The 57671-nt window shown below is 45.9% G+C and carries 50 protein-coding genes and 4 pseudogenes; 6 read left to right on the top strand and 48 right to left on the bottom strand.

Annotation, left to right across the window (positions count from 1 at the left end):
* Positions 1-64: 64 nt before the first annotated feature.
* The 9 genes and pseudogenes from IEV18_RS02270 to IEV18_RS02230 all read right to left on the bottom strand — a co-directional run bounded on the left by IEV18_RS02270 (position 65) and on the right by IEV18_RS02230 (position 10639).
* On the bottom strand, positions 65-367 hold the full coding sequence (locus IEV18_RS02270) for an iron-sulfur cluster assembly accessory protein (protein ID WP_188390750.1): 303 nt from the start codon (positions 365-367) through the stop codon (positions 65-67).
* Positions 368-477: 110 nt separating this feature from the next.
* A complete protein-coding gene (locus tag IEV18_RS02265; protein WP_188390749.1) occupies positions 478-936 on the bottom strand; it encodes a hypothetical protein in 459 nt (152 codons plus the stop codon).
* Positions 937-2898: 1962 nt separating this feature from the next.
* A pseudogene (locus tag IEV18_RS02260) lies at positions 2899-3723 on the bottom strand (aldo/keto reductase).
* A gap of 107 nt (positions 3724-3830) precedes the next feature.
* A complete protein-coding gene (putP, locus tag IEV18_RS02255) occupies positions 3831-5291 on the bottom strand; it encodes a sodium/proline symporter PutP (RefSeq protein ID WP_188390748.1) in 1461 nt (486 codons plus the stop codon).
* A gap of 292 nt (positions 5292-5583) precedes the next feature.
* Complete coding sequence (locus tag IEV18_RS02250; protein WP_188390747.1) at positions 5584-6411, bottom strand: aldo/keto reductase; 828 nt, start codon at positions 6409-6411, stop codon at positions 5584-5586.
* 170 nt (positions 6412-6581) lie between these two features.
* Positions 6582-7385, bottom strand: a complete 804-nt coding sequence (locus IEV18_RS02245; RefSeq protein WP_188390746.1) for an aminoglycoside adenylyltransferase domain-containing protein — start codon at positions 7383-7385, stop codon at positions 6582-6584.
* A gap of 139 nt (positions 7386-7524) precedes the next feature.
* Positions 7525-8556 (bottom strand): ABC transporter permease, encoded by a 1032-nt coding sequence (locus IEV18_RS02240; RefSeq protein ID WP_188390745.1) that lies wholly within the window; start codon positions 8554-8556, stop codon positions 7525-7527.
* Positions 8543-9496 carry an ABC transporter ATP-binding protein gene (locus tag IEV18_RS02235; protein WP_188390783.1) on the bottom strand — a complete coding sequence of 318 codons (954 nt, stop codon included), beginning with the start codon at positions 9494-9496 and terminating at the stop codon, positions 8543-8545. The genes IEV18_RS02240 and IEV18_RS02235 overlap by 14 nt, the downstream gene beginning before the upstream one ends.
* The gene (locus IEV18_RS02230; protein WP_188390744.1) at positions 9497-10639 is read right to left on the bottom strand and encodes a COG1470 family protein; all 1143 of its coding nucleotides are present in this window, start codon (positions 10637-10639) and stop codon (positions 9497-9499) included.
* A 135-nt stretch (positions 10640-10774) separates the two neighbouring features.
* Here IEV18_RS02230 and IEV18_RS02225 point away from each other — a divergent pair, with 135 nt between their 5' ends.
* The 4 genes from IEV18_RS02225 to IEV18_RS02210 all read left to right on the top strand — a co-directional run bounded on the left by IEV18_RS02225 (position 10775) and on the right by IEV18_RS02210 (position 13357).
* On the top strand, positions 10775-11353 hold the full coding sequence (locus IEV18_RS02225; RefSeq protein WP_188390743.1) for an RNA polymerase sigma factor: 579 nt from the start codon (positions 10775-10777) through the stop codon (positions 11351-11353).
* The gene (locus tag IEV18_RS02220; protein WP_188390742.1) at positions 11350-12072 is read left to right on the top strand and encodes an anti-sigma factor domain-containing protein; all 723 of its coding nucleotides are present in this window, start codon (positions 11350-11352) and stop codon (positions 12070-12072) included. The genes IEV18_RS02225 and IEV18_RS02220 overlap by 4 nt, the downstream gene beginning before the upstream one ends.
* A gap of 134 nt (positions 12073-12206) precedes the next feature.
* Positions 12207-12677, top strand: coding sequence for a DinB family protein (locus IEV18_RS02215; RefSeq protein WP_188390741.1), 471 nt, complete (start codon positions 12207-12209; stop codon positions 12675-12677).
* A gap of 86 nt (positions 12678-12763) precedes the next feature.
* Positions 12764-13357: a class I SAM-dependent methyltransferase gene (locus IEV18_RS02210; protein ID WP_229733514.1), complete on the top strand. Its 594-nt coding sequence runs from the start codon at positions 12764-12766 to the stop codon at positions 13355-13357.
* A gap of 1146 nt (positions 13358-14503) precedes the next feature.
* Here the strand turns inward: IEV18_RS02210 and IEV18_RS02205 are convergent.
* The 13 genes from IEV18_RS02205 to IEV18_RS02145 all read right to left on the bottom strand — a co-directional run bounded on the left by IEV18_RS02205 (position 14504) and on the right by IEV18_RS02145 (position 29021).
* Positions 14504-15442, bottom strand: a complete 939-nt coding sequence (locus IEV18_RS02205) for an MBL fold metallo-hydrolase (protein WP_188390739.1) — start codon at positions 15440-15442, stop codon at positions 14504-14506.
* An 11-nt stretch (positions 15443-15453) separates the two neighbouring features.
* Positions 15454-15858, bottom strand: a complete 405-nt coding sequence (locus IEV18_RS02200) for an acyl-CoA thioesterase (protein ID WP_188390738.1) — start codon at positions 15856-15858, stop codon at positions 15454-15456.
* Positions 15859-15897: 39 nt separating this feature from the next.
* Complete coding sequence (locus IEV18_RS02195; RefSeq protein ID WP_188390737.1) at positions 15898-16878, bottom strand: NAD(P)H-dependent flavin oxidoreductase; 981 nt, start codon at positions 16876-16878, stop codon at positions 15898-15900.
* A 12-nt stretch (positions 16879-16890) separates the two neighbouring features.
* Positions 16891-17670: an enoyl-CoA hydratase/isomerase family protein gene (locus tag IEV18_RS02190; RefSeq protein ID WP_188390736.1), complete on the bottom strand. Its 780-nt coding sequence runs from the start codon at positions 17668-17670 to the stop codon at positions 16891-16893.
* Between the two features lie 266 nt (positions 17671-17936).
* The gene (locus IEV18_RS02185; protein ID WP_188390735.1) at positions 17937-19040 is read right to left on the bottom strand and encodes a CaiB/BaiF CoA transferase family protein; all 1104 of its coding nucleotides are present in this window, start codon (positions 19038-19040) and stop codon (positions 17937-17939) included.
* Positions 19041-19128: 88 nt separating this feature from the next.
* Positions 19129-20280 (bottom strand): thiolase family protein, encoded by a 1152-nt coding sequence (locus tag IEV18_RS02180; RefSeq protein WP_188390734.1) that lies wholly within the window; start codon positions 20278-20280, stop codon positions 19129-19131.
* Positions 20281-20329: 49 nt separating this feature from the next.
* Complete coding sequence (locus IEV18_RS02175) at positions 20330-21100, bottom strand: 3-hydroxyacyl-CoA dehydrogenase (protein ID WP_188390733.1); 771 nt, start codon at positions 21098-21100, stop codon at positions 20330-20332.
* Between the two features lie 249 nt (positions 21101-21349).
* The gene (locus IEV18_RS02170) at positions 21350-22768 is read right to left on the bottom strand and encodes a hypothetical protein (RefSeq protein WP_188390732.1); all 1419 of its coding nucleotides are present in this window, start codon (positions 22766-22768) and stop codon (positions 21350-21352) included.
* A gap of 398 nt (positions 22769-23166) precedes the next feature.
* On the bottom strand, positions 23167-24408 hold the full coding sequence (locus IEV18_RS02165) for a dicarboxylate/amino acid:cation symporter (protein ID WP_188390731.1): 1242 nt from the start codon (positions 24406-24408) through the stop codon (positions 23167-23169).
* Between the two features lie 1048 nt (positions 24409-25456).
* Complete coding sequence (locus IEV18_RS02160) at positions 25457-25861, bottom strand: MaoC family dehydratase (RefSeq protein ID WP_188390730.1); 405 nt, start codon at positions 25859-25861, stop codon at positions 25457-25459.
* The gene (locus tag IEV18_RS02155; RefSeq protein WP_188390729.1) at positions 25858-26307 is read right to left on the bottom strand and encodes a MaoC family dehydratase N-terminal domain-containing protein; all 450 of its coding nucleotides are present in this window, start codon (positions 26305-26307) and stop codon (positions 25858-25860) included. Before IEV18_RS02155 ends, IEV18_RS02160 begins: the two co-directional genes overlap by 4 nt.
* A 15-nt stretch (positions 26308-26322) precedes the next feature.
* Complete coding sequence (locus IEV18_RS02150) at positions 26323-27303, bottom strand: 2-hydroxyacid dehydrogenase (protein WP_188390728.1); 981 nt, start codon at positions 27301-27303, stop codon at positions 26323-26325.
* Positions 27300-29021: an IlvD/Edd family dehydratase gene (locus tag IEV18_RS02145; RefSeq protein ID WP_229733513.1), complete on the bottom strand. Its 1722-nt coding sequence runs from the start codon at positions 29019-29021 to the stop codon at positions 27300-27302. Before IEV18_RS02145 ends, IEV18_RS02150 begins: the two co-directional genes overlap by 4 nt.
* A 290-nt stretch (positions 29022-29311) precedes the next feature.
* Here IEV18_RS02145 and IEV18_RS02140 point away from each other — a divergent pair, with 290 nt between their 5' ends.
* Both IEV18_RS02140 and IEV18_RS02135 read left to right on the top strand, forming a co-directional pair.
* Positions 29312-30565, top strand: coding sequence for a nickel pincer cofactor-dependent isomerase, group 22 (locus tag IEV18_RS02140; RefSeq protein WP_188390727.1), 1254 nt, complete (start codon positions 29312-29314; stop codon positions 30563-30565).
* Between the two features lie 16 nt (positions 30566-30581).
* Positions 30582-31457, top strand: a complete 876-nt coding sequence (locus IEV18_RS02135; RefSeq protein WP_188390726.1) for a fumarylacetoacetate hydrolase family protein — start codon at positions 30582-30584, stop codon at positions 31455-31457.
* A 72-nt stretch (positions 31458-31529) separates the two neighbouring features.
* On the opposite strand, the pseudogene IEV18_RS02130 reads toward IEV18_RS02135, so the two are convergent.
* The 26 genes and pseudogenes from IEV18_RS02130 to IEV18_RS02015 all read right to left on the bottom strand — a co-directional run.
* Positions 31530-31691, bottom strand: a pseudogene (locus tag IEV18_RS02130) (SDR family oxidoreductase); the annotation flags it as partial.
* 156 nt (positions 31692-31847) lie between these two features.
* The gene (locus IEV18_RS02125; RefSeq protein ID WP_188390725.1) at positions 31848-32039 is read right to left on the bottom strand and encodes a hypothetical protein; all 192 of its coding nucleotides are present in this window, start codon (positions 32037-32039) and stop codon (positions 31848-31850) included.
* A 12-nt stretch (positions 32040-32051) separates the two neighbouring features.
* A complete protein-coding gene (locus IEV18_RS02120; RefSeq protein ID WP_188390724.1) occupies positions 32052-33755 on the bottom strand; it encodes a hydantoinase B/oxoprolinase family protein in 1704 nt (567 codons plus the stop codon).
* 20 nt (positions 33756-33775) lie between these two features.
* Positions 33776-34309, bottom strand: coding sequence for a hydantoinase/oxoprolinase family protein (locus IEV18_RS17175; RefSeq protein ID WP_229733518.1), 534 nt, complete (start codon positions 34307-34309; stop codon positions 33776-33778).
* A gap of 57 nt (positions 34310-34366) precedes the next feature.
* A pseudogene (locus tag IEV18_RS02115) lies at positions 34367-35809 on the bottom strand (hydantoinase/oxoprolinase family protein); the annotation flags it as partial.
* A gap of 298 nt (positions 35810-36107) precedes the next feature.
* Positions 36108-36623 carry a FadR/GntR family transcriptional regulator gene (locus tag IEV18_RS02110; RefSeq protein WP_229733517.1) on the bottom strand — a complete coding sequence of 172 codons (516 nt, stop codon included), beginning with the start codon at positions 36621-36623 and terminating at the stop codon, positions 36108-36110.
* A gap of 9 nt (positions 36624-36632) precedes the next feature.
* A pseudogene (locus IEV18_RS17170) lies at positions 36633-36806 on the bottom strand (winged helix-turn-helix domain-containing protein); the annotation flags it as partial.
* Between the two features lie 461 nt (positions 36807-37267).
* Positions 37268-38047: an SDR family NAD(P)-dependent oxidoreductase gene (locus IEV18_RS02105; protein ID WP_188390723.1), complete on the bottom strand. Its 780-nt coding sequence runs from the start codon at positions 38045-38047 to the stop codon at positions 37268-37270.
* A 28-nt stretch (positions 38048-38075) separates the two neighbouring features.
* On the bottom strand, positions 38076-39263 hold the full coding sequence (locus IEV18_RS02100) for a CaiB/BaiF CoA transferase family protein (protein ID WP_188390722.1): 1188 nt from the start codon (positions 39261-39263) through the stop codon (positions 38076-38078).
* 50 nt (positions 39264-39313) lie between these two features.
* Complete coding sequence (locus IEV18_RS02095; protein ID WP_188390721.1) at positions 39314-40063, bottom strand: SDR family NAD(P)-dependent oxidoreductase; 750 nt, start codon at positions 40061-40063, stop codon at positions 39314-39316.
* Between the two features lie 65 nt (positions 40064-40128).
* Positions 40129-42090 carry a TRAP transporter permease gene (locus IEV18_RS02090; protein WP_188390720.1) on the bottom strand — a complete coding sequence of 654 codons (1962 nt, stop codon included), beginning with the start codon at positions 42088-42090 and terminating at the stop codon, positions 40129-40131.
* A 4-nt stretch (positions 42091-42094) separates the two neighbouring features.
* On the bottom strand, positions 42095-43060 hold the full coding sequence (locus IEV18_RS02085) for a hydroxyacid dehydrogenase (protein WP_188390719.1): 966 nt from the start codon (positions 43058-43060) through the stop codon (positions 42095-42097).
* Between the two features lie 79 nt (positions 43061-43139).
* Positions 43140-43709: a thiamine pyrophosphate-dependent enzyme gene (locus IEV18_RS02080; protein WP_188390718.1), complete on the bottom strand. Its 570-nt coding sequence runs from the start codon at positions 43707-43709 to the stop codon at positions 43140-43142.
* Positions 43706-44230, bottom strand: a complete 525-nt coding sequence (locus tag IEV18_RS02075; RefSeq protein ID WP_188390717.1) for a thiamine pyrophosphate-binding protein — start codon at positions 44228-44230, stop codon at positions 43706-43708. Before IEV18_RS02075 ends, IEV18_RS02080 begins: the two co-directional genes overlap by 4 nt.
* An 11-nt stretch (positions 44231-44241) precedes the next feature.
* A complete protein-coding gene (locus IEV18_RS02070) occupies positions 44242-45006 on the bottom strand; it encodes an RraA family protein (RefSeq protein ID WP_188390716.1) in 765 nt (254 codons plus the stop codon).
* A 19-nt stretch (positions 45007-45025) separates the two neighbouring features.
* Positions 45026-46066, bottom strand: coding sequence for a TAXI family TRAP transporter solute-binding subunit (locus IEV18_RS02065; protein ID WP_188390715.1), 1041 nt, complete (start codon positions 46064-46066; stop codon positions 45026-45028).
* Positions 46067-46135: 69 nt separating this feature from the next.
* Positions 46136-47329: an acyl-CoA dehydrogenase family protein gene (locus IEV18_RS02060; protein WP_188390714.1), complete on the bottom strand. Its 1194-nt coding sequence runs from the start codon at positions 47327-47329 to the stop codon at positions 46136-46138.
* Between the two features lie 143 nt (positions 47330-47472).
* Positions 47473-48396 (bottom strand): LysR family transcriptional regulator, encoded by a 924-nt coding sequence (locus tag IEV18_RS02055; protein ID WP_188390713.1) that lies wholly within the window; start codon positions 48394-48396, stop codon positions 47473-47475.
* A gap of 30 nt (positions 48397-48426) precedes the next feature.
* Positions 48427-49758 (bottom strand): hypothetical protein, encoded by a 1332-nt coding sequence (locus tag IEV18_RS02050; RefSeq protein ID WP_188390712.1) that lies wholly within the window; start codon positions 49756-49758, stop codon positions 48427-48429.
* Positions 49759-49798: 40 nt separating this feature from the next.
* Entirely contained in the window at positions 49799-50851 is a 1053-nt protein-coding gene (locus tag IEV18_RS02045) for an Ldh family oxidoreductase (RefSeq protein ID WP_188390711.1), read from the bottom strand.
* 19 nt (positions 50852-50870) lie between these two features.
* Positions 50871-51995, bottom strand: coding sequence for a mandelate racemase/muconate lactonizing enzyme family protein (locus IEV18_RS02040; protein ID WP_188390710.1), 1125 nt, complete (start codon positions 51993-51995; stop codon positions 50871-50873).
* A gap of 215 nt (positions 51996-52210) precedes the next feature.
* Positions 52211-53335 carry a zinc-dependent alcohol dehydrogenase family protein gene (locus tag IEV18_RS02035; protein WP_188390779.1) on the bottom strand — a complete coding sequence of 375 codons (1125 nt, stop codon included), beginning with the start codon at positions 53333-53335 and terminating at the stop codon, positions 52211-52213.
* Positions 53336-53358: 23 nt separating this feature from the next.
* Complete coding sequence (locus tag IEV18_RS02030; protein ID WP_188390709.1) at positions 53359-54798, bottom strand: aldehyde dehydrogenase family protein; 1440 nt, start codon at positions 54796-54798, stop codon at positions 53359-53361.
* Between the two features lie 79 nt (positions 54799-54877).
* Complete coding sequence (ahlS, locus tag IEV18_RS02025; RefSeq protein WP_188390708.1) at positions 54878-55711, bottom strand: AhlS family quorum-quenching N-acyl homoserine lactonase; 834 nt, start codon at positions 55709-55711, stop codon at positions 54878-54880.
* A 44-nt stretch (positions 55712-55755) separates the two neighbouring features.
* The gene (locus IEV18_RS02020; protein ID WP_188390707.1) at positions 55756-56865 is read right to left on the bottom strand and encodes a zinc-binding dehydrogenase; all 1110 of its coding nucleotides are present in this window, start codon (positions 56863-56865) and stop codon (positions 55756-55758) included.
* A gap of 413 nt (positions 56866-57278) precedes the next feature.
* Positions 57279-57671, bottom strand: a 393-nt coding sequence (locus IEV18_RS02015) for a UPF0236 family transposase-like protein (RefSeq protein WP_188390706.1), incomplete at its 5' end; no start/stop codon positions are given.

Below are 57671 nucleotides of genomic sequence, written 5' to 3'. Positions count from 1 at the left end.
TTCCTGGTGTGGGTTCATTGTTTGCACTGCAATTTAATGGTCGCCGGGGTGTATGGTCCCCGGATTAATGGTGGTGATGGCCGCCTTTGGATGGATTCGTAATGACAAATCCTTCGTTGTCGACATAAAAGTATTGAATCCAAATGCCGTCAAGAAATTCTTCCCGTGTATCTAAAAGAATATCAATGCCTTTATCCGTTTTTACGATTTCATCATGCTCTTTCGGCGTATCGAAATCGATGCCGTAGTGGGCGTGGTCTCCGTGCATGTGGGTTACAAAAATGCGGATCATTTTTCCCTGTGCTTCTTCCGTTTCCAGCATTTTCTTTAATTCTTTGGCTGCATTGCGGTTAATTTTTACTTTCATCAATGTATCTCCCATCTGTATCATTTTCTTTTATTATGACATAGGCTTGTTTCCTGTGTCATGCAATTAACTCAAACTCTTTCCATTGTTTCCAGATTTTAGGGCAATTATCAATGGAGCTTTTTCCCGATAAGCACCTCTTCCCGATACACTTTTGCAGAAATCTGTTTTCCGTCAGCAATATAATATTGGTCCGCTCCCTTTTGCACGACCCAGAGCATGACCGTATCGTCTACACTTTGACTGACAACGAGACGCCAATTTTCCCCATATTGTTCATCGAGCTCTTCGGTCAGTTCATTGCTAATTTGTTTGCGCTTCAGTTCGCGGGAATTCATCATGTCTGCGCCTTCCATTTCTCTCACAGCCCACGCTATTTCTTCCAAAAATTGTTCCATCGGCTCCCGTTCCGCGAAAAACTCCTTGGAGAAATAAGAAGCTGCCCGTTCCCAATCCTCGCTCACCGCCGCCCGGTACATATCTTCCACGACATGAACGTAAGACGGATTCATGCAGCCGGTTAAAAGAATGGCAGTAAAAAATGCAAGAACGATTCCCCGTTTTTTCATCTGTTTTCCCCTTTTTCATGACAATCCTCTCCATCTATTGTAAAGTATTTTGTAACTTGTGCCTATCGGTTGTTGACTCGGGTTGTTTTACCGGAGGATGCTTGGGGATTTGCGTGATGACGAAAAACGGAGAAATAAGGAAGGGGAGCATCATCCGTTAAGTACGTTGATTGATGCCGCTTGGGGCACAGCATGGAAGTTTGTTTGATTTAGTTTCAGAGTTAGGCTGAAACGGAACGGGACTTATTTTTATCACGCTGTTGCTCGGGCTCGCTATCTTATTCCGGGGCTAGCCCGCTAGTATGTTTGGTTTACTGAACCTCGGCAGTTTGTCCCTGGAATTTCCGTATGGATTCTGCCGTTTATTTTTCTTATGGGAAATACGATAGAATGTTTTTCGGAAATCGGCGGTTGGCAGCAGGATTTCGGCGCGTATTTAATTATTTCGGCGGTCCTCCCGTTTTTTCGAGCGTTCATAAAAATTTTTCAGCGCTCCGGCGTATTTCAGCGATATTGCGAAATTTTTCGGCAGTCCTCAACATTTTTCGGCGCTTCTTCCGTTTTTTCTAACTCTCTTAAAATTTTTTCGGCGGTCCTGCATATTTCGGCGATAATGCGAAATATTTCGACGGTCCTCAATATTTTTTCAGTGGTTCTTCCGTTTTTTCTAACTCTCTTAAAATTTTTTAAGCGCTCCGGCGTATTTCAGCGATATTGCGAAATATTTCAGCGGTCCTCAATATTTTTCGGCGGTCCTCACGTTTTTTCGAGCGTTCATAAAAATTTTTCGGCGGTCCGGCGTATTTCGGCGGTTTGGGGGAATTTTTCGGCGGTCCTCAATATTTTTTCGGCGGTTCTACCGTTTTTTCTAACTCTCTTAAAAATTTTTCAGCGGTCCTGCGTATTTCAGCGATATTGCGAAATTTTTCGGCGGTCCTCAATATTTTTTCAGCGGTTCTTCCGTTTTTTCTAACTCTCTTAAAATTTTTCAGCGGTCCTGCGTATTTCAGCGATATTGCGAAATATTTCGGCGGTCCTCAATATTTTTCGGCGGTTCTTCCGTTTTTTCTAACTATCATAAATTTTTTTCAGCGGTCCTGCATATTTCGGCGATAATGCGAAATATTTCGGCGGTCCTCAACATTTTTCGGCGCTTCTTCCGTTTTTTCTAACTCTCTTAAAAATTTTTCAGCGCTTCTGCAGTTTTCAGCGATAATGCGAAATATTTCGGCGTTCCTCAATATTTTTTCAGCGCTTCTTCCGTTTTTTCTAACTCTCTTTAAAATTTTTCAGCGTTCCTGCATATTTCGGCGATAATGCGAAATATTTCGGCTTTCCTCAAAATTTTTCGGCGCTTCTTCCGTTTTTTCTAACTCTCTCAAAATTTTTTCAGCGGTCCTGCGTATTTCGGCGGTGTTGCGAAATATTTCGGCGTTCCTCAATATTTTTTCAGCGGTTCTTCCGTTTTTTCTAACTCTCTCAAAATTTTTTCAGCGCTCCGGCGTATTTCAGCGATATTGCGAAATTTTTCGGCGGTCCTCAATATTTTTTCAGCGCTTCTTCCGTTTTTTCTAACTCTCTCAAAATTTTTTCAGCGCTCCGGCGTATTTCAGCGATATTGCGAAATTTTTCGGCGGTCCTCAATATTTTTTCAGCGCTTCTTCCGTTTTTTCTAACTCTCTTAAAAATTTTTCAGCGGTCCTGCATATTTCGGCGATAATGCGAAATATTTCGACGGTCCTCAATATTTTTCGGCGGTTCTTCCGTTTTTTCTAACTCTCTTAAAAATTTTTCAGCGCTTCTGCAGTTTTCAGCGATTTTCAACATCATTTCAGCGCTCTTCCATTTATTTCAGCGCTTCTCCCGTTTTTTGTAACGCACCAAAAAAGTTTTCAGCGTTCCCGCGCACTACAGCATCAAAAAAACGGAGAAATGCTGCTTTCGCATTTCTCCGTTCCGCTTTTATACAAAGGTATCCGGGTTGGATCCGCACCGGTCGTTGATATTCAATCCGCTGATTTGTTCCATTTCCGCTTCCGTTAAGGAAAAATCGAAAATATCCGCATTTTCCTTAATGCGCTACGGCTTCGTTGACTTTGGAATCGGAATAATGTTGTTTTGCACGTGCCAGCGCAAAATAATTTGGGCAGGTGTTTTGCCGTATTTTTCCCCGAGTTCCACGAATAGCGGCAGATCGAGAATACGCGCCTTTTTCAGCGGGGACCAAGCTTCCATTTGGATGTTTTCCTTTTCGCAAAAAGCTCTCAGTTCTTCCTGGGTTAAGTGTGGGTGGCATTCCACCTGATTCACCACCGGCTTCTCGTTGGCGCGGACAAACAATTTTTCCAAATGATGAACGTGAAAGTTGCTCACCCCAATTGCCCGTACAACCCCTTCATCATACAGCCTTTCCAGCGCTTTCCACGTTTCCGGAAACTTTCCCGTTACCGGCCAGTGAATTAAATACAAATCAACATAATCCATACCGAGCTTTTTCAGGCTGTCATCGAAGGCTCGGAGCGTATTGTCGTACCCGTGCTGGTCGTTCCACACTTTCGTAGTGATGAACAGCTCTTCCCGCGGAACGCCCGACTCTTTTACCCCGATGCCGACCCCTTCTTCGTTTTCATAATAAGAAGCAGTATCGATAAGCCGGTAGCCATGCTCGATGGCTGCCCGCACCGATTCGATCGTCGTCTTGCCGTTTTCTACTTTATACACCCCGAGGCCAAAGCCAGGCATGGTTACTCCGTTATGTAATTGCACTCTATCCTGCAAACTAGTTATCACCAAAATCCCTCCCGCAATGACGTTGTGTGACTAAATCATATCATAATTTTCCCAATCCATATAAACATCCGCTCCTTCCTGGGAAGAAGCGGATTTCAAACAACTCAGCTTTCCGCCATTTGCCTTGCTCGTTCAAATTCCTCTTCCATTTCCGGTTTAACTTTCGTAAAGAGGCTGACAACGACGGCTAAAATTAAGTTCAATAAAAAGCCTGGCACAATTTCATATAAATCGAAAATACCGCCGCTCATATTTCCCCAAATGACGACAGTTACCGCCCCGGCAATCATGCCGGCCATGGCGCCGATAGCCGTAATCCGTTTCCAGAACAGAGACAATAAAATTAACGGACCGAAAGATGCGCCAAATCCGGCCCAGGCGTAGCTGACAAGACCAAGCACTGTATTTTCCGGATTGCTGCCGATAATCAGGGCAATCACAGCAATAACTAAAATCGACAGCCGGGAAACAAACAATAATTCTTTATTGGATGCATTTTTTCGGAAAATGCCTTTATAAAAGTCCTCTGCCAGCGCCGAGGAAGAAACGAGCAGCTGGGAGTCGACCGTACTCATAATCGCCGACAAAATGGCTGCCAGGAGTACGCCGGCAACAACCGGATGGGTGAGCACTTGGGACATTAAGATAAACACTTCTTCCCCGTCCCCTAGCGTAAGGGCACCTGTTTGCGCAAGAGCAAAACCGATAAACCCGACGAAAATGGCACCGTACAATCCGAGAACCATCCACGTCATGCCGATAAACCGGGCTTTTGGCACTTCTTTATGGGAGCGGATTCCCATAAAACGGACGATAATATGGGGCTGGCCAAAGTAACCAAGTCCCCAGGCCAAGTTGGAAATAATGACCATCGCACTGACACCCGCCACCATTTGCAGATGTCCTTCGCTCGCCTGGCCGACGATATTTAGCGTTTCCTGCCAGCCGCCTATTTCACTGATGGCCACAACCGGTAAAATAATTAGAGCTAATAACATTAAAATACCTTGAATAAAGTCCGTCCAGCTTACGGCAATAAACCCGCCTAAAAAGGTGTAGGCAATAATGACGATGGCACCAATCCATAATCCTTGGGTATACGTAAGGTCGAAGGATGAACTGAATAATTTTGCACCGGCCGTCATTCCGGAAGCCGTATAAATTGTGAAGAAAAATAAGATGACAAGGGCAGAAACAGTACGGAGAATATGGGTGTTGTCTTTGAAACGGTTTTCAAAAAAGTCCGGAATGGTAATGGAATCATTGGATAATTCTGTGTACGTCCGGAGCCTTTTCGCGACAAGTTGCCAGTTTAAATACGCTCCAATCGATAACCCGACAGCAATCCACGCTTCCACAAGACCGAAAGCATAAATCGCTCCAGGGAGTCCGAGAAGCAGCCAGCCGCTCATATCGGATGCACCGGCACTTAACGCAGCGACACCCGGCCCTAACTTTCTCCCGCCGAGGAAATAGTCGGCGATGTTGCTCGTTTTCCTAAACCCGTAAATTCCGATGGCAAGCATACCGGCCAAATAGACGATAAACGTAATTAACGTTTCCATTTAAACGATCACCCCTTTTTGAATAATGAGACTCCCGATAAGAGAATAATGAGAAGCATCGGAACGAACAGCCAAAAAATCGTACCCGCCGAAAGGGCATACTCTTCCATCTCATCCCTCCTTTCTTTCTAAAATTATACTATTTTCTGACTATTACATAAAGTCTTAATTTGTTTATGCTTTATTTAAAAAGTACTACCAGTGTATCTCCCGAAAGTTCGCTAAAAGCCCAGTCGCCTGCCGCCGATGACAACAATAAAAAACGGAAAAGTGCATGTTCCGCACTTTTCCGTTAGACAAAAGTATCCGGGTCGGGACCGCTGCGTTCGTTTAGATTTAGCGCACTGATCTCCTTCATTTCCCCATCCGTCAAGGAAAAATCGAAAATAGCGGCATTTTCCCTGATTCGCTCCGGTTTGCTCGATTTTGGTATCGGAATAACGCTATTTTGCACTGTCCAGCGCAAAATTACTTGAGCCGGGGATTTCCCGTATTTTTTCCCAATGTCAAGAAGAAGAGGATGATCAAGCAAGCGCCCTTTTTTCAGCGGCGACCAGGCTTCCATTTGAATGTTTTCCTTCTGGCAAAAAGCTCTGAGGTTTTCCTGGGTTAAATGGGGATGGTATTCCACCTGGTTTACCGCCGGTTTGACGTTAGCATCGGCAAACAGGCTTTCCAAATGATGAATGTGGAAATTGCTCACCCCAATGGCGCGCACCAAACCTTCGTCGTACAATTTTTCCAACGCTTTCCACGTTTCTATAAACTTTCCGGTCACCGGCCAATGAATCAAATAAAGGTCTACATAATCCATGTTCAGTTTCTTCAGGCTTTCGTCAAAGGCCTTTAAGGCATTATCGTAGCCGTGCTGGTCGTTCCAAAGCTTCGTTGTGACAAAAACTTCCTCCCGGGGAACTCCGGATTCCCGAATTCCTTCGCCGACCCCTTCTTCATTTTCGTATAATGCGGCCGTATCGATCAAACGATAGCTATATTGGATCGCAGTTTTTACCATTTCTGCAGTTTCCCGGCCGTTTTCCAATTTGTACACGCCAAAACCAAAACCAGGCATCGTCACGCCGTTATTTAACGTCACGGTATCCTTTAAACTTTTTATCATTTCCATCCCTCCCGGTTTCCAATCAATAAAGACAAATCCGCCTGATTCGTCAATAATCTTTCCGTTTTTTCATTATAGATGATTTCTGATTATTTTACAAAATTGGGATTTGTTCCATACTTTTACAGTAATAGGATCATTTAAGATTTACGCTTATTTTCAAAACCCAGTTACTCCTGTTTAATAATTTTTTGAACATTGTCCGATACGTAATGCTTTAATAAGACCAACTCAGCGATTGTGAACGTATTTGCGTCGTTTCCGTTTTGATAACAATCGACCACTTTGCCAATTGTATTTCTTAATTCTTGTGGAAAAGTTTTAAGCCCCCATTGGCCAGCCTCTATTTTTGATGATATTACCCCTTTTTTCAGGTACCTAAATACCCTTATTAAGTTTAAAGAACAATAGATCGGGTCTTCGGAGATGTTCTCTAAACACTCCCGATAGTCAGCCAATATGGACGATAAATAATCTGACTTTGGAATTGCCGGAAATACGTCTTTAATCGCTTTACCTTCTATACAAATGCCTCGATGATATGTAATCGTTAAATGTGCAGCTAAATCTGTATCTGTATCTGTTTCACCATTTGTTAACGGAAAATTACCATTCATCAAGTCTTTTTCGAACCGTTCCCTCCAACACTCGCTATAATGGAAATCGAATGGACATGGATGCTGCCAATGCTGTAATTGAGCAGTATTCAGGAAACTTATTTCAATCGGGTAAGGAGAATTTGAATGTTTTAACAGAAGCAGGGCTAAATTTGTCCTATCTTTATTTTCTATCGGTTTGTTCGTAATTACCAAAACATCAATATCACTGCTTTTCGGATGAAACCCGCCCATAGCTAAAGAACCATGGATATAAAAACCAACGTAATTGTCCGTTAAAATTTCCTTTATCCCTTTATTCAGATGTTCAATAAATGTTTTTATGTCAGTCGGACATGTTTTCCAATCATACCCCATCTTACATTTCCCCTCTTCTTTCACCGGTCTGTCCGCAAATTTTGTTAGTTCATTATATCATTCGTTTCCAATATGCTTCTAAAATTTTGTCATTCAAAGCCGGCCATGAAAAAAGCCGCCCCCTGGGGACGGCTTCCTTTTAGTTCGAACGGATTTCCTGACGCATAAAAGCAAGATAGGCGATGGCGAAACAAACGAGGGTGGCGGCGATTAACCCGGTGAGCTGCGGCCAAATCAGGAGCAAGCTTTGGGTTAGCGGCAGCGGACCGGCAACAGCGCCAACCGTCTGTTCCACCGTAAGCGGTCCGACACTGCGAATATTCGGCGACAGCAGTATCGTCGTCGATTCCTCAAACAAGTAGCTCGGCGACAGCCGCATTAAATTGAGGACGAATCCTTGCCGGCTGACCGCATCGGCAGCATCCGTAATGACCTCCGGATTTAGTATTGATTTGGACAGAAGCTGGATAATCATGCCGTAAAACACTTGGAAAAAAATCCAGATGGCAATGCTTGACAGCGCCGATGTCGCCGAGTTTTTGAAGACGACGGAAAAAAGAATCCCTAAATTAAGCCAAAAGGCGATATAAACGATACAGAGCACCAAGAAGTAAAAGATGCGCAAAAATTCTTCAACCGTCGGCGGAATCCCGAGCATCAATATCCCGAGGCCCATGACGATAAAGCCGAGGGAAAAGAACAGCACGACGTTCAGCAATAAGGACGCGACAAATTTGGCGTTCAGCACGTAGTCCCGGGGAATCGGCTGGGACATAAGCCGGCTTAACGTGCCCCGATTCCGCTCCGAATTAATCGCATCAAATCCGAGGGCAATGCCAAAGAGCGGTCCGAGAAAGCCGACAAAGGTAATAAAGGCCGGCAGCGTCCCGTCAGAAACGGTGAACAGCTTCAGAAACAAATAAAGGCTCCGGCCGAGTTCTTCCGCCTCGCTATTGTCGATGGCATCAGATATCGTCGTCATCGCTGTGTAGAGGGAACCGAAGCAGGCAAGCATAATAATCGCAAGCAAAATGATAATTCGCCAGCTGCGGATGTAGTCGGTAAACTCTTTCCGGACGAGCACGAAAAACGCCGACGGGTTCCCCCGCTCCACAGAAGTTTCCTCGTTTCGTTTCGGGATTATTTTTTCCCGGATGCTAGCGAGATTCATGTTCATCACGCCCTTCAAAATAACGATGGTATATTTCGTCCAGCCCGTAATTTTCGTTGCTGATCTGATGTAATGCTGCTCCGTGTTCCACGATGATGCGGCTTATAAGGGACGCAATATTTGCCGAACTGTACACATCGATTCCGTCTGCGGTTTCTTCCACTTTTGATACCGGGTCCAGCTGCTCCAGTTTTTCCAACAGCTTTCCGTCCACCGGATGCGCCTTCACCCGGGTAATAAAGGAATCCTGCTGGAACAGCTGTTTTGCCAGACTCTCTATCGTCCCTTCCGCCAGCAGCTCGCCTTTGACAAAAATGCCGACCCGGTCGCAAATTTGCTGCACCTGATGGAGATGGTGGGAAGAAAGGAGCACCGTAATTTTCTCCTCTTCGCTTAAAGACTTAATCAGCGCAAGCAGCTCCCGCACCCCTTCCGGGTCAATTCCGAGGGTCGGCTCATCCAAAATGATCACTTCCGGGTTTTTCATTAACACATCAGCCAGACCAAGCCGCTGCTTCATCCCCCGGGAATATTTCCCCGTCTTTTTATCGGCTGCGTCAGTGAGATTCACTTTTTCCAACAAATAGTTCGCCCGTTCCAGCGCTTCTTTCCGGGGAATCTGGTTCAGTTCGGCGGTATAAATTAAGTTTTCCCTTCCTGTCATATGCTGATAAAAGCCGAGATTGTCCGGTAAATAGCCGACCCGCTTTTTCACTTCAATCGGCTGCCTTAACGAATCGATGCCGCAGACCCGGACCTTCCCGGAAGTCGGTTCGCTCAGTCCGAGCATCATTAAAATCGTCGTCGTTTTCCCGGCGCCATTCGGGCCGAGCAGGCCAAAAATTTCCCCTTTTTCGATGGAAAGAGAGAGGTTTTTCACGGCGTACTGTTCGTCGTACTGCTTGCTGACGCGATCCAGCTGGATAATCGGAGCCATGATCTACCTCCTCCCGTATTTTTTAATAATGTAATACAGCCCTGCCACCACCGCTAAAATAATAACAATCCCAACAATGCCCCAAAGGGTGGACGTTTCTACCGAGATGCGGAAATCGGCTTCAGCACTCGACTCCGCTGCCGATGCTTTAAAGGTGGTCACGTAGTCGCCGGCGATCGCATTGTCCGATGCTTTCACCGTTGCCTTTACCGTGGCAGATTCTCCCGGTTTAATTTCCGGAATCGAATTTTTATCAAACTCGGTTTCCCAATCCGGCGGAGTTTGGGCCGACAATTCCACATTAGTAAGCGGTGCGGTACCTGTATTTTCGATGACTAAATCAATAATCCGCTCTCCCCCGGACGTAATGTCCGCACTCAAATTCCCTTTCGGCGTCGTCAAAACCATATCGTAAGAACCGGTAATAACGGCCTCCAAGGTCGCTTCCGCCTTCGTTCCGCTGCCATTCGCCGTCACTGCAATTTCATACGTGTCTGCACTCGCATTTTCCGGCGGCGTCACATCGATTGTAATGTCTGCTTCACTGTTTGGTTCGACGGATACGGACGTTACACTGTCGCTTCCCGACTTAAACTGGACGGCCCAGCCTTCCGGAGCATTGGCTGTCAGCGCATAATTTTGTTCCTCGGCAGTCCGGTTTCTTAACGTGGCCGAATAGGAAAAGGAAGAGTCGGTTTGTCCTTGCAAATTCGGCTGATCCACATTTAATTCCGTCGCAAAGGTTCCTTCTTCCGTCAAGGTGACGAGAAACGGCAATTCCGCCTTCTCTCCGTTTTGGTCCGTCGCCACTAACGTAAAGCGGTAATCGTCCTGTTCAATTTCCAGCGGCACCGTCACTTCCACGTTCAGCTGTTCTTCGTCCCGGACGGATAATTGCTTAATCGCATTTCCTCCCGCTGTCAGTTTGTATGTCCATCCTTTCGGCAAACCTTCCATGTCAAAGGTGACATGTTTAATTCCTGAATCGTTGTTAATGACATCGACGGTATAATCGATCGTCTCCCCCGGCGTCACTGCCAGCCCCGTATACGGCGTGTATAAGGTGACTTGGGCAAATGCCGGTGTTGCTGCCGTAAAGGTAAAAAGAAGAATAAGCGCAAAAATCACACTAAATTTTTTTACCATTCCTTTTTCCCCCTTTTATATTTTCAAACTAGATACGAAGAAGAGGAAAAAATAGATTTATGTTAGAAAAAATTTTTTCGCGTGAAACTATTTTTCTCGTAAATCGTCTAATTTCAGATGGAAGGGGGATTGGCCATGGATGGGAATCAGGAAGACATCCGTCTGATGGAAAAAATCAAACAAGGCTCCCAATCTTCTTTTGAGCTGTTTTATGAAAAATATATCCGGTTTACGTTCCATATCGCCCTGCAAATTGTCGGCGACCGGACCGAAGCAGAAGACATTTGCCACGATGTGTTTCTCGAAGTATTGCAAAAATCATCCCAATACAAACCGGAAAAAGGCAGCGTCAAAGCATGGCTGGCGGTGAAGACGAAAAGCCGTTCCTTAGACAGATTGCGGAAAAAGAAGCCGCTCTTGATTCATAAATTGGAATCATTGGATACGGAAGAGGAACACCCGCTTGATTTGCTGTTTATCCATGAAATGGAAAGGCATCTGATTATCGATGCGTTAAATCATATTCCGGAAAAACAGCGGGAAGCAATTTACCGCTCCTATTTCCAAGGGGAAACCCATCAGGAAATTGCAAAAGAAATGAATAAACCGTTAGGCTCTGTGAAATCCTTTATCCGTTACGGGCTGAAAAACTTGCGCAAACAAAAGCCGCTCGTGAAGTGGGTCGAGCCGGAACGGGGGTGGAAACAGCAATGATACATATCCCGGAAGAGAAAATCATAGACTTGGCATTAGGCAATATTACGTCGGCGGATGAACTGGCCGAGCTGGAACATCACTTGGCAAGCTGTGCCCATTGTCAGCAAAAGCTGTCAGCCTGGCGCCGGATGACGGAAACCAAATCGAATATCGAACCGTCTGCCGCATTGAAAGAGAAAATTTGGCAAGATGTAACGGCGGAGAAGCCACGGCGGAAAACAGCGAAAGTGCCGGTGATTGTTTCCATTGCCGCTGCAGCAGTACTCCTCTTCGCCCTAGGATTGTATCAGCTGAAACCGACGGTGGATTCGCCGGTGATGGAAGTGGCGCAAAACGACGATATTGCTGAGGAAAATTTACTCCATTATCCGGAGACGAAGCAGCTGGCGATTGTCCCTGTTTCCGATTTCAACCATATCCGGGGGAATTTGTGGATCAACAATTTGACAGAGGAAATGCTTCTCGAAGTGGACGGACTGATCCGGCTGAAAGGGCAGGACTATCAGCTTTGGATTATTTACGACAACAATGATATTCAAGGGGAACTCCTCTCCATCGAGGACGGCGCATCAAGGGTGCTCTTTAAAGGGCCGGACATCCGCGAATTTAAGCTGATTAAAGCGAGCGTGGAACCGAAAGGCGGCAGCCAGAAGCCGACGGGACCAGAAACGTTTGTCGTGCCGCTGAAGCAAGAGATGAATTATTTTGGCTTTTAATGGCGACAATGGTAACAGCTCCCCGTTAGCCCAAAATGAATACACCTCTCAAGTCAACGGGGATGATAGGCTGGTCCATCGCTTTAGAGCTTTGACCAGCCTTTTTTGTGAATTTTGTTGAGGTGACTGATCGGATGAATCAATATAAGAAACAGATTTTGGACCATTATCAAAACTCCATTGATTTTGTCATGTCGCTGAAACGTCTGTCGGAAAAGGAATGGAGAACCCAAATCGGCGAGGATAAATGGACGATTGCCGAGGTGATCGGCCATTTCCCGCCTTGGGACCAGTTTGTGATGCAGCATCGGATTCCATATATATTTTCTGACTTAGAACTTCCGAAAGGGCCGGATACGGAAAAAACGAATTCCGCATCGGCAAAAATAAGCAGAATGGAAGAAAAAGAAGAGACGATCCATCGATTTATTGCTGCGAGAAAAGAATTGTATGAAGCAATACAACAAATTCCCGATGGTTGCTGGGAGAAAAGAATACGAATCGGCAAAACGAAAATGTTTCTTTATGAATATTTTTATGGCCTGATGGAACACGACCGTCACCATTTTGGACAGATAAATAGGACGCTGCAATCAGGAGAATGATACTTTCATAGGCGGGTGCTTTTTGCCGGTATTTGTCGGAATATTTGGGAGATTAGGGGGATTTATGAGGAATGAGGAAATTTTTCATGCAATTTCAGAAGCCCGAAGGATGGTTCGGCAGTGTGGCGGGAAAGCTTATGGCCGCCGTCGGGACGGAAAAACACGAATGGACCATTTCATTACTAAATGTCGAAAAAGAAGATAACGTCTTAGAAATTGGCTTTGGGCCGGGGATTGCCATCCAGCGGCTGACGCAAATCGTTCAAGACGGGAAAATCATCGGCGTTGATTATTCCGAAAAGATGCTGAAACAAGCAAGCAAGCGAAACAAAAAAGCGATTCAAAACGGAGTTGTCGAGTTAATCCAGGCGGATGTTCACCAGCTTCCTTCTTTTGATTTTTCGTTTGACAAAGTTTATTCCGTTAATTCGATTCCATTTTGGAAGGAGCCGGCGGAAGCTTTAAAGGGAATCCGGAAAGTTATGAAGGACGGCGGGATAATCGCTATTACCGTGCAGCCGTTTGCAAAAGGGGTTACCATGGACACGGCAAAAGAGACCGGGGAAAACGTGATGAATGATATGAAAGCAGCAGGCTTTGCCGATATTCGGCTGGAACTGAAGCAAATGAAGCCAGCCCCGGCAGTATGCGTACTTGGGGTAAATAAGAAATATGGATAGTGTTTTTTTCTTGGGCTATGTTTTTTTATTGGGCTATGTTCTCTTGGGCGGAGTCTAGAGAGCGGTTGTTTTGACCGATTGGGCGCTGGAACTAGACTATAATGGACTTTTATGAGCGGTTCAGGAGCGAAAATTGGATTCTATCAGTCTTTAGAGCGTTTCTATGAGACTTTCGGGCGTGGGTTATCGATTTTTTCTGGCATTAGAACGTTTAGCGGTGAATTTGTTTTTTATCTGTCTTTAGATTGCCTCCTATGAACATTTCGATAGGGAAAATCGCATTTTATCGGACATTAGAATGCTTCTTAAAAAACGGGCTCTATTAGACTTTAGAACGCTTCTATGAACACTTTTGGCGCAAAAAATGAACTCTTTTGGGCTTTAGAACGCTTCTATGAGCACTTTTGAGGCAAAAAATCAACTCTTTTGGGCTTTAGAACGCTTCTATGAGCACTTTTGGCGCAAAAAATGAACTCTTTTGGGCTTTAGAACGCTTCTATGAGCACTTTTGGCGCAAAAAATCAACTCTTTTGGGCTTTAGAACGCTTCTATGAGCACTTTTGGCGCAAAAAATCAACTCTTTTGGGCTTTAGAACGCTTCTATGAGCACTTTTGGCGCAAAAAATCAACTATTTCGGGCTTTAGAACGCTTCTATGAGCACTTTTGAGGCAAAAAATCAACTCTTTTGGGCTTTAGAACGCTTCTATAAGCACTTTTGACATAAAAAATGAACTCTTTTGGGCTTTAGAACGCTTCTATGAGCACTTTTGACATAAAAAATCAACTCTTTTGGGCTTTAGAACGCTTCTATGAGCACTTTTGACATAAAAAATGAACTCTTTTGGGCTTTAGAACGCTTCTATAAGCACTTTTGGCGCAAAAAACGGGCTCTATTGGACTTTAGAATAATTCTATGGACCGTTCGGACATAAAAATCCGATTCTTTTGGTCTTTAAGGCGCTCTTATCTACCAAGCTGGTGCGGAAAACGAATGCTATCCGTCTATATCATCCCGTAATACGGCTCAAAAAACTAGAATAATGTAATTCCTCCGCGAAAAAGAAATGCCCACAGAAAAATCCCAATTCCTGTGAGCATCCTATCGCACTGCTCCCCTAAAGCAGCAGCTAAATATAGCCCGCCACCTAGCGATAATACCAATAGACTCCATTCCGCAGTTCGCACACACACTCGTGTTTTTCCCGCAAATATTCCAGATGGGCGATCGTTTCGCCAATGGCAAAGCGCATTTCGTGAATCGTTTTAATATGAGGGAAAAGTTCGCGGCAAATGCCGTATACCGTATTCCCCTGTTCCACTGCCTTCCTCGTCGCATCGAGCCGCTCCTCGTGATGGGCGATAATTTCATCAATGCGCTGATTCGCATCGTAAAAAGGCTTTCCATGGGACGGCACGACCAAGTCTGCATTCAGAGCGCGAATTTTTTCCAATGAGGAGAAATACCGTTTGAGCGGATTTCGCTCTCCGTGGAACCAGTAGGAAATATTCGGTGTAATCCGCGGCAAAATATGATCGGTGGACAATAAAATGCGCTTTTCCCGCTGAAAGAAAACGACCAGCCCGTCGGAATGTCCCGGCGTAAAAAACACTTCAAAATCCAAGCTGCCGATGGTGATGTGCTGCCCCTCTTCCAAATAGTGATTCACCGTTGGATACGGCGTAACCCGCGGGATAAATTCCTTCGTATTGATGACCATATCATTGGCAATATGCACCGGAATTCCCGCCAAGACATAGGAATCGTGCAGCTTGTTGATCCAGTCCAGTTCCCAGGCGTGCAGCCCCGAATGGGCATCGATTTTCGACATATGCACGTCGGCTCCGTATTTTTCCTGAAGGCCGCCAGCATAGCCGAAATGGTCCGGGTGGTAGTGGGTTATAATGATATCCGTTACCTGTTTTCCTGCCAATTCCTGTTCCCACCGGTGGACGGTTTCTTTATTATGCAGTCCGGTATCGATGATTTTCCAGCCCTTTTCTCCCTCAGCGAGAAAGCAATTGACATGATTCAGGCGAAAAGGCAGGTCCATCCGGATGAAATGAATCCCGTATTCCTCTAGCAAAACATCACTTCCTATTCTTCCGTTTTAGGAAAAAACTTTCGAATTTCTTCTGCGACGGGAATGCTTTTACGCTGTTTTACATCAAACATAACGTTCGTCACTGCCGCTTCAGCAACGACTTCCTTCCGCTGATTGTACATCACTTGCCGGAAAACAAAGCTTTTGTTCCCAAGCCGGTGAGGAATTGTATGTACGGTCGGCCGGTCTTCCAGCAGCAGTTCCTTTTTAAACTGGATATCGAGACGGACGAGGACAGTTCCGATTCCCCGTTCATTCATTTGGGAAAAGGAGATTCCCGCCCGCTCATACCAATCTCCCCGCGCCTGTTCCAAGTATGCTACATAGAAAGTGTTATTGACATGGCCCAATTCATCGATATGATTGGGCTCAATCGCAATCGTCGTAACAGTTTCCACGGCAATCTCCTTTCCGTTTCCCGGGCGTGCAGCCCTTCCTTATTTTTCGAAAGCCATATGTTTATTAATAATTTTCTGTTTTGCCGCTTTATAGGAAAATTCCAGTTCGGCAACGATTTCTTCCACCGTCTGATTCGTCTTGTCAATCGGGCCGACGCCTTGCCCTGCTCCCCAAATATCTTTCCATGCTTTTGCTTTCGAATTGCTTAGCTCGGATAAATCGATTTTTTCTTTGCTTTTTAATTTTTCCGGGTCCAGCCCGGCGCGGACAATGCTCGGAAGAAGGTAGTTGGCGTTAATTCCGCTAAAGGCATCCGTGTAAATAATATCTTCGATGGTCGCATCGGCAATTGCCTGTTTATATTCTTCCTGAGCCCGGCTCTCCTTCGCTGGGATAAACCGGGTGCCGATATAGGCAAAATCTGCCCCTAAAATTTCCGCTGCCAAAATATCTTCTCCCTTTGTCAGCGTGCCGGCGAGAGCAATCGGGCCGTCAAAAAAGGTGCGCACTTCATGGATAAATGCGAACGGATTGTACGTGCCGCCGTGCCCCCCAGCTCCGGCCGAAACGAGAACGAGACCGTCGCTTCCCTTTTCGATTGCTTTTTTGGCATATTTTATATTGATGACGTCGGAGAAAACGAGCCCGCCGTAGCGATGGACAATTTCCGCCACCCGGGACGGATCGCCGAGGGACGTAATAACAATCGGCGGTTTAAAGCGTTCAATCAGTTCCAAGTCTTCCACGTACCGTTTGTTGGACCGGTGGGTAATGTAGTTGATCGCCCACGGTGCAACCTTTTTATCCGGGAATTGTTTCTGATAGGCTTCCAGTTCCCGGTTAATTTCCTCCATCCACTCCGCAAGCATGGATGCGGTGCGGGCATTTAAGGCGGGAAAGGAGCCGATTATTCCAGATTTGCATGCTTCCATGACCATCTCCGGACCGGAGACGAGAAACATAGGTGCCATTATGACGGGAATGCGTAAATTTTTCTTGATTTCCTCGATTTGAAACATCATCCCAACCCCTTAACGGCCGCGGAATTCCGGCGCACGTTTTTCCAAAAAAGCATTCCGTCCTTCTTTAAAGTCCTCAGACTGGAAGGTGACCGCCTGGCTGTAAGCTTCCAGCTGCAGCACGTCTTCTAATGACATATACGGCGCCTGATGCAAAATCCGTTTTGCCATCCCTAATGTTTTCGTCGGGCCTTGAGCGAGCTGTTCAGCAAATTTCCGTGCTTCCGCCAGCGCTTCGCCTTCTTTTACGATCCGGTTGATAAGACCGAGTTCTTTTGCTTCTTCCGCCTTCACCATCCGGCCGGTGAAGATGAGTTCTGCAGCAACATGCATTCCCACCTTTTGCGGGAGGAAATAGAGGCCGCCAAAATCAGGCAGGGCTCCCACTTTGCAGAAGATTTCCGAGAAGGCTGCGGTCTCATCGGCAATGATGATGTCGCAGGCAAAAGCTAAATTGCATCCCGCTCCGACTGCCGCTCCGTGAACTGCTGCAATAACCGGCTTTTCCATATTGTAGAGTCCAAGCACCGCTTCATGGCCTTTTTGCAGGAATTCCTTTACTTGGAGCGGATCGGAAACGTCGATGCCAAAATCTTTTAAATCCCCGCCGGCAGAAAAAGCTTTGCCGCTGCCGTACAAAATTACCGCCCGCACATCCGGGTCATTTTTCGCTTCATCCACTGCTTTGGCCAAGTCGAGCGCCAAGTCTTTATTCAGCGCATTTAATTTTTCCGGGCGGTTCAGCTCAATTTCAAACACCGCCCCGTTCCGTTTCGTATTTACCGTCGTCATCCTACATCCTCCTTTATAAACATCACCGGTGCCAGGCATTCCCTAAGCCAGGTCCCGCCGGTGTGCCAGTACTTTGAATGAGCATTCAGTCAATGTATTTCAATCTTAAAGTAAGGCTGTTAAAATTGTCAATGAAATGAAATTATTTTTAGTTATCTTTTAATTCTAATTATAGCGGAATTAGTTACCAACAGTAGTGAGCCTTTCAATATTACACATCCCTGCCGCAAACGCAGTCAAATATCCCTGCATTTTCTCTAATTCCTTTACGGCAAAATTTCTTCTGTATGTTCGCCCAATTGTGGTGCTGGTGTACGGATTGCTGCCGGAGTTTCCGATAATTTAATCGGATTTGCCACGTATTTACCGGCCTCCAGTTCCTGAATCATCCCCCGCTCCTTTACGTGCGGGTTCTCCACCATTTCTTCCAAAGTCAAGACTGGTGACACACAGGCGTCCGTCCCGGCGAAAATATCCATCCATTCTTCCAGCGTTTTTTGCTGGATTGTTTTTTGAATTTCCTGCTTCATTTCATCCTGCTTTTCCGCTGGCGCATATAGCTTATCAATCAAAGATTCCTTCCCGATTTTCCGGCAAAATTGTGCCCAAAATTTAGGTTCCAATGCTCCGACAGCCAGCCAGCGCCCGTCCTTTGTTTCATATACTTCGTAACAGGCAAGTCCTCCGCTCAGCATCTGTTCTCCCCGGCGCGGCTGAAGGCGGTGAGATAAAAAGCCTGGAAGTGCGGTCTGCAGCCAGGAGATGACCCCGTCCATCATGGAAATATCGATAAACTGGCCTTTCCCTGATTTTTCCCGTTCAAAGAGGGCGAGCAAAATTCCGACTGCAGCCGGCCATGCTCCGCCGCCAAGATCGGCAATTTGTGCTGCCGGCACGACAGGTTTACCGCCCCGTTCTCCCATTAAATCGAGTAGTCCGCTATAGCCGATGTAATTAATATCATGACCGGCCCGATCCCGGTATGGGCCCGTCTGTCCGTAGCCGGTAATGGCACAATAGATGATTTTTTCATTCACGTTTTTCAGCTTCTCGTAATCAAGGCCAAGCCGCTTCATCACACCAGGACGGAACGACTCGATGACGACATCTGCCTGTTTCGCTAATTCAAGAAACGCATTGCGCCCTTCGTCCGTTTTTAAATCGAGGCAAATGCTTTTTTTATTCCGGTTTAAGGAATGAAACATGGAACTGCTTCCGTCGACTTTCGGTTCAAAAGCCCTCGCATAATCGCCTGTCCCCGGCTCTTCCACTTTAATGACCTCTGCGCCAAAATCAGCCAGAATCATCGTACAATAAGGTCCCGGCAATAACCGGGTTAAATCCAATACCCGGACTGAGGTAAGCGGCATCTGTCTCCTCCTTTCTCTTAAAGCACTCCGCCTGACCCAATGCGTAACATGGGCGTGATAAGTCTCGGCCAAAGCCGGCGGGCTTACATTAATCCAGCCGTTCGATAATTGTGGCGTTCGCCATGCCGTGGCCTTCGCACATCGTTTGCAAGCCAAATCTCCCGCCGGTCCGCTCCAGCTCGTGCATCATCGTAATCATCAGCCTGCCGCCGCTTGCACCAAGCGGATGTCCTAAAGCGATCGCTCCGCCGTTCGGATTTACTTTTTTCGAATCTGCCCCCGTCTCCTTCAGCCACGCCAGAACAACCGGGGCAAAGGCTTCATTCACTTCGAAAATATCGATGTCCGCTAATTTCAGTCCTGCTTTACGCAGCACCTTCTCCGTTGCCGGAATAATGCCGGTCAGCATCAAAGTCGGGTCCGAGCCGACTACCGTCCGGGCAAGCACCCGAAATCTTGGCTTCAGTCCCAATTCCTCAGCCTTTTCCCGGGACATCAATAAAATCGCATTTGCCCCGTCGCTAATTTGGCTCGAATTCCCCGCCGTAATCCGTCCGTCTTCCTGAAAGGCCGGCTTTAAGCTTGCCAGTTTTTCCAAACTCGTATCAGCCCTCGGCCCTTCATCTTCGGTTACCAGTTTTGTTGTGCCGTCTTCCAAGCTCACTTCCAGCGGCATTATTTCCCGCTCAAACCGGCCTTCCCGCTGCGCCTGGATTGCTTTTTCGTGGCTTCGCAATGAAAACGCATCCAATTCTTCCCGGGAAAAACCCCATTTTTCCGCAATCCGCTCTGCCGATATCCCCTGATGGATCATTTCGTACTTGGACGTTAATTTTTCGCTAAAGGGCACCTTCAGCCGATTGGAACCGATCGGAACCCGCGACATGTTTTCCACACCGCCGGCAACGACTACATCCATATCTCCGCTAATAATTGCCTGGGCGGCAAAATGCACAGCCTGCTGGCTCGACCCGCATTGGCGGTCAAGCGTGACACCAGGCACGTCAATCGGGTATCCTGCCGTTAAAGCAGCTACCCGGGCAATATCCAGCGACTGCTCCCCCACTTGGGACACACAGCCAAAAATGACATCCTCGATCATGTCCGGCTCCATTCCTGTCCGCTTCACCAATTCCTCCAGCGGCTTTGCTGCCAGGTCATCAGCACGGATGCCGCTTAGCAGCCCATTCCGTTTTCCAACCGGCGTGCGCACTCCCTCTACAATTACCGCTTCTCTCATCTTCCCATTCCTTTCTTAAGAGTTTTGCAAAATAATAGCTTGCTGGACTTTACCGCGGCTGCATGCGAATCGCCCCGTCTAACCGAATCGTTTCTCCGTTCAGCATCGGATTTTCGATAATGCTTTTCACCAGTTGTCCGTATTCTTCCGGAAGGCCCAGCCGTTGCGGAAATGGAACCATTTTCCCTAGTGCTTCCCGGGCCTTTTCCGGCAGTCCAGCAAAGAGCGGCGTATGAAATAATCCTGGCGCAATGGCCATGACCCGAATGCCGTATTCTGCCAAATCTCGGGCAATCGGCAAAGTCATGCCGACAATCCCGCCTTTTGATGCACTGTAGGCAACCTGCCCGACCTGTCCTTCAAACGCGGCTACGGAAGCCGTGTTGATGATGACTCCCCGTTCTCCGTGTTCGTTTGGCTCGTTCTCTTTCATTAATTCTGCGGCAAGACGAATAACGTTAAAGGTTCCGATTAAGTTTACTTGAATCACTTTAGAGAAAGACTTTAAATCATGGACCCCTGACCTCGAACTGTACGTTTTCTTGGCGATGGCAATACCGGCGCAATTGACGACTGTATTGACGGAGCCGTACGTTTCCGCTGCTTTTGCTAATGCTTGTTTCACGCTTCCTTCATCGGTAACATCTGCTTTGACGAAGGTAACGCTTTCCCCAAGTTCCTTAACTAATGCTTCCCCTTTTTCCGCTTGCACGTCCAGAATCGTTGCTCTTCCGCCATGGCGGACAATGTTGCGAACCGTTGCCTCCCCTAAACCGGATGCTCCGCCGGTAACGACAGCAGATACCTGTTCTAACTCCAAATAACCTCTCCTTTCCCACTTTTGTGAATATTACGTCTATAGCAATTAGTATACCAGAATAATGCATACTCATCCCACAACAGACAGAACAAAAACAAATTTTTTATCGGAGTGTTTCGGAACGCAATAGCAGCGCGATGGGTAGGGGTTGCAATAAGTGCGCTATACGATTCCTTGAACTCAACGCATTACGAATGCTGGAGGTCCAGCCCTATAATGCGGACTGCACAAAGAGCCTGGCCTCCAAATTCAATGCGACACAATCAGCGCGGCGGACTGAACCCAAATTTGTACGACGACGAAAAGGGCAATGGCAAATTTCCAGTTATAGCCGAAGCCATTTTTCAACCCGCTCATGCCGTTCATGCCGCTCAGAACGATCAGCGGCAAAATTAACGGGGAAAGCAAAATCGAAATGGCACTTCCGGACGTGAGCGCCAGCACAATCAGTTCCGGCGGATAGGAAAGCTGCATCGTCTCCAAAATACCGCCGACAAGCACCATCACCGTGAGCGGTCCGAGACCGACAAACCCTAATAAAATAATAATAAAAGGCAGGATAAAGAGGATGTTTAAAAATGGCACAGCCTCCTGCAGCCGATACAGCTGGTCAACAAACAGTTTCGCAAACCCGATCTGGTTGAGGGCATAAATCATCATCCCTGCCCCGAGCATGACACATAGCTGATACACTTGCCGCTGCAAATCTTCCTTTACATAATGGCGGGCTTCCTGCACCAGTTTTTTCATCTTGCCGGCGACAAAATAAATAACGATAATCCAAAGCACAATGGTGAGCGGAATTAAAACGAGCAGCTCCAGGGAAAAGATTTCGTACAAGAGGAAAATCGAACCGAATAGGCTGACAAAAAGAATGAAAAATTCCCTCGCATCGCCGCTGACATTTTTACGGCGGGACGTCTGTTGAAGGATTTCTTCCATTTCTCCCCGCAAGCCCCGGGTAATGTTGACGCCAAATCGCTTTTGTTCACGAATGGAAAAGAGGACCGCCATTCCCGTTGCAATAAGGGCAACCGCCAGCCCCTGCATAATCGCCTTCCAGAGGGAGGCGTCCAAAACTTCAATGACGAAGGCAAAACTCGGTATGCTTACGACCCACAAGGCAGAAAGGGCAAACCCCCGCAGCATCGCCGTTCCTTTAAAATGTTCCCACGCTTCCCCCGTTTTGTCTTTCAGCACTTCATTCACCACTTGGTACATCATCGTAATGGAGCCGAATAACAGGAAGTAGGAAATGATTTGGGTGAAAGCAACCATGCCGAAGTAAAATTTCCGGCTCGTATCCAACAAGTCGTGGGCGACCGTGACGATGGATTCAATATAGGGCTTTTCCTTCAGTACCCAGCTGATCATCGGGATAATGATAAGAAGCCCGATCATATTGCGCATTTGCAAGACGCCCCGCTCCACTCCCTGCATTACCGGCAATTGATTTATCAGCAAAATTCCAACGCCAATCAGAAAGAGGGCGATAGGCAATTTCATCTTTTTTACCGAATGAACCCCAATGGCAAAGATGAGAATGGCAATGCCGCTAATGGCAAGCAGCCGGATTGCGAGCGGCTGAGGATAAAAATAGGTGATAAAGTGCAACACGGCGTAGCCAATTACTGACAGACTCAGTCCCCAACGGATGACCGATTGCATAAAATGTCTCCTTTAATAACAGCTGAAATAATCTTAGTAATTTTCTGATATATATTATCATAGCACTTGTTTATTCATTTGGCTATCAAACAAAAACCCCCTTGACCGATATGGTGAATGGGGTTTTTATGTTGGATATTGAGATTTTCGAATCCCTGTTGCGGGGTTAGTTCTTTTACACGGGGATGTATGTAATGGGGACTTTCTAATTCCCCTGCATTTTGATTACTTTTTGAGGCGTACATCACGAACATCTCTATTGATAAAAATAATGCTGGAGTGAATTCGTGAGGTTTCCTTCATTATATCACTGATCCGCTCCAGCAGTTTTGTTTCCATTTAAATTGTCCCTATAAGGGAGAAATTAGGACACGTTTCTTCCCAAATTGGCACTTTCATTATGCCCGCTTTTGCTCATTTTCCTCTGTTTCTTCTCTGGCATTTTCAAGAAGCTCCTTCTCCGTGCCGGCAACTACGACCGCAGCAGAAGCATCGCCGACGATATTAACGGTAGTCCGCATCATATCTAAAATCCGGTCGACCCCTGCGATTAACGCAATTCCTTCCAGCGGCAGGCCAATTGATGTTAGCACCATCGTCAGCATGACCAGTCCAGCACCAGGAACACCAGCAGTACCGATGGAAGCCAATACGGTCATTAACACCACCGTCAGCATTTCAATAAAGGTTAAATCCAATCCATAGAACTGGGCGATGAAGATAACAGCAGCGCCCTGATAAATGGCAGTCCCATCCATGTTAATCGTTGCACCGAGCGGCAGCACAAAACTGCTGATCCGATTCGATACCCCTAAATTTTCCTCGGTATTTTTCATCGTCACCGGCAACGTTCCGGCACTGCTCGCTGTACTAAAGGCAACGATGGCAGCAGGTGAGATGCCTTTAAAGAATTTTAGCGGATTCATTTTGGCAAACATTTTTACTGCCGAACTGTAGACAATGGCAGCATGTACCAAACAGGCGATGAGTACGGCAAGAATAATTTTAATTAATGGCATCAACACCGACAGTCCGTACTCGCCGACAATCGGTGCAAGCAATCCAAATATACCGATTGGGGCCAGCTTCATGACAATTCCTGTAATTTTATACATAATCTCAGCAAAACCGTCAAAGAACCGGAAGACGGGCTGTGCTTTTTCCCCGACTAAAGTAATGGCAATCCCGATAAATAAGGCGAAGAAAATAATTTGCAAAATATTGCCTTCCGTCAGAGCCGTAAATGGATTTTCCGGGATGATATTGAGCAGCGTCGTAATAACGTCCTGCTCCTCCTGTTCCACCACTTCACTGTCCATATTATCTGCGGCAATATTTACCCCTTTACCAGGCTGAATCGCAAATGCGATCGCCAAACCAATTACGACGGCTATTCCCGTCGTTACAAGATAATAGGCTAAGGTTTTGATACCGACCCGGCCAAGCTGCTTTGTGTCGCTATTGCTGGCAACCCCAACGACTAAAGTTGCCAAAATAAGCGGAGCAATAATAAATTTAATTAATCGTAAAAATAAGTCCCCTAACGGCTGAACAAAACTGATGGAACTTCCAAAAACAGCTCCAAGTACAATAGCTGCAACAAATGCGATAAAAATTTGCGTCACTAAATTCAGTCTCATCCATATCCCCCCCTGAAAACTGCGAAGATTAACAGCAAATGATAACAGACTGAAAGGATTAGCTACTTAAAGCGCTTACAAATTGCAGCAACTTTTATTGTTTCTAGTAAATTTACTCCCCCTATGTGTTTGAACAGAAAATTTTTGGATATATTTTAGTCCTTGGCTCTTTCCTCCTTCCTATTTACAAATATGGTAAATAGTCAGATTTTTAAAATAGTGTACAGGAATAAAAATAGTTTGTCAATATTTGTAAAAAATTGTCTTTCTTTCGGACTTTGCAAAGAACTTTTAGACCGAGAATCTAAAATCGTAATAGCGAGGAATGACATAAAAAATCCCTTTCCCGCAGAGGGGAAAGGATAGATTTTTTTCGGTAATAATTACTGATTCTAAATACGGTTGTCTAGGCTGTAAGTGGTTATCGGCTAAGATCTCTCTTCGTTTTTCTATCAAGCTTCTTTTATTCGTTATTAACTTATCAAACTGAACAGATTCCTAATCCCCTATATCGGGGTATCTTCTTTTACACGGAAATACACGGAAAAGGTTGAAGAACGCAAAACAAAAAATGCTGAAAGGTGTTAATCCCCTATATCGGGGTATCTACTTTTACACTGCACCTCAATTTTACCCTTGCGGCACAAGGGATGCAACACCCTATTTTGCACACCCCCCTTGAGGCGAAAATCAGGCATCCTGTATTATGTAAACTAAATATATTTCAAAATATTCATAACTTTTATTTGCTCTCTTTTTCTTCGTTTTTCATATCAGATTCATCAAAATATGCTGAATTCATTATATGTACGCCCCCTGCATTTTGATTACTTTTTGGGGCGTGCATTGGGCAGCGCCTTGTATTCCGAGCCCCGCATTTATAAGGAACTATATCACAAATTCTTCCATTCTATTAGATTGCAACAACTCCTATTGATGGCATCAAATCCCCATTGACGTCCGCTCCATCAATTTTGAAATCTATTAAAAAGAAAATCTGGAACCACAAAAAATCCCTTCACCCGAGTAGGCAAAGGGATCCTTAATTTCACCCATACAATCGAAACTTCACCTTCCCTTTTACAACCGTTTTCCCGTTTTGATTGATGGCGGAGACGTTAAAAACGATGCTTTGCTCCGATTTTTCTTCCACTTCCGCCTGAAGTGTTAATACATCGTTTAAAAATACCATTCCGGTAAAGCGGACGGTGTAATCCTGGATAAATCCTTCCTCATAATAGGGGGTAAACAGTTTTGCGAGATTGCCCATCGTCCACATTCCGTGGGCGATAATGCCGGGCAAGCCGGCCTTGGCTGCTTCTTCGTCGATCGTGTGAATCGGGTTAAAGTCGCCGGACGCCCCGGCATATTTGATTAAATCAAGGCGGGTTACCGGCTCCAGCGTCACTTCTTCCAGCGATTGTCCCCGTTCCAATCCGCTTAAACTCTTCATGCCATCATCGCCTTTCTGACCGTTTCCGTAATAATGAGCACCGCCCGGCTGGAAAAAATTTGCCGGCCGTCCCGATCATCGCCGCAGCGGTCCAGCACGATAAATCCCATTTTCCCGCTCCTTCCCTCTTTTTCATAGTAATCGTGAAGCTTCGTATAGCAATAAACCTCTTCCCCGACAAGAAGCGGCCGGGTGTAATGATATGTTTGCTCGCCGTGAATCAGGCCTTTTTTCGGCAGCTCCATCCCTTCGATTTCTCCGTATTCCAATGAGCGCGGAAAGGTAGGCGGAGCGATATTATTGCCATACCGGGATTTTTTGCCGTACTCTTCATCGATATAGAGCGGGTGGGGATCTCCAATGGCAAGAGCAAACTTTTTGACGCTTCCCCGTTCAATGACGTTTTTAACCTTTGGTGATGTTTTTCCGATAAAGGATTCGAACATAAGAAAACTCCTTTCTTATCGTTTCGTTTCCATTTCCAATACTTCCTGATTCACCAGTCCCGGCGGCAGCTCTCCGGACAGTCCTTTGATGACATTTTCCACCGCCAATGCCGCCATCTTATATCTCGTTTCCGCCGTTGCCGAACCGATATGGGGCAAGGTCACGACATTGTTCATGCGAAGGAGCGGATGATTTGGGTCAATCGGCTCCTGTTCATACACATCCAGTCCTGCCGCACGGATTTTCCCGTTTTGCAGCGCATCCACCAGCGCTTCTTCGTCCACCAGTTTGCCCCGGGATCCGTTTACAAACACTGCAGTCGGCTTCATTAATGCAAATTCCTCTTTTCCGATGAGATGAACCGTTTCTTCCGTGAGGGGAGCCATGACACAGACAAAATCGGATTGCTCCAGCAGCTCGCGCAGCGAAACATATTCCGCCTGAAGCCACTCTTCCGCTTCTTTATTCCGCGAACGGTTATAGTATAAAATGTTCATGCGAAACCCGAACCGTCCCCTTTCCGCAATCGCCGTGCCGATTCGGCCCATGCCGATAATTCCCAATGTTTTATGGTGGACATCGACGCCAAAATATTCCTCGGAAAGTTTTCCCGTCCACTGTCCGGATTTAACGTAATTATCCAATTCCGTAAACCTTCTTGCGGCAGCTAACATTAAGCCGAAAATCGTATCTGCCGTCGTATCCGTTAATACCCCGGGCGTGTTCGTCGCCATAATCCCCCGTTTGTTCATCTCTTCTAAATCTAAATTGTCATATCCGACGGAAATATTGCTCACCAATTTCAAGTTCGGCGCCCGGTCCAGCAGCTGGTTGTCTACCTGCAAGTGGGAACCGATGAGACCGTCCGCAGTTTTCAGTTCGGCGTAAAAAGCATCCGAATCATCCGGCGAAATCACTACGGTATGAAAATGACGCTGCAATCTTTCCAGCAAATCGCTATGGATCTTACGATAAACAATGACCTTTTTCTTCATTTTCCACCCACTTCTCCTTTTTCCTTTTGTATTTCCACAGGCAGCAAAAAGTCAAAATCACAGCCTTCATCCGCCTGAAGGACATGTTTCCGGTACAGGCTCGGATAGCCCCGCGGAAAATCGGCAAACTGAGGCGGGGAAAAGCTTGCCCGTCGCTTTTCCATTTCTTCATCGGATATTAGGACATTCAGTTCGCCTTTCGGAACATCGAGCTCGATGATGTCCCCATCCCGCACTAATCCGATAGGTCCGCCAACTGCTGCTTCCGGCGCAGCATGCAGCACAACCGTTCCAAAGGCCGTACCGCTCATGCGGCAGTCGGAAATGCGCACCATATCCCGGACTCCCTGTTTCAGCAGTTTTTCCGGAATCGGAATCATGCCTGCTTCCGGCATTCCCGGCGCCCCGACTGGCCCTGCATTTTGCAATATGAGAACACTGTCCGGATCCACTTCCAAATTCGGGTCATTAATCCGCTCTTCCATATCTGCAATGGAGGTAAATACGACGGCTTTCCCCCGATGACGGAGCAATTTCGGATTGATGACCGCTTTCGGCTTTATAACGGCGCCATTCGGGGCTAAATTGCCATACACTACTTTTAATGCCCCATTTTCATAGAGGGGACTTTCCATCGATTTAATAATATGGCGGTACGCCGGATTGATCTCGGCCTGCTCCAAGTTTTCCCGCAGCGTCGTGCCGGTTACGGTCATGACGTCTAAATGCAGAAGCGAGGCCATTTCTTTTAGTAATGCAGGGACACCGCCGGCATGATAGAAGTCCTCCATCTGGTACTCCCCCGCCGGCCGCAGATTGGCTAATAGCGGTGTTGTTTCGCTCAATTCATTAAACCGCTTTAGTTCCAACGGAATGCCTAATCTTCTGGCGATGGCGATGAGATGAATTACCGCATTCGTCGAGCCTCCGACCGCCAACAGCGCCCGAATGCCATTATCGATCGCTTCTTTTGTCATAATTTTCGCTGGCGTAAGCTCGTTTTTCACCAATTCTACGATTTTTTTGCCCGTTTCTTTTGCCAGTCTCAATCGTTCATTGACGGTGGCAGGGGCAGCAGCAGCTCCCGGCAGCATCATGCCCATCGCTTCGGCGCAAACGGAAATCGTGCTTGCCGACCCCATTACCATGCAATGACCGGCGGTTGGCGCCAGCCGGTTGTTGATTTGCTTAAGCTCCTCATCGGATACTTCGCCTGCTTTATATTCCTGCCAGTAATACCGGCAGTCGGAACAGGCGCCTAATGTTTTGCCGTTATATTCCCCGTTTTCCATCGGCCCGCCGGTCAAAAGAATGGCAGGCTTATTCGCGCTGGCTGCTGCCATCAATTGGGCCGGCGTCATTTTGTCACAGCCGCCGATCAGCACGACCCCATCGATCGGCTGGGCCGAAATCATTTCCTCCGTATCCATGGCGACGAGATTCCGATATAACATTGTCGTCGGGCTCGTAAACATTTCCCCGATTGATATCGTCGGAAACTCCAGAGGAATGCCCCCGGCCATTAAAATTCCGTTTTTGACCGACTGGATCAAGGGCTTAATATGGGAATGGCAGCGGTTAATTTCGCTGTATGTATTGCAAATTCCAATAATCGGCTTTTCGTAATCCTCCTCATCGTAGCCTAAATGTTTGCGAAAAGCGTTCTGTATAAATTGGCTAAACCCGGCATCGCCATAGGAAGTCACTCTTTTCTTCAAACCGTTCCCCCTCTCAGCAATTTTTTAAAATAAGATGAACTTAGTTATATTAATTTTATCATTTATTTTTAAATATTTAAATTTTTTAAAATAATAATCCTCTATGAAACTATTGATATTTTTATACATAGATTAGAAAAATATAGAATTGATTGAATGGCACCTCCCATTTTATCTCCAGTTTTATTTGCCGTTTTTCCTGCCGATGTGTAAAATAGAATATAATATAAAGTTAATTCTGAAATTTCATCTATTTCCGTATTTGTTTTCTCGTTAGGAAGGGGATTCCAATGATACTTTATGAAATCAAGCAAAGGTTTAAAGGAGAAAAACTGACGAATATTCGCGAGACAGTCCGCCGGGAAATGGAGAAAAACAAGCGGCTGGCAGCAATGCCGGAGAAATCCCGGATTGCCGTGACGGCAGGAAGCAGAGGGATTCAAAATATTGCCGCGATTTTAAGGGAAATCGTTTCGTATCTCAAGGACAAAGGGTTTGACCCGTTTATCGTTGCGGCAATGGGGAGCCATGGCGGTGCAACCGCGGAAGGGCAAAGGGAAGTTTTGCAGCAGCTCGGGATTACGGAGCAAACGGTCGGAGCCCCGATTTTATCATCCATGGAAACGATTCAGCTCGGCACGACCCCGGATCAGTTGCCCGTTTATATGGATCGGCACGCCTTTGAGGCAGACGGGATCATCGTCGTCAACCGGGTAAAGGCTCATACCGCCTTCCACGGCAAAGTAGAAAGCGGACTGAGCAAAATGATTACGATCGGGTTAGGGAAGCAAAAGGGAGCAAGTTTTGTCCATAGCCAAGGGTCTCAGAAGATGGAGCATAATATTATCGCTGTTTCCAAATATGCGCTGAAACACGCGCCGATCATCATGGGACTTGCCATTGTCGAAAATGGATATGATGAAACTTCCATCATTGAAGGCGTAGCCGTCGAGGAGTGGCATCAGAAGGAGGCCGCGCTGCTGCAAAAGTCGAAGGAATTTATGCCGGCCCTGCCGATAACGGAAATCGACGTGCTCATCGTCGAGGAAATGGGGAAAAATTACAGCGGAACGGGAATGGACCCGAACATTATCGGAAGAATGCGAATTGACGGCTTTCCTGAACCGGCCGAGCCCGACATCAAAAAAATTCTCGTTTTGGATTTGTCAGAGGAATCCCATGGGAACGCTCAAGGAATCGGTTTGGCCGATTTTACGACGGACAAACTGGTGCAAAAAATCGACCGGAAAGCGACCTACATGAATGCCATTACGAGCACCTTTTTAAAACGGGCGATGATTCCCCTCTATTATCCGACGGAACAGGAAGCATTGGATGCTGCGATGACCAGCTTAGGACCGGACGTAAAGCGGGAAGAGATCCATTTTATTCAAATTCCGAATACATTGCATTTGGACAGACTGTACGTATCGGAAAAGGTGCTTCAGCAATTGGAGAAACAGGAAGCAAATGTTCAGGTTATCCGGAAGTTTGAGCTGGAATTTGCGGATGGGGCACTCAAACATCGTCTGTTAAATGAATAGAAAGGGGAGAGCAAAAATGCGACTTGCGACTATCATTGAAGGAAGCAGAGAAACAGCGGCAATTGTGGAAGGAGATTGCGTCTATAAACTGGAGGATATCAACAAGGAAACGGGAACGAACTGGTATACGGATGTATTCGGCATTCTCCAATCCCAGCAATTAGAAGAGCTAAACAATTGGTACAGCAAAGAAAAGCTGGGCAAGCTGGAAGGGATAAAGCGGGATAAAGCAAATTTCGGGCCGCTATACCGCCATCCGCGGAAAATTTGGGGAATTGGGCTGAATTATGTGGAACACGCCGCCGATTTAAGCGAAAAGGCGCCAAATACGGAGCCGGCCAGTTTTATGAAGCCGGATACGACGATTATCGGTCCAAATGACACGATCAACATCCCGCTCCAATCGGAACGCACGACCGCTGAAGCAGAACTTGGCATTATCATCGGCAAGGAGTGCAAAGATGTGGAGGAAGAGGATGCCATCCATTATGTGGCAGGCTATACGACGATCATCGATATGACGGCAGAAGATATTTTGCAAAAAAACCCGCGCTATCTGACCCGTTCCAAAAGTTTTGATACGTTTTTCAGCTTCGGTCCGGAATTGGTGACCGCCGATGAAGTGGAATACGTCCACCGTCTGGAAGTCTCTACTATTATTAATGGCGAGCTGCACCGCAAAAATGCCGTCGCCAACATGATGTTTACCCCATGGAAGCTCGTCTCTTTCCATTCCAAAGTCATGACATTGCTGCCTGGCGATATTATTTCCACCGGCACGCCTGGTGCGGTCGTCATCCGTGACGGAGATGTAGTCACTTGTGACATTAGCGGCTTTGCCCCATTATCCAATCCGGTGAAAGATCTAAAGAAATCTCCGATCCATGCGTAACGCATACGGAGCGTTAGCTTTAAACACCAAAAATAAAGAAGGCTGCAATCGCCTTCTTTTTTTATGGTTCATTTATAAAGTTCCCGCTCTGCCGCCGTCAATGTTGATCGATGTTCCGGAAATATAGGAGGCGGCGTCGGAAACGAGGAACGTAATGACTTTTGCCGCTTCTTCCGTTTCGCCAATCCGGCCGAGAGGAACTTGGTGTTCCTCCAGGCGGGAAAATTGTTCCCAGAATTTCTCGTTGCTCAGTTTCAAATTGTTGTTGTAATCCCCAGCAAAATAAATTCAATTCTGAATCTTATACTACACTCTATGAGTAACCGCCACTAGCTTCAACAAATATGGCTGTTTCAATGTATCAGACAATTGAAACAGCCCTTTCTCTGTTTATGATACGGTAGCTTTCTTTTTCTTCAGCTCTGCACGTTTTTTCTCCCATTCGATGCACCATTCGGAACAGTATAGCGCTTCTTTACCTTCTAAATTCACCTGGGTAATTCTTTCTTCATAAACAAGCTTCCCGCAAACAGAGCACTTTTCATATTTTTCAACATAATAACCGCTGCTGGCAAATCTCATTTCCTTCACCCTTTACTTAGAAATAGACTCTTTTGCACCATACAATGTTTCTGCCGCTTCCTCGGACACAAACCCTTCTAAAATATCTTCTTTCAATTTCTCCGGATCTCTTAATTTCGGATCACCATATCCCCCGCCGCCCGGGGTTACGATTTTCACCCTGTCTCCGTATTGGATGGAAATGTTCGAGAATTTGCTTGTTGACACCTTTCCATAAGCTTCCGAAACATCTTTCCATTCTTTTTCCCCTTCTTTCTGGATCAGAGTAGCTCCTAATCCTCCCTCTTTTCCGCCGAACAGTCCGAATGGCGCAATTTTATGCCTGTCCGTCATTTGGCTGACGGTGATTAAATCGGATCTCGAGCGCAAAATCTTTTCCGCACCTAAGCCTCCTCGGTATTGCCCTGCTCCGCCGGAATCTGGAACGAGACGAAAGGCCTCAATGAGCCACGGATATCTCGTTTCAAACACTTCCACCGGTGTTGTCCGACAGTTGCCGTTAATGGAGTCACACATATTATTTCCGTCCGCATAAGGCCGTGCTCCCCAGCCTACTCCTTCCAGATCATAGCAGACGTAATCCTCATCATAGTCTTCATGATATCCGCCGAAGACAAAGTTCAAGTGGGTTCCGCCTTCACATGCTGCGACCCGTTCCGGAACTGCTTTCGAGAAAGCACCGATAATCGTAAAGGCAATTCGCGGATGAGTTTCTGTATTTCCTCCGACTTCTGGTGCAGGGTAATCCACGTTGACGACCGTTCCCGGAGGCGCGACAACTTTGATTGGCCGAAAACATCCGGAGTTTCTCGGAATTTCCGGATCAGTAATATGGAGCATTGCATTATAGGCCGCAGAAACCGCAACCCCATAGGTCGCATTAATCGGACCTCTCGCCTGCGGAGATGTTCCGTCATAATCAATAATCACTTCATCATCCAGGACATGCACATTTGCCTTAATCGTAAAAATTTTATCCTCGATTCCGTCATTTTCCACATAGTCCTCGAACTCGTAATGGCCATTTGGAATTTCTGCGATTTCTGCGCGCATTCTTTGTTCGGAGTAGTCCATTAAATCATCAACCGTTTTCAGGAAAAACTCCTTGCCATATTTTTGAATTAGTTCGGTCAGTCTTTCTTCTCCCAAATCGGCAGCACTGATTAACGCTCTTAAGTCTCCGTAGTTATAGCGGGGTGTCCGGACATTGGCAAGCATGATTTTCCATACTTCTTCGTTGTCTTTGCCTTCTTGAATAATCTTCACCGGCGGAAGTCTTAGCCCTTCCTGAAAGATGGAAGTAGCTTCACCGGCAAATCCTCCTGGGGTCATTCCCCCGATTTCAGCCAGGTGTCCGATGGCAACTGCAAAGCCAATGACTTCTCCGTCGATAAAAATCGGCTTAAACACGGTATGCTCCGGCACGTGCAGCCCGCCCCGATACGGGTCATTATGAAGAATGACATCCCCTGGCTTCATATCTTCAATCGGCAATTCTTTAATACAGTTTTCAATCAGAACTGGCATGCCGCCAATTTGGGCCGGACAATACTCTGCCACCGCAATCAGTTCACCCTTTACGTTGGCAAGTCCGCAAGTGAAGTCCAAAGCTTCATTAAAAATGGTAGAATAGGATGTTTTCATTAGCGTAATTCCCATTTCCCGGCAAATGGAAACCATCGATGAATTGATAATATTCATAGAAACGACATCCATCGTACTCTCTCCCCTCCGTTTTATTTCTTTTCAATGCGGATATTTCCTAAACTGTCAATTTGCGCTTTGTAATCTGGTTTGATAACCGTCGAAGATGCATTTTCTTCAATAATAGCCGGCCCATGAATTACATGACCATCAAGCAGTTCTTCCCGATCATAAATCGCAGTCAGCAGTGAACCTTCATCAAAATACACGTAGCGGTGATCCACTGGAATGGCTTCTCTGTCGTTGGCATTTTCCACTTCCTTCACTTTCGGTTTTTCCTGTTTGCTGATAATCGTCGCTTTATAGTTCACAATCTCCATCACTTCGCCGTCGATCTTAAAGCCGAACCGGGCAAGATGCATTTCGTGGAATTTGTTCCAAATCTTTTTCATATTCTCATCGTTAATTTCATCATAAGTAAACGGAACGTCTAATTCGTAGTTTTGTCCGAGATATCTCATTTCAATGGATGTGATGATTTCCAGATTATCTGTATATCCTTGGGAAGCGAGATCGTTAATGCCCTTTTCGATCAGTTCCTGGAATGCTTCGTTTGCCCGTTCCATATCAAAGTTCTTCGACGTCATTTGAACGGTACGCTGCAAATCGACGCGCGGATCTGACTGAATAAATCCTACTGCGGAAAATTGCCCCGGATGCATCGGAATAATGCTGTTAGGAATACCGGATAAATCGAGCAAGTCTGTTGCATGTACCGGCCCGGCACCGCCGAATACCAACAGGGTAAAGTCACGCGGGTCGTAGCCCTGTTCAATCAGTACCATTCTTAGAGCGCCGATCATATTGTTGTTGGCAATCTTAATTACGGAAAGAGCAGCTTCTTCTGACGTCATATTTAGCTGTTCGCTCAATTTTTCCATTGCCTGATAGGCTGCTTCGTAGTCGATTTCCATGCTTCCGCCTAAGAAATTATTCTTGTTCAGGCGTCCCAAAACAAGGTTGGCATCGGTCACCGTTACTTTGTCTCCGCCTTTCCCATAGCAGATTGGCCCAGGATTGGCTCCGGCACTTTGCGGCCCAACATTGAGCATACCGCCCTTGTCAATCCACGCAATACTTCCGCCTCCTGCCCCAATGGTTCGTATGTCAATCATCGGCACTTGAATCGGAATTCCCCACTCAATCTCAAAGTTCGTTGTGAATTGTTCCTGACCATTCACAATAACTGCCACATCGGTGCTCGTACCGCCCATATCCAGAGTGACAAGATGGGTAATCCCATATTGTTCCGCAATCGCCTTGCCTGCAACGACCCCACCGGTAGGACCAGACACAGCAGTATTGATTGGTGCCATTTCTGTTGACGATATCGACATCATTCCGCCGTTTGATTTCATGATTCCGACGTTTTCGGTGATATTATTTTCGGCAAAGCGCTCCCGCAGCTGATTCATATAGTTGGTGACAATCGGTTTGATATATGCATCGGCAATGACCGTACTTGCCCGCTCATATTCCTTCCATTTCGGAAGCACATCATAGGAAATGGATACTGGAATGCCAGGCAGATATTTTTCAACCAGCTCTCTTATTCTTTGTTCGTGTACCGGATTGATATAGGAAAAGAGCGTGTTGACAGCGATGGCTTCAATATCCCCGATTTTCTTAATTTCCTCTGCAATCTGCCGCACGTCTTCCTCATTTAACTCTTCCAGCACTTCGCCTTTATAAGATAGTCTCTCTGAAACTTCGAAACTGTTTCTCCGTTTTACAAGAGGGTCCGGCTTAATCCAGCTTAAATCATAATGTTTTTTCCGGTTTGCTCACTGAATAAAGGGAATATCCTTAAACCCTTTCGTCGTGACGTAAGCCACTTTGCTCCCTTTTCTTTCTAAAATCGCATTGGTCGCAATGGTAGTTCCGTGGAGAATCTGCTGGATGCTTGTCACATCTTCAAAACGGCTCAAGCCATTTAACACACCTTCTATCGGCTGTTCCGGTGTGCTTAAATTTTTCCAGACTTCGATTTCCCGCGTTTTGGTATTATAGGATACAAAATCCGTGAATGTACCGCCAACATCAATCCCTAACAGATATGTACTCATAATAATCCTCCTTTTAACTGAATTTTTTATATTTATAAGTTTCTGAAATCTTAACTGCAAAAAAGTATTACTACAAATACGGATATTGAATGCAGCAGAATCGACCAGCCTCCCTTCACTAAATGCGTTGACTCCATTGAAGAATTTTATTTCCGCCACAGCAAGTGCTATCATATTAGATTTACTTTTCTTTAGTTAGGGATTCAATAAGTTGTATTACAATCATATAATATTTTTATCATAATTTCAACAGAATTTTCTGATAAAACCAAATTTACAGTCTGCTGATATTACAAAGTCACTGGTTCATTTTTTTCGGCAGTGCTTTGATTCGCCTATCTCCCATTTTAATGCGCACATTGTATAAATGCCGCTTCATATGATAGGCAGCAGCCTCCCCGTCCCTTGCAACAATGGATTTGTAAATTTGATAATGTTCTTCATAAATTTGTTCTCTTTTTCTTTTGATGCCAACGTTTTGTTTCAGCGTAAATTCTAATGAAGTTTTATATAGGTCTTGCAAGTTTTCCATCGTTTGCAGTAAAAAGGGATTATAAGCAGATTTTACAATCGCTTTATGAAAATGATAATCCGCTTCAGAACCGATTTCATTTATATTTTTCATCTTCTCTGTAAATTCGTCCAAGGCTGTTTTGATGAGATTCAGGTCCTCTTCAGATGCCCTCCATGCTGCAAATCTCGCAGCTTCAGATTCAATAATCGTTCTCATTTCTAGCAAATCATAGATTTGTTCAATATCTATCATTTCAAAGGAATAGGAATCGAGTCTGTCAGCAAGCTGTACTTTCTTCACAAAACTTCCTCCTCCCTGCCTCGATTCAATCAAACCGCTCGCTTCTAGAATGCTTAACGCCTCACGAATTGGAGAACGGCTTACTCCAAACATGGAAGCCAGTTCATTTTCCGACGGCAATTTCGAATGAGGAGGAAAAGTTCCGTCTTTTATTTTTTCTTTTAGTTGCTCAAATATTTGCACCGATATTTTTTTTCGTTCAATCGGATTAATAATTTAAAACACCTCTTTCTATAACATGTATGTTTGTAATACAAGTATATAAAATAATATTTTAAAAATAAATAATTATGTTTTATTTCTAACTATTAGTTTGTTATTAGAGTTGAGGCTAATAAAAAATGCTTTCCTATTTAATGAAGGTATTTGAAGTCCTGGAATTGCCAACTGTATCTATGGACTTTATGGTTTTATAAACATCCCTCATTTGAGTATGCTAGTTATCCAGCGTTAATTGTTTCATACGAGCAGACAATTCTTTTGCCCTGTTTAGTCCAATGGTTGATTCCCTTTTTTCTCTTCTTTACAATGCTAGTCCGTCCCCAATTTATGAAGGTTTTGTGAAATATAAATACTTTTGCAGGAAGTCATACAATGGTGTCAAAAAAAGAAGGCTGCAATCGCCTTCTTTTTTTATGGTTCATTTATAAAGTTCCCGCTCTGCCGCCGTCAATGTTGATCGATGTTCCGGAAATATAGGAGGCGGCGTCGGAAACGAGGAACGTAATGACTTTTGCCGCTTCTTCCGTTTCGCCAATCCGGCCGAGGGGAACTTGGTGTTCCTCCAGGCGGGAAAATTGTTCCCAGGATAAATCCGGATATAATCGTTTCCATTTCTTCTCGATTTGATCACTGCGGATTAATCCGATACAAACGGTATTCACCCGGATGCCGTATTTGCCCACCTCCTTGCTTAACGCTTTTGTAAACGCCATTCCCGCTGCCCGGGATACCGATGTCGGCATGGAAGAGGCGCCGGGCGTTTTCGCCATCGATGCGGTCACGTTGACAATGGCACCGCCCTGTTTTTTCAAATACGGCAATGCGGCCTTGCTGCAATGAATCGCAGCAAACAGTTTCAAATCGAGGTCGGTTTCCCAAACGTCCGACTCAAATTCCTCAAAAGGAAACGCCATGGACGTGCCTGCATTGTTGATTAATATATCGATGCCGTTGAAATGCTTTGCCGTTTCTTCTACTAAACTATAACAATCTTCTTTTTTCGTAACATCTTTTGCTAGATAGAAGACGTCCCTTCCCGTTTCCTCTTTTATACGATTCGCTGCTTTTTCCAAATATGCTTCATCCCTGGCAAAGATGGCGACATTTGCCCCTTCCTTCGCTAAATGCAGCGCAGTGGAATAACCAATCCCTTTGCTTCCCCCGGTGATGATTGCAGTTTTATTCTTTAACCCTAGTTCCATTTCCATCCCTCGCATTTCCGAAAATTTCTTAAATAATTCCTTCTGCCTTTAAGCGCTCCAGTTCGTCCTTCGACATTCCGAACTCTTTTTCGTAAAATTCATCGGTATGCTCCCCTAACAATGGCGGGTGGGTTTTTGTTTGAATTCCGAATTCGGAAAAGCGCAGCGGACTTTTCACGATTTTCACCGTTCCGACCGCCGGATGGGCCACTTCTTCCACCGCTTGCCGCGCTTTTACTTGCGGGTGATGAAACACTTGCTCCACATTATTCACCTGTCCGGAAGGCACCCCGGCTTTTGCTAATATGTCATACCATTCGTCGGCAGTTTTTTCGTGAAAAACTGCCTGAATTTTTTCCGTCAGCTCTTCCCGGTTTTCCACCCGTTTATTGTTCGTCTTGAATTTTTCGTCCTGCGCCCATTCCGGTTTTCCGAGGGCATGACAGAGCTTTTCAAACAGCCGGTCATTGCCGGCGCAAACCATTAACGGCCGATCCTTCGTCTGAAATACTTGATATGGAACGATATAGCTATGGTTGTTGCCAATCCGTTTCGAGATCGTCCCGGTATTTAAATAGCTGCTGGCAATATTCGCCAGCGCACTGACTTGAACATCGAGCAAAGCGATATCGAGGTGCTGCCCTTTTCCTGTTAAATCCCGCTGGCGCAAGGCGGAGAGAATACCGATGGCGACGTATTGGGAAGTCATCATGTCAACGACAGGAACGCCCACTCTCATAGGCTCTCCCTCCGGATCGCCGGTAATGTCCATCAAGCCGCCGATCGCCTGAATGACCGGGTCAAATCCGGGCTCCATATGATACGGGCCGGTCTGGCCATAGCCGGTAATCGAACATAAAATAATATCTTCTTTCCTCTTTTTTAATTGTTCATAACTTAGCCCCATTCTTTCCATCGTGCCGGTTTTAAAGTTTTCCATGACGACATCCGCTTTTTCCGCCATTTGCAAAAACAGCTTTTTCCCTTTTTCGGTCTTGAGGTTTAACGTAACCGACTTTTTATTCCGGTTTGCACTCATATAATACGTACTTTCCCCATTGACAAAGGGAACCCATTCCCGCATGCTGTCTGTATTCTCCGGATGCTCCACCCGAATGACTTCAGCACCTAAGTCTCCCAGTATCATCGAACCTGCCGGGCCTGCATAGACCCGGGACAAATCCAAAATTCTGACACCTTCCAACGGCTGTTTCAAAGTAAAACCTCCTATGTTATCCGATACTTGTCCTTTCTCCACTTCTCCTGCTACCTGCCGCCGCTCACCGTAAATATTTCGCCGGTTATATAATCCGCTTCTTCCGATGCGAGGAACGATACCATTGCCGCAATGTCCTCCGCTGTTCCGGCCCGCTTCAGCGGTATGGTCGGAATAATGCGGTCAATTCTTTCCTGCGTGGAATATTTATCCTGAAATGGCGTTAAAATAAATCCCGGGGCCACCGCATTGACTAATATGCCATAGGGGGCAAACTCCTTTGCCAGTCCGACAGTAAACGTATTGACGGCGCCTTTCGCAGCGGCATAATGAATGTTTTCGCCAGGAGCGCCATGCTTTGCTGCTACGGAAGAAATGTTAATGATCTTGCCTTTTTTCCGTTTGACCATATGGTTGAGCACGGCCTGTGACACGAGATACATGCTTTTCACATTCACGTGAAAGGTTTTATCCCAAAGCTCTTCCCCAATTTCCAGAAACGGGCTGCGCTTAATCACAGAACCGGCATTGTTCACAAGCACATCAATCTGCCCGTATTCTTGAAGTCCGGTTTCCACTAAACGGTCTGCCTCCGCTTTTTTGCTCACGTCCGCCTGAACGACGATGCATTCTCCGCCACGGCGCAAAATATTTTCCTTTGCCGCCAATGCTCCTTCTTCGTTGGTTCGGTAATTAATGATTACCTTTGCGCCATTGGCTGCAAGAAGCTCTGCACTCGCCCTTCCGATGCCAGAGCTGGCCCCTGTAATCAGGACGACCTTTCCGCGATGTTTATCCATCCCTTCCGCTCCTTTCTCTTCGAAAAAACTCCAGCAAGGATAAAAGTACGATGGGAATCGTACTTTTATCCGGAAGCTTCTGTTTTTGATAAATCTTCTTGTTTCTCTGCCGAGCTAAACTTTTGCCAAATAATAACTGCTAAAAATACGACAAACCCGATAATACTTAATACGATATTTGGATCGATCATTAAAAATGCAGTAGCAAAAAGCATTATTCTTTGAATCCAATTCGTCTTGTTCAGCACCCAGCCTTGCAATCCCCCTGCTAAAGCGACGACGCCGATACTTGCCGTAATCAGAGCGATAAAACTATGCACATACGACTCGCCGTCGAATAGCAGGACCGGATTAAACAGGAAGAAGTACGGGATGATAAATCCGGTTAACCCCAGTTTTGTCGCCAAAAATCCGACAGCATTCGGATTTGCCCCGGACAGCCCTGCTGCGGCATACGCTGCCAGCGCAACAGGAGGAGTAATATTGGAAAGGGAAGCATAAAAGAACGCAAACAAATGGGCTGCCAAAGGAGGTGCCCCAAGCTGTACTAAGAGCGGTGCAGAAATTGTTGCAACAATAATATATGCTGCCGTTGCCGGAATGCCCATTCCGAGAACGATGCTAATAAACATTGTTAAAATTGCCGCAAAAACTAGACTTCCGCCGGAAAGCTGCAAAATATTATTGCCAAGGGTAAGTCCTACGGAAGTTAAAGATACGGTTCCAACGACGACTCCAACAATCGCACAGGCAACCCCTACCGCGATTGCCGATAAACTGCCTTCCACCATCGAATCAACGATTTGTTTTAGCCCCATTCTCGTTGACTTGCGGAACCAGCTGGCGACCACCGTGGCAAGCAGAGAAAAGGTTGCTGCATATAGCGGAGTGACACCAGTAAACAACAGTCCCAATAGCACAATAATTGGAATGGTTAAATGCCCGCCTTCTTTCAGCACTTGCACGACATTTGGAATATTTTCTTTCGATATTCCTTTTAGTCCGATTTTCTTTGCTTCAAAATGGACAACCATAAATAGCGCAATGTAATATACAAGGGCCGGTATGATAGCAGCAAGAATTATCTTTGTATAAGGAACACCGATAAACTCTGCCATAATAAACGCTGCTGCCCCCATGACCGGCGGTGCGATCTGTCCTCCGGTGGAAGCGACTGCCTCAACAGCGGCGGCAAATCGACTGCTGTACCCGGTCTTCTTCATTAACGGTATCGTTACGGCACCGGTAGTAACAACGTTCGCTACCGCACTTCCATTCACCATTCCCATAAAACCGCTGCCGATAACCGAAACTTTGGCCGGTCCCCCTGCCGTCCATCCTGCCAGCGCCAGCGCAATATCATTAATGAAATCGGTAAATCCGCTGTTTTTCAGAAAGGCGCCAAACAGTACGAACATGAAAATATATGTAGCAGAAACACCTAGTGTAATGCCGAATAGTCCTTGGCTTCCCCACCACATAATGTCGGTTACCCGTTCATAGGAATAGCCGGCATGGCCAAGCATTCCCGGGATGTACGGACCAAGGAAGTTATAGGCAAGGAATACTGCGGCAATTATTGTCAGCGTGTATCCGGCGATGCGCCGGCTTGCTTCAAATACGACAAATAATCCGATGGCTCCGACGAGATAGTCCATTTCCACATGGAAGCCCGCCCGATCTCTGGCAAACGTATCGTAGGTAATCAGCAAATATCCGACGGAGTATAGTGTTAACAAAATACACGTTATATCCCATACGGTCGGCAATTTTCTCGCTTTCATCTTTTTCTTGTTTGCCGGGTAAAGCAAAAAGGTGAGGATCAGCAAAAACCCTAAATGCCAGGCCCGCATTTTAATTGCCTCGAGCACCCCAAAACTGTTGACATATATTTGAAATAGCGCCCAAATTAATGCGACTGCGGTTACGACCTTTGCCATGATGCCGATATATTCCCGGGTTCTTGCCTCACTGTCATATTGTTTTAACAGTTCCTCCGTATTTGCCGAAGTATTTAACTGAGACATATCGCTAACCTCCTTTGTTTATCGTAAAACGATGTATTTCGGATGTTTTCACTCCCAAATATTCGAGACATTCTTTTGCAATTTGAATTCCTGCCCGTCTGAGGGCGTCGCTAGTTAATCCAGCTATGTGGGGGGTTGATATAAAATTATCCAGGGAAAAGAGAGGCAAATCATCGCACGGTTCCTTTTCCTGCACATCGATTCCGGCAAACAGCAGATGTCCCTTTGCCATACATTCATAAAGAGCTTCTTCATCGATAATCCCGCCCCGGGATACGTTAATAAGGACTGCATCTTTCTTCATCTGCAAAATTTCCTTTTTCCCAAAGAGACGATACGTTTCCTCCGTTAAAGGGGCATGGATGGAAACTACATCCGACTGAACTAATAAATCCTCGAAGTATGCAGGCTGTGCACCCGCTTCCATGATTTCGCTTTTCCCAATATAGGGGTCGTATGCCAATACTTCCATTCCGAATCCGTGCTTTGCAATCTGGCCTACCTTTTTGCCGATATTCCCAAAGCCGATAATGCCCATTGTTTTGCCATGGAGTTCCATTGCATTCGGAAATCCGTGTTTGTTCCATATTCCATTTTTCATTTGCTGGTAGGCCGGAACGATAGAACGGATTCCGCTTAAGAGCAATGCGATGGCGTGTTCCGCAACCGATATGGAATTGACGCCAGGAAGATTGATGAGTTTAATATTTTTTGACTGGATATATTCCAGGTCAAATTGGTCAAGCCCGACGGATGCAATCCCGATGACTTTTAATCTGCCGCTTCGCTCTAACATCGGCGCTTGAATGCTTCCGGTTTCCGGTGTAGCTCTTCCGATTAAGATGTCGTAATCACCGATTACTTCTGCAAATTCCTCCCGTGCCAGCGGATAGCGCACGTCCACTTCACAAAACTGTTTTAATAATGCAATCCCATCTTCATGAATACGATCAATTACCAATGCCTTCATTGAGGACACCTTCTTAAACTTAATTTGCCATTAGAGCAGTGCAGGGCTCATCCGGTTTTCGCCGGACTTGCCGCTGCTTTTACGCCTCATTAATAAAGCGGGAAAATTTATACGAAAGTACTGCAGGATCATCGTTAATATTTGGCCGCTTCTGATTTTCCTGATTAATTTTCGCATGAATGACAATCGGCGCATCTTTGCCGATCGATTCTTTGACGGCCTGTTCAAAATCCTCCGTATTATCGACTGCGATTACTTCCAGATCAAAGCCTTTTGCCACTTTTCCGATATCAATTTTGCTGGCGAGGGAACACTGTCCGCCGGTGGAAGCAAAGCATTCATTGTCGAAAATGATCAGCAGCAGCTTTTCCGGCCTTAAGTAGGCGGCAGATGCGAAAGCATTCGGATTCATTAAAATGCCCCCGTCCCCTTCAATGGCGATCACCTTTTTAAACGGTTTATCCTTTAAGGCCAAACTTAACCCGATGCCGACGGAAGGAGTCAATCCCATCGTGTCCACCATATATAAATGATTGTCCCTTCTTCCCAGGCTCGCCCATTCTCTTGACGTATTGCCGCAGGAAGAAATGACGGGGATATGTTCCGTATATTGATACAGCACTTGCAATGCTTCGAATCTGGACATCATTGTGCAGCACCGCCTTTTATATTAAACATGACAATAATCGGACGATGGGTATTTTGGGCATATTGGAAGCCTTGCCGAATAGCGACGCTCCATTCTTTCAGCGGAACACGGTAATCGAGACGGAACGTTTTGACATTTGCATCATCTAATATTTGCGGCAACGGTTCCGAAAAATGATATACCGCAGAATTGATTTCCCCAAATCCGCCGCGCCGTGTTACAAGGATCAGCATCGGCACATGATAGGCCTTCACAAAGGTAGTAATGGCAAGGATCGAATTGCCGATTCCGGTATCCTGAATCAAAAGTACCGGCACTTTCCCTCCTAAACTGATTCCGGCAGCTATTCCGACTCCTTCTTCTTCCCGGCTGACAGGAAAAGAGATAATCTTATCATGGTTTTCAAAATGCTGGATTACGGGAGCAACGGTGCTGCACGGAATGGACAGGAAATAGTCCGGATTAATTTCTTCAATCCCTTTTATAATTTCCTTGCAGGCTAATTCCTGAAATGTAGCCATTGGTTTCCTCCTTACCACTTGCTCGGCGGCAATATTTTTTTCATTTCTTCAATGGAAGCGCCGCTTTCGATGAGCTCCGTAATTTTCTTCTCCTTCTCTGCTGCTTCCTTTGTTTTCTCCAACACGACTTCAATTTTTTCAAAGGGAACGACGACAACCCCGCTGTCATCCGCCACAATGAGATCCCCCGGATGGACGCGTATCCCTTGAATTGTAATCGGGACATTGATTTCGATCGCCTCCACCCGGTATTTTCCGGTAATCGGCGTTTGGCCGCTGCTCCAAACCGGATAGTCTAACTGGCGAATCGTGTCAATGTCACGGACTCCTCCGTCCACAATATTCCCGGCCATCTTCCATTTCTTTGCCACCAGCGCAGATAATCCTCCCATCACCGAGATATCCTTGAGCCCGGCTGCATCAAAGACAGGGACATCCCCTTCTTTGCCGATGGCGTATAGATCCCGGTCTGCCAGTTTGGCTTTTTCCTGATTGGCAAAGCCATAATCAGGTGTGATCCTCTCCGGAATATAGCGAATCGTGATGGCCGGCCCGACGATTTTTTTCCCCGGGATGACCGGACGGAGAGAACTGGCTGGAATCGCCCCTTTCACACCAAGGGAATCTAATATATCGGAAATTGTCGGCGTAAGCCCTTCCATCTCATAAAAGGCATCGATGATTTCTTGAGAAGGGCGGGGAACATCCGCCGTTTTAATTCTTTCCGGCGGAATGAGCCCCATTAATCGGTTTTCATAATCTTGCAATCTATTCATTCGCTGCTCCCTCAATCTCTTATTCGATCGAAATTCCGATTTCTTCATAGTATTTCATTGCCCCAGGATGAACCGGCAATTCGCCAACTCCAACGAGGGCATTGTTTACATCAAATTGCTCAATAACAGAGTGGGAGTCTCTAATTTCTTCTAAACTTTCCCAAAGGGTTTTCACTAATTCATAGGCGACATCTTCCGGCATTTCCGCAGGTGCGATGAGGAAGTTGTTTTGTGCAACCGTTTTTACATCTTCCGGCTGGTTTTCATAGGAGCCGGCTTCAATGATATATTCCTGTGTCCACGGATACTCTTCTTTCAGCTTTGCAATCGCTTCATCCGAATAGCTGAGAAGCATTCCGTCTGCCGTTGTCAGCTGCTCAGTTACCGCTGCCGTCGGAACTCCCGCCATGATCATCGCAGCATCAATTTGCTTATTCATCATTAAATCGGTAGATTCGGTGAAGCCGACGAAGTTCTTTTCTAGCTCGGTGTCATAATCAATATCATAGGCCCATGCGAGGCGCTGCATTTCTATTTCTGTCGCACTTCCGGTAGCCCCCGGCACGATTTTTGCTCCCCGCAAATCTTCCATCGATTCGACCCCGGATCCTTTTCTTGCAACCATATGGTTAACGTTAGGGTAAAGTCCGGCTAAAATGGTTACGTTTTCCACTGCATTTCCTTCAAAACTGTCTAAGCCGTGATACCCTTGATAGAGGGTTCCTACCGGCACGAGCGCTGCTTGTGCCTCCCCATTTTTAATAAATTGCATATTTTGCACACTTCCGTTTGTCGCCTGTGATGATGCCTCCACATTGTCTAGTTTGTTGTTCCATAAATCAGCGAAAATGGACCCTAGCGGATAGTAAGTCCCTGTATTGGTACCTGTAGCAATCGATACCCGGTAGACATCGCCGTCTGATCCGCTTGAACCTCCGTCACTGCCGCTGTCACCGCCGGAACTGTCTCCCGATTCAGACCCGGATCCGCCGGAAGAGCAGGCCGCGATAAATAATAATGTTGCCGTCATAATGAAGAGCAAAAAGAGTTTCTTTTTCATGTCAATCCCTCCTAAAATTTAAATTATTCTAAATATTTATCTTAAATAGCAAAGTTTGTCCATCATAAATTATCTTGCCAGCGGAAAACGCTGCTTAATGTTATGCCGGTTGGCATTCTTCCATCCTAGCGCATCATCGGCAATCAATATCCGCTGAATATTTGCCGACCCTTCGCCAAAATGGAGCATATTGGCATAGTTTACGTATTTCATAATCGGGTACTCGTCGGTAATCCCATTTCCGCCAAAAATTTCTAAGGCGTATCTAGCCGCTTTCACCGCTACTTCCGAGGCAAAATATTTGGAATAGGAGCTTTCCCTCGTTGCTGCTTCCCCTTTGTCCTTTAAGTAGGCGCTCCGATAGGTTAATAGTCTTGCTGCCTCGGTTTCGACGACCATAACGGCAATTTTCTGCTTGATCATCTGGTATTCGCCAATCGGCTTGCCGCCAACGACTCTTTCTTTCGCATAGCGGATCGATTCATCGACACAGCCTTGGGCAATCCCTACTAAGCGGGCAGGCACGGTTAAGCGTCCATAGTCGAGGGCGTTCATGGCAATTTTAAATCCTTCGCCTTCTTTCCCAAGCAGATTTTCCTTTGGAATGCGATAGTCTTCAAAAAACACTTCACAGCTCTGCATCATCTTCCCTAAAGAACTGATTTCAATCGGTTTCGCCGTGTAGCCGGGACGGTCTGTTTCGATAATAAAGGCAGAAATTCCCCGATGTCCCGCATTGACATCCGTTTTTGCAAATAAAATTCCTACATCCGCCTGATCGGCGAAGGTAATAAACGTTTTCGAACCATTGATTACATATTCATCACCTTCCAGTCTTGCCGTCGTTTTCATGGATCCGGCCGCATCGGACCCGCCGCCGGATTCGGTTAAGGCAAACATGCCGATAAGTTCCGTTTTAATCAGCCGCGACACGTATTTTTCAATCTGTTCCTCCGTACCCCAGTTTAAAATCGTAAAGGGACACGTCATTGCCTGCATATTAAAGGCATATCCAAGGGCTGGATGGGCCTTCGAAATTTCTTCGGCAATAATCGCTAAGTTTAAAAACCCCAATTCGGAACCTCCGTATTTTTCCGGAAAGGTTGCTCCGAACATACCAACATCCGCCATTTTTCGCAAAATTTCTCTAGGAAATCTCCCCTCCTTTTCATACTCCTTTATTTTGGCAGCGATTTCATTTTGGGCAAAACTTGCTGCCATGCTCTTGACCTGGAGATTTTCCTCTGATAAGTCAAAGTTCATGTTCTCATCTCCTTGGAGAAACTATTTTTTATTTTTATTCCCTCGTATGCAATATTCAATATATTATGAAATTTATATATATAATATTATCTTTTTCTATAAATTACAATATTTTTATTTGTTTTTTTAAAATGTTTATAATATTATATATTATCGAACGGAAATGAATAGGGCATCGTTTCCTTAATAAATTCATAAAATTTTTCTGCCGGTCCCGTCCGAATCAGGTCCTTTTTATAAATTAAATGGCTATACCGAATCATTTTCGGAAAATCGTTTACTTTAATCACTTTCAATGTTCCGGCTTTCAGTTCATCCTGAATCGAAATTAACGGAAGAATGGAGATTCCCATATTGATTTCAATCATCTTTTTCACAGCCTGTATGTCATGCAATTCCATTGTGACCTTCGGATGTACGCCGATTTGGTCAAAATAATTTAACACTTGTTCCCAGTAATTCGACTTATTCCCAAAGGCAATAAATGCCTCGTTGATAATGTCTTTTACGTAAACATTTTTGTACTGAACAAGCCGATGATTCGGGGATACGACAAACACCGCATGATCACTGCCAATTAACAGGCTTTTGAAATTTTTATCGATAAAAACCGGCGAAGCAGACCGGGTTATCCCAAACTGAACTTCTCTGCTGTCAACTAAGTCCATCGTTCTCGGAGTAAAATCCGTATGCAGCACAATCTCTACCGTAGGATATTTTTGCTTAAACGATTCTATGATTTCCGGCAAATACCAGTTGCAAAACGTGTGTGCCGTTGCCAGCGACAAGACGCCATACGTCCCTTGCTTATAATGTTTTAAGGAGGCTTCCGCTTTATCCATTAAGGAAAAGATTTGTCTCGTAAATTGATATAAGATTTCCCCCGCTTCGGTTAAATTGCCCGTTGTTTTATTTTTTCGGTTAAAGAGAGTCAGCCCGATATTTTCTTCTAATGATTTAATATGGGTACTGACCGTCGGCTGAGAGATCCTCAATTTCTTTGCCGCATTGGAAAAGCTTTTGTTCCTGCAAATTTCGTGAAAAACTTCTAAATGCTTCAGATCCAAAAAATCCCCTCCTTTCCAGTGATGGTTGCATTAGGCAATAAAGCTTAATAAGTAGACATAAACGAAAGCAATTCCGGTGATGCTTAAAAAGTACTTCCCGTTCCACTTCAAGGCGACGGTAAATCCGTCTTTGCCGACACATTGGCTAATGATGACATTTAACGGGTTCATCGGACTGATGGAAGCGGATAGCGTCCAGGCAAATACACACATAAACGCAATAACAGACAGACTCAAATCCACGTTCGGGGATAATAAAATCGTGATTATAACAGGAACGACAACGATCTGGTGGATTCCCATCATTGCCATCAGCAGCATAAACATGATCAGAATAATAAACAGCAATAAGATGGAGCTCCGGGAAGACCAGATAATGACGTTTTCTACCACCTCCGTAAACGGCGTTTGCACGAGGGCATTGCCAAACAGTCCCGCCGACAAAAACAATCCGATTTCCGTGCTGGACTTTGTTGATCGTTCTTTAAAATGGATCAGTTCCTTTTTCAGCTCTTTCCACTTGTTTCGCAGGAGCGCCCAAAGAAGAGGAACCGCAATACAATTCACGCTGACTAAAAAGAGCATCCGCTGATCCGTAAACGCCTCTTCCAAAATCAGGGCAATCAGAAGCAGGATAATAAAGGAAATCAGCTTAATCAGCTTTTTCCTGTCCTCATCACTTACCTGCTTCTCTTCTTCATTTTCGGCTTGTCCGTTTTTCTTCGGTCGCAAGATGATGCTTCCTGCGAGTATCTGTACAGCGGCAAAGCCGATGCCGATCAGCATAAATGACGTATAAGGCATGTCGGTCATAAAAAGGACCGTGCCTACCGATGCATAAAAGGGCGACCAAATAAAAGCGGGAGCAACTGCATTATAATAGGAACTGGACAGAACTTTTGGCGGCAGGCGCAATTTCGATACAATGCCGTCGACAATCCGCAATGCCCCCATATTTAAAATCGGCGCCAAAATCATCGTGAACGTACCGACACTATAGAAGGTGCTTCGCGCATTATTTTTTTGCTCTTTTAGTCTGTCGGTAACAACCCCGAGCAGCCCTTCCTGTTTTAAGGGAATGGATATTAGCGGCGCCAATATAATAATGGAGAGAATGGCCATATTTTGATTAATTCCAGCCAACAATTCGACCCCGCGGTCCCCTTGATAGAAATGCAGGAGAAGACCGGTGGAAAAAAGCAATCCCGTAACGATTTTTCCCCGTTTTTTTAAATCGGTGTAAAACGCCAAAAACACGAAGGTGCATGCCAGCAAAAAAACCGAGTGCAGCACTGGCACGGGAAATAATTCATGAACCAAATATAAAAAACAGGTGCCAATCAGTAATCCAAACCGAATCATTTTGTATCCGACCTTTATGCGAGGAGCTGATTTTGCGCCCCTATATTAAACGTTCCGAAATGCCGTAGCGGTGTGCCGTTTCCGTTAAATCTTCCAGCAGTTCCCGGCTGAGCGGGATGCCCTCTGCAGCTCTTTTTTGATATTGAATTCTTTCAAGCTCTCCCGGCAAATAAATTTCTTCTGTATCCTTTAGTTTTGCGACGCTTTTAATTTCGTGCACAAACTGATACATCCTTTGCTTAAACTTGTCCAAATCGTGAAACAGATCCGCCCGCATGACGATAAACGTATGGCCGACCCGCTGTTGAGCCGTCGCGCTTTTATACATATCCCCGACATGGGGACCGAATTGGGCGCCGGTAAATAAGGCGGATAGCACTTCCACCATAACCATGAGGCCATATCCTTTATGTCCGCCGACCGGAAGAATAATGCCTTCCAATGCTTCATTCGGGTCTGTCGTCGGTTCCCCGTCTTTTGTCAGCGCCCATCCGAGCGGAATTTGCTGGTTGTTTTGTTTTGCCAATAAAATTTTCCCCCGGGCGGCAACACTCGTCGCCATGTCGAACACAATATCCTGCCCGCCGGCAACAGGAACTGCATAGGAAAACGGGTTTGTGCCAAAAAACGGCTCTTTCCCTCCCCAGGGCGCAATTAACGATGGGGCGTTCGTCGTTGCCATCGCAATACAATCCTGCTGAGCAGCTTGAAGCGTATAGGCAGCGAGCATGCCGCAATGATTGGATTCATACACGCCGACAACGGCAATGCCGCTTTTCTTTGCTTTCTCGATGGCCATTTCCATCCCTTTCGTTGCACTATAAATGCCAATGCCGTTATCCGCGTGAAGCAGCGCACTCGCCGGCGTTTCTCTTTCCACACGAATTTGCGGATGAGGATTGATCGTTCCTGCTGCAAGCCGCTTGCAATAAATGGAAACGCGAGTGACACCGTGGGAGTCTACCCCTCTCAAATTGGCAAACACTAAATGCCTGGCAGTAACATCTGCTGCTTCTTCTTCTAAACCTGCTTTCAGGAAAATGTTTTTTACGTAGTTTGTTAGTTTCTCTTTCGGAATCGATATTGTGCTCATTTTTTGCCACCTTTTTTGACTAACTATGGATTTTTTCAAGAACTAAATATCGCTGTATTGCTTCTTCATCCCACTCAATTCCTAATCCGTCTCCGTCATGAGGCTTTAGCGTTCCGTTCTCGGTGATTTCATAAGGGTTAGCGATAATCAGATCAAAGTTTTTCACATTCGTCCCATTAAACTTCTCCAAAATCGAAACTTCTCTCGATACACATCCTAAGTGGACATGGACATCCCAATGATAGTGGGGCGCAACCGAAACACCTTGCGCACTGGCCAAATTGGCAATCTTCAGCCACTCGGAAATGCCGCCGCAAATCGTCGCATCCGGCTGAACATAATCCAATGAACCGTCTTTCATAAATTGCTGGAACTCCCAGCGGGTTGCGCCGATTTCACCGGTAGCCAGCGGAATCGATGTCTGTTTTTTCAGGCGGATATAGGCTTCAAAAAAATCCATCGGCAGCGGTTCTTCAAAAAAGGTAATATCGTATTCTTGTACACGCTTACAAAAATCGACACATTCATTCACGTCCAAGTAAGACTGGTTGGCATCGATCATTAATTTTATGTCCGGCCCGATAATTTCCCTGACAAATTTCACCCGCTTCGCTTCCTCTTTATTGTCCATCCTGCCGACTTTCATCTTGATCGCCTTATACCCCATGTCCAAATACCCTTCAATCTCTTCCCCAAGCTTCGTATACATTTCCAGTCCTTCATAGTAATATCCGCCGGAAGCGTAGCAAGGAACTTCTTCTCTCGCTGCGCCGAGCATTTTGTATAGAGGCATTCTTGCCAGTTTCGCATGGTGGTCCCACAGGGCAATGTCGATGGCGGAAAGAGCATGGAGCAAATTTCCCCTTCTTCCCATGCGAACGGTTTGGAAATATAGTTTGTCCCATATTTTCGCAATATCCCTTGGGTCCTCTCCCATCAGCATCGGAACGAGCAATTCATCGAGGGCTGCCTTTGCCGCTCCGGCGCTTGTATCCTGCAGACAAAATCCTATCCCTTCGATTCCCGCATCCGATTCAATTCTTACGAGCAAATGCTCCCGGTGGGTCAGCGTCTTAATCGACCACCCGACCGGCCGTTCCAGCGGAATCCTTACCCACTGTGTAGTTACTTTCGTTATTTTCATTTCTTCACCCACTCTCCCTTTTAAAATTTATTACATAGATTTGATTTATGGCTTTTTACAAACCATCTCCTTTTATTAAATTTATCAATAAATGAAGCGTAAAATATTATTAATTTAAATTATAGGTAATATTCTAATAATTGTAAAGAGTAGAAATTGAGATTGATAGAAATAATAAATACGGCGGAGAGCATTCCGCCGTATCTATAAATCTATTAAAATTTAATAATAATCCGCGAATAATCTCCTGTCGCCAACAAGTCAAATCCTTCATTGATTTCCTCGAGGGAAATTGTTTTTGCCAGCAGTTTATCTACCGGCAGCCGGCCTTGTTCAAACAGGCTGATAAATCTTGGAATATCCCGGCTTGGGACGCAGCTGCCGACATAGGAGCCTTTAAACGTCTTTTCTTCCGCGGTCAGTGTTACGTAAGGGAAAGAAAATTGATGTTCCGGATGGGGAAGTCCTGTCGTAACCGTCGTTCCGCCCCGTTTCGTTATTCCATAGGCAACTTCCAGGGCCGGAACCGCGCCAGCCGTTTCAAAGACGTAGTCAAGGCCGCCTCCGGTTGCATTGCGGACTTGCTCGACGACGTCCGGGTCCCTCGAGTTAAACACATCCGTTGCTCCGAGTTCTTTCGCCTTCTCCAATTTATTTTCATTAATGTCTACCGCCACAATCCGGCTTGCTCCCGAGGCAACGGCACCAAGCAAAGCACTTAGGCCGATTCCGCCCAGACCGACGATCGCCACGGTGCTGCCTAACTTAATATTTGCCGTATTGATGACAGCCCCGACGCCGGTAATGACGGCACAGCCAAAAAGGGCCAGTTTTTCGAATGGAATATCCTTATCCACTTTTACTAAAGAGTTTCTCGATAAAACGACATGCTCAGAAAATGCAGAGACACCGACATGGTGGTTCACCTCTTCGTCCTCTGCATGAAAGCGTACGCCGCCTCCGATTAACGTGCCTGCTGCATTGGATGCTGCACCCGGTTCACAAAGGGCTGGACGGCCTTCCCGGCACGGGACACAGTGGCCGCAGCTTGGAACGAAGACACATATGACGTGGTCTCCCGGTTTTAAATCGGTAACGCCTTCGCCCACTTCCTTTACGATGCCGGCTGCTTCATGGCCAAGGACCATCGGCAGGGGTCTCGGTCTGCTTCCGTCAATTACCGATAAATCGGAATGGCATAAGCTCGCCGCTTTTATTTCTACCAAAACTTCCCCATATTCCGGCGGATCCAATTCTAACGTTTCAATTTGGATCGGCCTGCTTTCCGCATATGGAGCTGGAGCAGCCGATTTCCGCAAAACAGCAGATTTAACCTTCACCATTCATCCTCTCCTCTATCCATCTATAATTTAATGCCGATAAATTTGATATCCGTCATATCTTCCATGGCGTACTTCACGCCTTCTTTACCGATTCCGCTCTGCTTCACTCCGCCATATGGAATATGATCGTAACGGCGGACCGAAACTTCATTAATCCAAACGCCGCCGGTCTCTAATGCATCGGCAAGGCGAAATGCCCGCTCGATATCCTTCGTAAATACGCCTGCATGCAAGCCATAGTCGGAATCATTGGCATAGCTTATAACTTCTTCCTCCGTCTCAAACGGCAGTACGGCAACGATCGGGGCAAATACTTCTTGGCAGACAATTTTCATATCCGGTGTCGCATTCGTAATGACCGTCGGCTCTATAAACGTTCCTCTCCGCTTTCCGCCGGTTACGATTTGCGCCCCTTGCTCTGCCGCTTCTTTTATCCAAGATTCGGCACGCATCGCGGCATCTTCCGTAATCATCGGACCGAGGGTCGTATGTTCATCCAGCGGGTCGCCCATTGTCAGCCCCCTTGCCTTTTCTGCCAATTTGGAAACAAAGGCTTCGTACACTTCTTTCTGCACGTAAATCCGCTGGGCCGAGACACATGCCTGGCCTGCGTACGTATACCCGCCCATTACCATCGCATCCGCTGCTTGGTCGAGATCCGCATCGGCAAAAATAATGTTCGGCGCATTGGACCCTAATTCGAGGGTTACTTTTTTCCGTTTCGCCATCTCTTTAATTTTCCAGCCGACGGTACTGCTGCCTGTAAAGGTGACCTTTTTCACCTTTGGATGGGTAACAAGGGGGTCTGCGAGCTCTTGGCCGGGACCCATGACGATGTTGAAGGCTCCCTTCGGCAAACCTGCCTCTTCCAGCAGCTTGTAAATCATGACGGAAGAAAACGGTGTTTTTTCTGCCGGCTTTAACACGACCGTATTTCCGGCGGCAATGGCAGGAGCCACTTTATGCAAAACGAGATTTAACGGAAAATTAAACGGCGTAATGGTTGCGATGACGCCGAGGGGTACCCGTTTGGCAATGCCGATTTGCTTTTCTCCTCCAACGGCTGCATCAAGGGGAATTTGTTCTCCGGTCATCGATTTGGCGCCTTCTGAAGCAAAACGAAGCACTTGAATCGCCCGTGTTACTTCTCCCCGGCTTTCCCGGATCGGTTTTCCCGCTTCCAAGGAAAGGAGCTTGGCAAAATCTTCAAACCGGCTTTCCAGCAAATCTGCCGTCTTCCGCAATATTTCCGACCGCTGATAGGCCGGCATTTGCCGCATCGTTTCCCGGAAAACCATGTCGGCTGTTTCCACCGCCTCCCGGACATTTTCCGCCGTTGCACAGGAGATTTTCCCTAAAACTTCCTGATTGTACGGATTCTGTACTTCCAACTCTTTTTCGTTTTTAATTTCATTTCCGCCAATAAAGGAGCCGTAATATAGCTGCTCGACTTGAATCATCATTCTCTCCTCCTTTATTCGAAAGGAAAAACAGCCTCAACAGATAGAGGCTATTTTTCTCTTTTTATCGAGAATTGGCTTATTCGTAGTACCCTTCCGTCGATTTAATAAAGGTTTTGAATTGTTCCGCATCATGGCCATACCAAACTTGGGAATTCGTTCTTTCCGCATATTTTTTAATCTTTTCCACCGCTTTCACATAGCCGATGGAATCATAGATAATTCCCGGCAATTTTATCGGCGGACCGTAGTTTTCCGCGGAATATACCGCATCGGAGGCAAGGATAATGCCGCCGGTACCCGGAAGCTCCACATGCAAGCCGAGGAGTCCCCATGCATGTCCCGAACCAAAGTTTAAAATTTTAATGCCGTCCACCAATTCGATTTCATCTTCATCAGGCTTGATTGTTTTCCAGCGCAGGTCATTTTCGATCCATTTATTAATATCCGCCCAAATGTACGCGCCCATATCCTTCGTCATCGCGAACTGCTTCATCGTATTGGACAGTTCCCAATCATGGACGATTATCGTGGCATTCGTAAATAATTCGAGGCAGCCGGCGTGGTCCAAATGGAGGTGGGAAGCAACGACATATTTAATATCTTTCGGACTTACCCGCAATTGTTCCAGACGGTTAATTAAATAACAGGATTCATCTTGGAAGGCAGGAAACATTTTTTGCACAGCTTGCGGCCATCTGCCGTTTTCTCCCATTCCCTCCGGATTGCAGCCCGTATCGAATAAAATTTTCCCATCCGGATGGTCAATGAGCACAGCATACACCGGAAACTCGATAAATTCTGCCGGCGGGCTCGGATTATCTATCGATGCCGGATTGTGCATCGCCACCATAAAATTCTTGTCCATTTTCATCGTGCCCGTATCCAACACATACAACTTCGGTTTGCTCATCGTGATACCTCCTAAAAATTTTTTAATATATTCTATGAATCTATCTAGCCGTTCATCACTATGGATGCTCTCGTAATTTTCCGCTCTGCTGACAAATCCAAGGCCAGCTTAATTTCATCCAAGGTGAATTCCGCATCCAGCATTTCATCAAAGGGATACTTTCTATTGGCTGCCGCAAGAAACTGCAGCGCCTTGTGCAAATACCACGGGTTATAGCGGACAACAGGAATAATTTGAATCGATTTTCTCGTCAGCAGCCCGGGATCAAATTCCGTTAGCTTGCCCGGCGTAATATTGCCGATCGTGACAAACCTGCCGCCGGGGCGGATGTAATGAATTCCTTCCTGGAAAGCCGACGGCACTCCGGCTACTTCCAGGCCGACGTGGGCACCTTTTCCATCGGTTAAATCAAGAATGGCTTTCGTCCGCTCTTCCTGCGTTTCATAGTCATTTAAATTGATGGTGTAGTCTGCGCCAAATCGCTTAGCCTGCTGGAGCCGTTTTTCCACGGCATCAATCACGATAACGGTTGCCCCTTTTTCTTTGGCAACGGCAGCCGCGTTTAATCCAAGTCCGCCGGCTCCTTGAATGACAATCGTTTCCTGATACGTCAGGCCGGCTTTGTCCAAGCCAAAATATACTTGCGACAGGGCACAATTGGCGCTTGCTGCAGTAAGATCGGATACATTGTCAGGTACTTTGTAAAAAAACTGGTCTGGATGGATGTAGTAATGTGTGGCAAAAGTTCCGTGAAAATGGGGAGCGATTTCTGGCTGTAAGTTCCAAAAATCATATGCGTGTTCACATAGGTGGAAATGTCCTTCTAGACATGGAGAGCATTTCTTGCAGGTTAAATAATAGGCAGAAACAATTCGGTCTCCTTTGCTAATCGGCTGCCCGGCATAATCGGTCGTTACCCCTTCTCCGGCTTCATACAATTCTCCGATCATTTCATGGCCTAATACCCCTTCTCGCTTTGTCGGATGGAGTCCTTTCCAAATATGCAGCTCCGAACCGCATACGTTTGACCGGAGCACTTTTAAAACTAGGGCGCCAGGTCCGGGTTTCGGAATCGGGTATTCCTGAAACTCCAACGTTTCCGGGCTTGTCATGACCGCGACCCTGCCTTTTTCCTTTGTTACAATTTCAGCCATACCATTCCTCCTTTGTAAGCGTTTTCCTTCATTTTAAAAAATATTCCGGTTTTCACCGAAACGCTGCAAACCTGGATGTCCTTCTCGGATACAATATACCAAATCTTGGAAAAACAGGCAATAATATTTAGAATATTGGAGTCTGTCAAGTATTTACGGGAGGTCTCCCTCACCTTTGATTTTTCCTTTGTTTTTTCGTTTCAATAAATTTTTTCTCTGAGAATCTGTGTTAAAAGGGTACAGAACCCCCTTTCCCCACAATTTGTTGAAACTTGACATGGAGCCTCTGGGAGCATGAATAGTCAGCCAAGGAGCCAAGCTTAGAAAGGTTTGGCTGAATTAGCCAGGGTATCATACTCCCTTCTCCACGTAAAGTTTCAACGGCTGGTACTTTACGATACATACTCTTCCTCTTAAAAGCCTGCCAAGTCCCTTAAAGCCCTAATGTAAGGTTTTCGTTGGTCATCTCCAGTCAAAGCAGGCAATCGTCCTTGAATGGCGCCTATAGATTCCCTTGCCTTCTGTGTGAGTAATTTCGCAAATGATGGATACGTTTTTGACTTTTTTCGGTTGGTAGCTTCGTTGGTTGATTTGTTTTGGATAGCTTCAATCAGCGTCCCTTCAAATTGATGAATGAGCGCATCTACCATGCTTTGAAGCCCTTTGAATGACCAGCTATAACCCATTTTCTTGAGTCTCCTGGAAAATAGGTTCATATTCGATTCAGCCGCACCCATCGGGCGCATGTTGGAGGTGTCTATTCCTTTCTCCTTCAAGATATCCCGATAGTCCCGAAAGGCATCTTG

This window comes from Compostibacillus humi, from assembly GCF_014637175.1.
GTDB lineage: Bacteria > Bacillota > Bacilli > Bacillales > Amphibacillaceae > Oceanobacillus > Oceanobacillus humi.
Note: the sequence above shows the minus strand (reverse complement) of the source record. Positions and strands in the feature narration are given on the sequence as shown.

Coding starts and splice junctions, on each gene's coding strand:
- IEV18_RS02220 (WP_188390742.1), top strand. CDS start 11,350: ATGATACATATCCCGGAAGAGAAAATCATAGACTTGGCATTAGGCAAT.
- IEV18_RS02105 (WP_188390723.1), bottom strand. CDS start 38,047: ATGGAACTAGGGTTAAAGAATAAAACTGCAATCATCACCGGGGGAAGC.
- ahlS (WP_188390708.1), bottom strand. CDS start 55,711: ATGAGCAAACCGAAGTTGTATGTGTTGGATACGGGCACGATGAAAATG.
- IEV18_RS17175 (WP_229733518.1), bottom strand. CDS start 34,309: ATGGAACGGGCAAACGAAGCATTCCAGGAACTGATCGAAAAGGGCATT.
- IEV18_RS02075 (WP_188390717.1), bottom strand. CDS start 44,230: ATGGCTACATTTCAGGAATTAGCCTGCAAGGAAATTATAAAAGGGATT.
- IEV18_RS02240 (WP_188390745.1), bottom strand. CDS start 8,556: ATGAATCTCGCTAGCATCCGGGAAAAAATAATCCCGAAACGAAACGAG.
- IEV18_RS02070 (WP_188390716.1), bottom strand. CDS start 45,006: ATGAATAGATTGCAAGATTATGAAAACCGATTAATGGGGCTCATTCCG.
- IEV18_RS02085 (WP_188390719.1), bottom strand. CDS start 43,060: ATGAAGGCATTGGTAATTGATCGTATTCATGAAGATGGGATTGCATTA.
- IEV18_RS02165 (WP_188390731.1), bottom strand. CDS start 24,408: ATGAGACTGAATTTAGTGACGCAAATTTTTATCGCATTTGTTGCAGCT.
- IEV18_RS02060 (WP_188390714.1), bottom strand. CDS start 47,329: ATGAACTTTGACTTATCAGAGGAAAATCTCCAGGTCAAGAGCATGGCA.
- IEV18_RS02160 (WP_188390730.1), bottom strand. CDS start 25,861: ATGAAGAGTTTAAGCGGATTGGAACGGGGACAATCGCTGGAAGAAGTG.
- IEV18_RS02090 (WP_188390720.1), bottom strand. CDS start 42,090: ATGTCTCAGTTAAATACTTCGGCAAATACGGAGGAACTGTTAAAACAA.
- IEV18_RS02225 (WP_188390743.1), top strand. CDS start 10,775: ATGGATGGGAATCAGGAAGACATCCGTCTGATGGAAAAAATCAAACAA.
- IEV18_RS02195 (WP_188390737.1), bottom strand. CDS start 16,878: ATGTTTCAAATCGAGGAAATCAAGAAAAATTTACGCATTCCCGTCATA.
- IEV18_RS02080 (WP_188390718.1), bottom strand. CDS start 43,709: ATGATGTCCAGATTCGAAGCATTGCAAGTGCTGTATCAATATACGGAA.
- IEV18_RS02155 (WP_188390729.1), bottom strand. CDS start 26,307: ATGTTCGAATCCTTTATCGGAAAAACATCACCAAAGGTTAAAAACGTC.
- IEV18_RS02270 (WP_188390750.1), bottom strand. CDS start 367: ATGAAAGTAAAAATTAACCGCAATGCAGCCAAAGAATTAAAGAAAATG.
- IEV18_RS02215 (WP_188390741.1), top strand. CDS start 12,207: ATGAATCAATATAAGAAACAGATTTTGGACCATTATCAAAACTCCATT.
- IEV18_RS02135 (WP_188390726.1), top strand. CDS start 30,582: ATGCGACTTGCGACTATCATTGAAGGAAGCAGAGAAACAGCGGCAATT.
- IEV18_RS02250 (WP_188390747.1), bottom strand. CDS start 6,411: ATGATAAAAAGTTTAAAGGATACCGTGACGTTAAATAACGGCGTGACG.
- IEV18_RS02245 (WP_188390746.1), bottom strand. CDS start 7,385: ATGGGGTATGATTGGAAAACATGTCCGACTGACATAAAAACATTTATT.
- IEV18_RS02125 (WP_188390725.1), bottom strand. CDS start 32,039: ATGAGATTTGCCAGCAGCGGTTATTATGTTGAAAAATATGAAAAGTGC.
- IEV18_RS02180 (WP_188390734.1), bottom strand. CDS start 20,280: ATGAGAGAAGCGGTAATTGTAGAGGGAGTGCGCACGCCGGTTGGAAAA.
- IEV18_RS02185 (WP_188390735.1), bottom strand. CDS start 19,040: ATGCCGCTTACCTCAGTCCGGGTATTGGATTTAACCCGGTTATTGCCG.
- IEV18_RS02150 (WP_188390728.1), bottom strand. CDS start 27,303: ATGAAGAAAAAGGTCATTGTTTATCGTAAGATCCATAGCGATTTGCTG.
- IEV18_RS02050 (WP_188390712.1), bottom strand. CDS start 49,758: ATGATTCGGTTTGGATTACTGATTGGCACCTGTTTTTTATATTTGGTT.
- IEV18_RS02040 (WP_188390710.1), bottom strand. CDS start 51,995: ATGAAAATAACGAAAGTAACTACACAGTGGGTAAGGATTCCGCTGGAA.
- IEV18_RS02020 (WP_188390707.1), bottom strand. CDS start 56,865: ATGGCTGAAATTGTAACAAAGGAAAAAGGCAGGGTCGCGGTCATGACA.
- putP (WP_188390748.1), bottom strand. CDS start 5,291: ATGGAAACGTTAATTACGTTTATCGTCTATTTGGCCGGTATGCTTGCC.
- IEV18_RS02210 (WP_229733514.1), top strand. CDS start 12,764: ATGCAATTTCAGAAGCCCGAAGGATGGTTCGGCAGTGTGGCGGGAAAG.
- IEV18_RS02030 (WP_188390709.1), bottom strand. CDS start 54,798: ATGATTCAAGTCGAGCAGCTATATTACGGCTCCTTTATTGGCGGAAAT.
- IEV18_RS02230 (WP_188390744.1), bottom strand. CDS start 10,639: ATGGTAAAAAAATTTAGTGTGATTTTTGCGCTTATTCTTCTTTTTACC.
- IEV18_RS02045 (WP_188390711.1), bottom strand. CDS start 50,851: ATGAGCACAATATCGATTCCGAAAGAGAAACTAACAAACTACGTAAAA.
- IEV18_RS02190 (WP_188390736.1), bottom strand. CDS start 17,670: ATGACGACGGTAAATACGAAACGGAACGGGGCGGTGTTTGAAATTGAG.
- IEV18_RS02265 (WP_188390749.1), bottom strand. CDS start 936: ATGAAAAAACGGGGAATCGTTCTTGCATTTTTTACTGCCATTCTTTTA.
- IEV18_RS02170 (WP_188390732.1), bottom strand. CDS start 22,768: ATGCAATCGGTCATCCGTTGGGGACTGAGTCTGTCAGTAATTGGCTAC.
- IEV18_RS02140 (WP_188390727.1), top strand. CDS start 29,312: ATGATACTTTATGAAATCAAGCAAAGGTTTAAAGGAGAAAAACTGACG.
- IEV18_RS02095 (WP_188390721.1), bottom strand. CDS start 40,063: ATGGATAAACATCGCGGAAAGGTCGTCCTGATTACAGGGGCCAGCTCT.
- IEV18_RS02065 (WP_188390715.1), bottom strand. CDS start 46,066: ATGAAAAAGAAACTCTTTTTGCTCTTCATTATGACGGCAACATTATTA.
- IEV18_RS02120 (WP_188390724.1), bottom strand. CDS start 33,755: ATGGATGTCGTTTCTATGAATATTATCAATTCATCGATGGTTTCCATT.